The sequence below is a fragment of the uncultured Helicobacter sp. genome, from assembly GCF_910577135.1.
Lineage (GTDB): Bacteria > Campylobacterota > Campylobacteria > Campylobacterales > Helicobacteraceae > Helicobacter_C > Helicobacter_C mastomyrinus.
Map to the genome: position 1 here is coordinate 57,672 of NZ_CAJTLL010000006.1, position 55,775 is coordinate 113,446.

70 protein-coding genes and 1 pseudogene (2 of these 71 cut by a window edge) are annotated in these 55,775 nt (G+C 38.8%); 48 read left to right on the forward strand and 23 right to left on the reverse strand.

Annotated features, from left to right (window positions below):
- The 17 genes from QZ289_RS04460 to QZ289_RS04540 form a co-directional block, all read right to left on the reverse strand.
- On the reverse strand, positions 1-156 hold the start of the coding sequence (locus QZ289_RS04460) for a methyl-accepting chemotaxis protein (protein ID WP_295699662.1). The gene continues 1,932 nt to the left of window position 1, outside the view; the window shows 156 of its 2,088 coding nt (coding positions 1-156); it begins with the start codon at positions 154-156; its stop codon lies off the left edge, out of view.
- 396 nt (positions 157-552) lie between these two features.
- Complete coding sequence (locus QZ289_RS04465) at positions 553-1,236, reverse strand: metallophosphoesterase (protein ID WP_295699663.1); 684 nt, start codon at positions 1,234-1,236, stop codon at positions 553-555.
- A 9-nt stretch (positions 1,237-1,245) separates the two neighbouring features.
- The gene (locus QZ289_RS04470; protein WP_295699665.1) at positions 1,246-3,300 is read right to left on the reverse strand and encodes a M99 family carboxypeptidase catalytic domain-containing protein; all 2,055 of its coding nucleotides are present in this window, start codon (positions 3,298-3,300) and stop codon (positions 1,246-1,248) included.
- Complete coding sequence (gene glyQ / locus QZ289_RS04475; protein WP_295699667.1) at positions 3,300-4,196, reverse strand: glycine--tRNA ligase subunit alpha; 897 nt, start codon at positions 4,194-4,196, stop codon at positions 3,300-3,302. Before glyQ ends, QZ289_RS04470 begins: the two co-directional genes overlap by 1 nt.
- A 1-nt stretch (position 4,197) precedes the next feature.
- On the reverse strand, positions 4,198-5,130 hold the full coding sequence (locus QZ289_RS04480; RefSeq protein ID WP_295699669.1) for a DUF89 domain-containing protein: 933 nt from the start codon (positions 5,128-5,130) through the stop codon (positions 4,198-4,200).
- Positions 5,127-5,612 carry a DUF3972 domain-containing protein gene (locus tag QZ289_RS04485; RefSeq protein WP_295699670.1) on the reverse strand — a complete coding sequence of 162 codons (486 nt, stop codon included), beginning with the start codon at positions 5,610-5,612 and terminating at the stop codon, positions 5,127-5,129. The genes QZ289_RS04480 and QZ289_RS04485 overlap by 4 nt, the downstream gene beginning before the upstream one ends.
- Positions 5,612-6,109, reverse strand: a complete 498-nt coding sequence (gene purE / locus QZ289_RS04490; protein WP_295699672.1) for a 5-(carboxyamino)imidazole ribonucleotide mutase — start codon at positions 6,107-6,109, stop codon at positions 5,612-5,614. The genes QZ289_RS04485 and purE overlap by 1 nt, the downstream gene beginning before the upstream one ends.
- A 50-nt stretch (positions 6,110-6,159) precedes the next feature.
- Positions 6,160-7,662 (reverse strand): threonine synthase, encoded by a 1,503-nt coding sequence (gene thrC, locus QZ289_RS04495; RefSeq protein ID WP_295699675.1) that lies wholly within the window; start codon positions 7,660-7,662, stop codon positions 6,160-6,162.
- 151 nt (positions 7,663-7,813) lie between these two features.
- Positions 7,814-8,458, reverse strand: coding sequence for an outer membrane beta-barrel protein (locus QZ289_RS04500; protein ID WP_295699677.1), 645 nt, complete (start codon positions 8,456-8,458; stop codon positions 7,814-7,816).
- 184 nt (positions 8,459-8,642) lie between these two features.
- Entirely contained in the window at positions 8,643-9,758 is a 1,116-nt protein-coding gene (gene dxr / locus QZ289_RS04505) for a 1-deoxy-D-xylulose-5-phosphate reductoisomerase (RefSeq protein ID WP_295699678.1), read from the reverse strand.
- Positions 9,759-9,767: 9 nt separating this feature from the next.
- The gene (locus tag QZ289_RS04510) at positions 9,768-10,643 is read right to left on the reverse strand and encodes a CDP-archaeol synthase (protein WP_295699680.1); all 876 of its coding nucleotides are present in this window, start codon (positions 10,641-10,643) and stop codon (positions 9,768-9,770) included.
- 66 nt (positions 10,644-10,709) lie between these two features.
- Positions 10,710-11,198 carry a CoA-binding protein gene (locus QZ289_RS04515; protein ID WP_295699682.1) on the reverse strand — a complete coding sequence of 163 codons (489 nt, stop codon included), beginning with the start codon at positions 11,196-11,198 and terminating at the stop codon, positions 10,710-10,712.
- A 230-nt stretch (positions 11,199-11,428) separates the two neighbouring features.
- Positions 11,429-13,297 (reverse strand): RNA polymerase sigma factor RpoD, encoded by a 1,869-nt coding sequence (rpoD, locus tag QZ289_RS04520; RefSeq protein ID WP_295699685.1) that lies wholly within the window; start codon positions 13,295-13,297, stop codon positions 11,429-11,431.
- A 123-nt stretch (positions 13,298-13,420) separates the two neighbouring features.
- On the reverse strand, positions 13,421-14,368 hold the full coding sequence (locus QZ289_RS04525) for a thiamine pyrophosphate-dependent enzyme (protein ID WP_295699686.1): 948 nt from the start codon (positions 14,366-14,368) through the stop codon (positions 13,421-13,423).
- 10 nt (positions 14,369-14,378) lie between these two features.
- Positions 14,379-15,599: a 2-oxoacid:ferredoxin oxidoreductase subunit alpha gene (locus tag QZ289_RS04530; protein WP_295699689.1), complete on the reverse strand. Its 1,221-nt coding sequence runs from the start codon at positions 15,597-15,599 to the stop codon at positions 14,379-14,381.
- A 14-nt stretch (positions 15,600-15,613) separates the two neighbouring features.
- Entirely contained in the window at positions 15,614-16,024 is a 411-nt protein-coding gene (locus tag QZ289_RS04535) for a 4Fe-4S dicluster-binding protein (RefSeq protein WP_295699692.1), read from the reverse strand.
- A gap of 24 nt (positions 16,025-16,048) precedes the next feature.
- A complete protein-coding gene (locus QZ289_RS04540; RefSeq protein WP_295699694.1) occupies positions 16,049-16,609 on the reverse strand; it encodes a pyruvate flavodoxin oxidoreductase subunit gamma in 561 nt (186 codons plus the stop codon).
- A 280-nt stretch (positions 16,610-16,889) separates the two neighbouring features.
- On the opposite strand from QZ289_RS04540, the gene trpS reads away from it, so the two are divergent.
- The 25 genes from trpS to hisG all read left to right on the forward strand — a co-directional run bounded on the left by trpS (position 16,890) and on the right by hisG (position 42,364).
- Positions 16,890-17,876 (forward strand): tryptophan--tRNA ligase, encoded by a 987-nt coding sequence (trpS, locus tag QZ289_RS04545; RefSeq protein ID WP_295699872.1) that lies wholly within the window; start codon positions 16,890-16,892, stop codon positions 17,874-17,876.
- 83 nt (positions 17,877-17,959) lie between these two features.
- Positions 17,960-19,399, forward strand: a complete 1,440-nt coding sequence (gene glnA / locus QZ289_RS04550; RefSeq protein WP_295699697.1) for a type I glutamate--ammonia ligase — start codon at positions 17,960-17,962, stop codon at positions 19,397-19,399.
- Positions 19,400-19,841: 442 nt separating this feature from the next.
- The gene (nikA, locus tag QZ289_RS04555; RefSeq protein ID WP_295699699.1) at positions 19,842-21,398 is read left to right on the forward strand and encodes a nickel ABC transporter substrate-binding protein; all 1,557 of its coding nucleotides are present in this window, start codon (positions 19,842-19,844) and stop codon (positions 21,396-21,398) included.
- A gap of 11 nt (positions 21,399-21,409) precedes the next feature.
- Positions 21,410-22,378 carry an ABC transporter permease subunit gene (locus QZ289_RS04560; RefSeq protein ID WP_295699701.1) on the forward strand — a complete coding sequence of 323 codons (969 nt, stop codon included), beginning with the start codon at positions 21,410-21,412 and terminating at the stop codon, positions 22,376-22,378.
- Positions 22,375-24,006, forward strand: coding sequence for a nickel ABC transporter permease subunit NikC (gene nikC, locus QZ289_RS04565; protein WP_295699702.1), 1,632 nt, complete (start codon positions 22,375-22,377; stop codon positions 24,004-24,006). The genes QZ289_RS04560 and nikC overlap by 4 nt, the downstream gene beginning before the upstream one ends.
- On the forward strand, positions 24,000-24,710 hold the full coding sequence (locus QZ289_RS04570; protein WP_295699704.1) for an ABC transporter ATP-binding protein: 711 nt from the start codon (positions 24,000-24,002) through the stop codon (positions 24,708-24,710). Before nikC ends, QZ289_RS04570 begins: the two co-directional genes overlap by 7 nt.
- A 305-nt stretch (positions 24,711-25,015) precedes the next feature.
- Complete coding sequence (rplM, locus tag QZ289_RS04575) at positions 25,016-25,444, forward strand: 50S ribosomal protein L13 (protein WP_295699707.1); 429 nt, start codon at positions 25,016-25,018, stop codon at positions 25,442-25,444.
- 9 nt (positions 25,445-25,453) lie between these two features.
- Positions 25,454-25,843 carry a 30S ribosomal protein S9 gene (gene rpsI, locus QZ289_RS04580; RefSeq protein WP_295699710.1) on the forward strand — a complete coding sequence of 130 codons (390 nt, stop codon included), beginning with the start codon at positions 25,454-25,456 and terminating at the stop codon, positions 25,841-25,843.
- Positions 25,844-25,850: 7 nt separating this feature from the next.
- Positions 25,851-26,471 carry an MBL fold metallo-hydrolase gene (locus QZ289_RS04585; protein WP_295699712.1) on the forward strand — a complete coding sequence of 207 codons (621 nt, stop codon included), beginning with the start codon at positions 25,851-25,853 and terminating at the stop codon, positions 26,469-26,471.
- A gap of 60 nt (positions 26,472-26,531) precedes the next feature.
- Positions 26,532-27,302 carry a flagellar motor stator protein MotA gene (gene motA, locus QZ289_RS04590; RefSeq protein WP_295699716.1) on the forward strand — a complete coding sequence of 257 codons (771 nt, stop codon included), beginning with the start codon at positions 26,532-26,534 and terminating at the stop codon, positions 27,300-27,302.
- 11 nt (positions 27,303-27,313) lie between these two features.
- Positions 27,314-28,066, forward strand: coding sequence for a flagellar motor protein MotB (gene motB, locus QZ289_RS04595; protein ID WP_295699719.1), 753 nt, complete (start codon positions 27,314-27,316; stop codon positions 28,064-28,066).
- A 398-nt stretch (positions 28,067-28,464) separates the two neighbouring features.
- Positions 28,465-28,737, forward strand: coding sequence for a 30S ribosomal protein S15 (gene rpsO / locus QZ289_RS04600; protein ID WP_295699721.1), 273 nt, complete (start codon positions 28,465-28,467; stop codon positions 28,735-28,737).
- Positions 28,738-29,922: 1,185 nt separating this feature from the next.
- The gene (gene selA, locus QZ289_RS04605; protein ID WP_295699722.1) at positions 29,923-31,308 is read left to right on the forward strand and encodes an L-seryl-tRNA(Sec) selenium transferase; all 1,386 of its coding nucleotides are present in this window, start codon (positions 29,923-29,925) and stop codon (positions 31,306-31,308) included.
- A complete protein-coding gene (gene selB, locus QZ289_RS04610; RefSeq protein WP_295699724.1) occupies positions 31,298-33,202 on the forward strand; it encodes a selenocysteine-specific translation elongation factor in 1,905 nt (634 codons plus the stop codon). The genes selA and selB overlap by 11 nt, the downstream gene beginning before the upstream one ends.
- Positions 33,199-34,302 carry a cysteine desulfurase gene (locus QZ289_RS04615; RefSeq protein WP_295699727.1) on the forward strand — a complete coding sequence of 368 codons (1,104 nt, stop codon included), beginning with the start codon at positions 33,199-33,201 and terminating at the stop codon, positions 34,300-34,302. Before selB ends, QZ289_RS04615 begins: the two co-directional genes overlap by 4 nt.
- Before the next feature lie 12 nt (positions 34,303-34,314).
- On the forward strand, positions 34,315-35,541 hold the full coding sequence (locus QZ289_RS04620) for a molybdopterin molybdotransferase MoeA (protein WP_295699730.1): 1,227 nt from the start codon (positions 34,315-34,317) through the stop codon (positions 35,539-35,541).
- A 10-nt stretch (positions 35,542-35,551) separates the two neighbouring features.
- On the forward strand, positions 35,552-35,968 hold the full coding sequence (locus QZ289_RS04625; protein ID WP_295699732.1) for a universal stress protein: 417 nt from the start codon (positions 35,552-35,554) through the stop codon (positions 35,966-35,968).
- 23 nt (positions 35,969-35,991) lie between these two features.
- Positions 35,992-37,617 carry a conjugal transfer protein TraF gene (gene traF, locus QZ289_RS04630; protein WP_295699735.1) on the forward strand — a complete coding sequence of 542 codons (1,626 nt, stop codon included), beginning with the start codon at positions 35,992-35,994 and terminating at the stop codon, positions 37,615-37,617.
- Positions 37,618-37,721: 104 nt separating this feature from the next.
- Positions 37,722-38,393, forward strand: coding sequence for an HAD family hydrolase (locus QZ289_RS04635; RefSeq protein WP_295699738.1), 672 nt, complete (start codon positions 37,722-37,724; stop codon positions 38,391-38,393).
- A gap of 67 nt (positions 38,394-38,460) precedes the next feature.
- The gene (greA, locus tag QZ289_RS04640; RefSeq protein WP_295699741.1) at positions 38,461-38,952 is read left to right on the forward strand and encodes a transcription elongation factor GreA; all 492 of its coding nucleotides are present in this window, start codon (positions 38,461-38,463) and stop codon (positions 38,950-38,952) included.
- 2 nt (positions 38,953-38,954) lie between these two features.
- Entirely contained in the window at positions 38,955-39,404 is a 450-nt protein-coding gene (dut, locus tag QZ289_RS04645; RefSeq protein ID WP_295699744.1) for a dUTP diphosphatase, read from the forward strand.
- Between the two features lie 17 nt (positions 39,405-39,421).
- Positions 39,422-40,075 carry a tetratricopeptide repeat protein gene (locus tag QZ289_RS04650; RefSeq protein ID WP_295699747.1) on the forward strand — a complete coding sequence of 218 codons (654 nt, stop codon included), beginning with the start codon at positions 39,422-39,424 and terminating at the stop codon, positions 40,073-40,075.
- 36 nt (positions 40,076-40,111) lie between these two features.
- Positions 40,112-41,089 carry a plasminogen-binding protein gene (locus tag QZ289_RS04655; RefSeq protein WP_295699749.1) on the forward strand — a complete coding sequence of 326 codons (978 nt, stop codon included), beginning with the start codon at positions 40,112-40,114 and terminating at the stop codon, positions 41,087-41,089.
- Entirely contained in the window at positions 41,089-41,709 is a 621-nt protein-coding gene (locus QZ289_RS04660; RefSeq protein ID WP_295699751.1) for a type III pantothenate kinase, read from the forward strand. The genes QZ289_RS04655 and QZ289_RS04660 overlap by 1 nt, the downstream gene beginning before the upstream one ends.
- A gap of 34 nt (positions 41,710-41,743) precedes the next feature.
- Positions 41,744-42,364, forward strand: a complete 621-nt coding sequence (hisG, locus tag QZ289_RS04665) for an ATP phosphoribosyltransferase (RefSeq protein WP_295699754.1) — start codon at positions 41,744-41,746, stop codon at positions 42,362-42,364.
- Here hisG and QZ289_RS04670 read toward each other — a convergent pair.
- Both QZ289_RS04670 and QZ289_RS04675 read right to left on the reverse strand, forming a co-directional pair.
- Positions 42,354-42,671, reverse strand: coding sequence for a hypothetical protein (locus tag QZ289_RS04670; RefSeq protein ID WP_295699757.1), 318 nt, complete (start codon positions 42,669-42,671; stop codon positions 42,354-42,356). The genes hisG and QZ289_RS04670 overlap by 11 nt on opposite strands.
- Positions 42,672-42,776: 105 nt before the next feature.
- Complete coding sequence (locus tag QZ289_RS04675) at positions 42,777-43,370, reverse strand: Crp/Fnr family transcriptional regulator (protein WP_295699759.1); 594 nt, start codon at positions 43,368-43,370, stop codon at positions 42,777-42,779.
- 313 nt (positions 43,371-43,683) lie between these two features.
- Between QZ289_RS04675 and QZ289_RS04680 the strand changes: the two genes are divergently transcribed.
- Both QZ289_RS04680 and QZ289_RS04685 read left to right on the forward strand, forming a co-directional pair.
- On the forward strand, positions 43,684-44,121 hold the full coding sequence (locus QZ289_RS04680; RefSeq protein ID WP_295699761.1) for a copper resistance protein CopD: 438 nt from the start codon (positions 43,684-43,686) through the stop codon (positions 44,119-44,121).
- Positions 44,122-44,131: 10 nt separating this feature from the next.
- On the forward strand, positions 44,132-44,524 hold the full coding sequence (locus QZ289_RS04685) for a group III truncated hemoglobin (protein WP_295699763.1): 393 nt from the start codon (positions 44,132-44,134) through the stop codon (positions 44,522-44,524).
- Between the two features lie 29 nt (positions 44,525-44,553).
- Here QZ289_RS04685 and QZ289_RS04690 read toward each other — a convergent pair whose 3' ends face one another.
- The 4 genes from QZ289_RS04690 to QZ289_RS04705 form a co-directional block, all read right to left on the reverse strand.
- Entirely contained in the window at positions 44,554-44,697 is a 144-nt protein-coding gene (locus QZ289_RS04690) for a hypothetical protein (RefSeq protein WP_295699765.1), read from the reverse strand.
- Positions 44,698-45,135: 438 nt separating this feature from the next.
- Entirely contained in the window at positions 45,136-45,450 is a 315-nt protein-coding gene (locus tag QZ289_RS04695) for a hypothetical protein (RefSeq protein ID WP_295699768.1), read from the reverse strand.
- A 170-nt stretch (positions 45,451-45,620) separates the two neighbouring features.
- Complete coding sequence (locus QZ289_RS04700; RefSeq protein WP_295699770.1) at positions 45,621-45,980, reverse strand: hypothetical protein; 360 nt, start codon at positions 45,978-45,980, stop codon at positions 45,621-45,623.
- Between the two features lie 178 nt (positions 45,981-46,158).
- Positions 46,159-46,362: a hypothetical protein gene (locus QZ289_RS04705; protein WP_295699773.1), complete on the reverse strand. Its 204-nt coding sequence runs from the start codon at positions 46,360-46,362 to the stop codon at positions 46,159-46,161.
- A 556-nt stretch (positions 46,363-46,918) separates the two neighbouring features.
- On the opposite strand from QZ289_RS04705, the gene rpsJ reads away from it, so the two are divergent.
- The 21 genes and pseudogenes from rpsJ to secY form a co-directional block, all read left to right on the forward strand.
- Complete coding sequence (rpsJ, locus tag QZ289_RS04710; protein WP_034361487.1) at positions 46,919-47,230, forward strand: 30S ribosomal protein S10; 312 nt, start codon at positions 46,919-46,921, stop codon at positions 47,228-47,230.
- An 18-nt stretch (positions 47,231-47,248) separates the two neighbouring features.
- Complete coding sequence (gene rplC / locus QZ289_RS04715; protein WP_295699777.1) at positions 47,249-47,827, forward strand: 50S ribosomal protein L3; 579 nt, start codon at positions 47,249-47,251, stop codon at positions 47,825-47,827.
- 11 nt (positions 47,828-47,838) lie between these two features.
- The gene (rplD, locus tag QZ289_RS04720; RefSeq protein ID WP_295699779.1) at positions 47,839-48,462 is read left to right on the forward strand and encodes a 50S ribosomal protein L4; all 624 of its coding nucleotides are present in this window, start codon (positions 47,839-47,841) and stop codon (positions 48,460-48,462) included.
- A 1-nt stretch (position 48,463) separates the two neighbouring features.
- Positions 48,464-48,745 (forward strand): 50S ribosomal protein L23, encoded by a 282-nt coding sequence (locus tag QZ289_RS04725; protein WP_295699781.1) that lies wholly within the window; start codon positions 48,464-48,466, stop codon positions 48,743-48,745.
- Between the two features lie 9 nt (positions 48,746-48,754).
- Positions 48,755-49,582 (forward strand): 50S ribosomal protein L2, encoded by an 828-nt coding sequence (gene rplB, locus QZ289_RS04730; RefSeq protein WP_295699783.1) that lies wholly within the window; start codon positions 48,755-48,757, stop codon positions 49,580-49,582.
- A gap of 11 nt (positions 49,583-49,593) precedes the next feature.
- Entirely contained in the window at positions 49,594-49,875 is a 282-nt protein-coding gene (gene rpsS / locus QZ289_RS04735) for a 30S ribosomal protein S19 (RefSeq protein ID WP_295699786.1), read from the forward strand.
- A gap of 9 nt (positions 49,876-49,884) precedes the next feature.
- A pseudogene (gene rplV, locus QZ289_RS04740) lies at positions 49,885-50,190 on the forward strand (50S ribosomal protein L22); the annotation flags it as partial.
- A 266-nt stretch (positions 50,191-50,456) separates the two neighbouring features.
- Entirely contained in the window at positions 50,457-51,167 is a 711-nt protein-coding gene (rpsC, locus tag QZ289_RS04745; RefSeq protein ID WP_295699789.1) for a 30S ribosomal protein S3, read from the forward strand.
- 2 nt (positions 51,168-51,169) lie between these two features.
- Positions 51,170-51,595, forward strand: coding sequence for a 50S ribosomal protein L16 (gene rplP, locus QZ289_RS04750; RefSeq protein ID WP_295699792.1), 426 nt, complete (start codon positions 51,170-51,172; stop codon positions 51,593-51,595).
- Complete coding sequence (rpmC, locus tag QZ289_RS04755; protein WP_295699795.1) at positions 51,582-51,770, forward strand: 50S ribosomal protein L29; 189 nt, start codon at positions 51,582-51,584, stop codon at positions 51,768-51,770. The genes rplP and rpmC overlap by 14 nt, the downstream gene beginning before the upstream one ends.
- A gap of 2 nt (positions 51,771-51,772) precedes the next feature.
- Entirely contained in the window at positions 51,773-52,039 is a 267-nt protein-coding gene (gene rpsQ / locus QZ289_RS04760) for a 30S ribosomal protein S17 (protein WP_295699798.1), read from the forward strand.
- On the forward strand, positions 52,036-52,404 hold the full coding sequence (gene rplN / locus QZ289_RS04765; RefSeq protein WP_295699801.1) for a 50S ribosomal protein L14: 369 nt from the start codon (positions 52,036-52,038) through the stop codon (positions 52,402-52,404). Before rpsQ ends, rplN begins: the two co-directional genes overlap by 4 nt.
- Positions 52,404-52,640 carry a 50S ribosomal protein L24 gene (gene rplX / locus QZ289_RS04770; RefSeq protein ID WP_295699803.1) on the forward strand — a complete coding sequence of 79 codons (237 nt, stop codon included), beginning with the start codon at positions 52,404-52,406 and terminating at the stop codon, positions 52,638-52,640. The genes rplN and rplX overlap by 1 nt, the downstream gene beginning before the upstream one ends.
- Complete coding sequence (gene rplE / locus QZ289_RS04775; protein WP_295699805.1) at positions 52,640-53,185, forward strand: 50S ribosomal protein L5; 546 nt, start codon at positions 52,640-52,642, stop codon at positions 53,183-53,185. The genes rplX and rplE overlap by 1 nt, the downstream gene beginning before the upstream one ends.
- 1 nt (position 53,186) lies before the next feature.
- Positions 53,187-53,372 (forward strand): type Z 30S ribosomal protein S14, encoded by a 186-nt coding sequence (locus QZ289_RS04780; protein ID WP_002956257.1) that lies wholly within the window; start codon positions 53,187-53,189, stop codon positions 53,370-53,372.
- Between the two features lie 9 nt (positions 53,373-53,381).
- Entirely contained in the window at positions 53,382-53,777 is a 396-nt protein-coding gene (gene rpsH, locus QZ289_RS04785) for a 30S ribosomal protein S8 (RefSeq protein ID WP_295699823.1), read from the forward strand.
- 9 nt (positions 53,778-53,786) lie between these two features.
- Positions 53,787-54,323, forward strand: a complete 537-nt coding sequence (gene rplF / locus QZ289_RS04790; RefSeq protein WP_295699826.1) for a 50S ribosomal protein L6 — start codon at positions 53,787-53,789, stop codon at positions 54,321-54,323.
- Between the two features lie 13 nt (positions 54,324-54,336).
- A complete protein-coding gene (gene rplR, locus QZ289_RS04795; protein ID WP_295699828.1) occupies positions 54,337-54,693 on the forward strand; it encodes a 50S ribosomal protein L18 in 357 nt (118 codons plus the stop codon).
- A 13-nt stretch (positions 54,694-54,706) separates the two neighbouring features.
- Positions 54,707-55,147 carry a 30S ribosomal protein S5 gene (gene rpsE, locus QZ289_RS04800; RefSeq protein ID WP_295699831.1) on the forward strand — a complete coding sequence of 147 codons (441 nt, stop codon included), beginning with the start codon at positions 54,707-54,709 and terminating at the stop codon, positions 55,145-55,147.
- A 10-nt stretch (positions 55,148-55,157) separates the two neighbouring features.
- The gene (gene rplO, locus QZ289_RS04805) at positions 55,158-55,559 is read left to right on the forward strand and encodes a 50S ribosomal protein L15 (protein WP_295699834.1); all 402 of its coding nucleotides are present in this window, start codon (positions 55,158-55,160) and stop codon (positions 55,557-55,559) included.
- Positions 55,556-55,775, forward strand: the beginning of a protein-coding gene (gene secY, locus QZ289_RS04810) for a preprotein translocase subunit SecY (RefSeq protein ID WP_295699837.1). 1,031 nt of this gene lie beyond the right edge of the window; the window shows 220 of its 1,251 coding nt (coding positions 1-220); it begins with the start codon at positions 55,556-55,558; the stop codon falls past the right edge of the window. The genes rplO and secY overlap by 4 nt, the downstream gene beginning before the upstream one ends.

The window sequence follows — 55,775 nt, forward strand, 5'->3', positions numbered from 1 at the left end:
ATTGGACGCAACAGTGAGTAGGAATTTTTGAGCTTCTTTTTCCATACTCTTTTCAATATTATGTGAAACAAGGAAAATCGCCCATATATTTCCTATGAGCAAAACCAGTGTCAAAAGTAAGCTGATCTTATTGCCAATACTTACATTTTTTAGCATATATTCTCCTTTGTAACGATCCTAATCCTTTTTAATGATATTTTTTATTATATTAAAATCAAATCAAAATATCAGAAACAAACTATGGGTTGCTAAAACAAAAAAACAGCAAACAAGATTCCAAATTTGCTTACTCACAAGTGGGTTACATAAGAATAAAATTGCACGATAGATTCGCAAATATACCGCTCATTAAGAACAATAGTATGCGCTTTATGGATTTATGAAGTTTTTTATTGAGAGGAGGAAACTTAGATATGGTGATTACTTTTTGTTTATTCTTACATCATTTTCAAGAGATTTTGTAAAAGTTTGTGTGTATGTATTTTATAAACAAGGACTATATCACTGCTTTTTAAGCAAAGTATGAGGCTTTTATTTGTCAAAATCTAGATATTAGATACTTATTTTATATCGCCAAAGGGTGAGAATCTCACTTAAACGTTTAGGCTTAAATCCCAATTGTTCGCAACTGACATTAAAGCAAAAAGAATTATTCGTATCGCGTGAGTGGATATGCCCGTGGATATTAAGAGAGCAATCAGCTAGGATAAAAAGCCTATCAAGCACATCACGGCTCTTGGCAAAGCGGTCATTTACCTTGCGATTAAACACTGGAAAATGTGAAAACATAATCCGCTCTTTCCCAATATCCTGCACGATAGCATTAAGATAAATATCCTCTTTGATGAATATTTTGCCAAATTCATCATAAAGCTTTTGGAGAATCTCCCCTCGCTGCGGGATATGCAGATTTAATCCCTGCTGCACATTCCATTTTTTTAATTCTTTAAGCTTTTCAAAACGTTTGACATCATTATTCCCTACCACAAGGATTTTTCTACCTTTGAGTTCTTTAAGATAAGAGAAACCGCCGGGATAATACAAATCCCCTAAATGCAAGATTCTATCCTTTTTCCCCACGGCTGCATTCCATAAGTCCTTGTGAAAGGTATAAAAATCATCATATCCACACACCTTAGCACTTTTAAGTCGTGAGGGTTCTTTTTCTAGCACGGCTTTATGCCCAAAATGACTATCAGAAATCAAAAATATATTTTCGTCAATGGGGCATTTCATAAAAACCTTTCATAATGGCTTAAGAAGTCGCTTTGCTACATAGCCATTAATCTCGCGACTCCCAAAAATATAGCGAATTTTCGCCCATTCATCATTCTCTCCTTCAAATGAGAGTATTTGCATTTCCCGCCCCAAAGGAGCTTTAGCAATCACAGGTGCATTACGTGAGGGATTAGTGCGGATAAGAGCTATATTCACTATGATTTTAGCATTGTTTGGGCTGCCAGATTCTGCTTTTTTTAAGGAGCTTTTGTCTATTGTTAAATCGAGTGGCTTCTTGTCTATTGGGCTTGGTGACTTAGGCAATGGCACCGCATCTGTTATTTTTGTCTCTATTTTGTCTGTAAGGGCGCTAGAGATGATATAGCCCTCTTTGATATGTGCATTATTGGTAATCTTGCTCCATTTACCTTGAGATTCTAAAACTTGCAATGTTGTGCCTTGCGGGAGTTTAGCAATAATAGGACTTTGGGTAGTGGGCTTAGTGCGGACATTTACACCACGAGGTGAGGCAACCCATATTTTTTGAAGCTCTGTGGGCTGCGGAGAGAGCTTTGGCTCATCTGTATTTTTTGGTCGTGGCTTTTTATTATCTTTTATGTGTTTTTGTGTGGGTTTGGTAGGTGGCAAGGAGGCTGCTTGCGCTGTGTCTATGTTTTTAGATTCTCTAAGAGGTGCGGGTGTATAGGCTATGGCTTGATAGGTCGAGGATTGAGGTTTGGGAGGATTCTTAAAGGAGATAATTACTATACCACTCAATATATCTTTTTTGTGATATATTTCTGCGCGATAGCTAAGGGCTTGTGTATCAATGCTGTATCGCGGAATAAAGTCTTTTTTGTAGATTCTAATGCCTACTTCATCGGGCATAGGGGAGTTGTCATTAGGCTTGACATAGCCTATTACATTTATGCGGTAATCCTCAAGCGGCTCAAACTCGATAGAATCTTTGGCATAGACAATTGAACCTATCGGCACAGATTGCCATTGCTCATCGATTTTTATGCGGATATGCTGAAGTGATGCATCAAATGTGTGATATTGCGGAATCAATGTGCTTATAGTGCGTGAGCCATATTTAAGCTCAATATTGCCCTGTGTATTGCGCACTAAGCCTAGTAGGTGGCTATCACTTTGTGTTTTAATGTGCTTGGGTGCGGTGTTTTTGGGCAATGGAAAATGTGTAAGAAATGGACGTAGAGAATCTAAAGGTAGAGTTATATGCTCTTCAATTTTTATCTGCAAGAGTGCGGGGGAAAGAAGCTCTTTAACTGAAGCGACATTAAGCTCAAAATCCCTCTCAAAGCCTATACCAAGCTGTCCTAGCAAAGATTCAATAGCTAGGAGATGATAATACACACGTGTGGGAATATCTAGCTCTTTGCTGGCTTCATTTGTTAGTGCTGGTTTGCCAAGTGAAAGAGAGAAAAATGTTAAAGCTTTGAGTTGTTCTGTATTATTTTTAGCTTTCGTGTGAGTATTATGCACGTGGTAGCGATGGAGGGGGTTAAGTATATGGAGATTAATATCTGCTACCATTTGAGCGACAAAGGATTCTAAATCGCCATATTTTGCCCCATTAAGCTCGGGCTGGTCAATCACAGAGCAATTTCCCCAACGCGCAGGATTCAAAAGATTACTTATATATTGAGGGCGCCAGTATCCGCTCCCATCGTGCAAATGTAAGGATATATCAATATCTTTTTCTGCTAAAAGCTGTTTAATCTTTTGGATACTTTGATAATCTGGGTCATTAGTTGCAAGTGCGGCAAACTTGCGATTCATATCGCCATATACGCCACGCATATTGGCAAACATACCGTGAGGATTCACCACAGGCACGACCCAAACGCTGCCTTTGGTAATCTTATAATGGCGCATAAAAATATCAGTGGAATAATACGCGCCGGGCTCATCCCCGTGAATCCCGCCCATTAAAAGCAAGGTTGGTGCGCGTTTATCGTTTTCATTGAGTTTATAAAGTGCAAAATCACGCACGAGATTTTCAGCATTGAGTGTGCAAAATGTAACAATAAGTGATATAAATATAAGAAAAAACCGCATTACAAGCCTTTGCTTTTCTCTATCCGTGCATTTCTTTCTCCCTCCATTTCTTTATACAGCACCGCACACGCTTTAGCGAGTTCACGAATTTGCAAGATATAATCCTGCCTTTGGGCGACAGAAATAGCCTTACGCGCATCAAGGATATTAAAACAATGGCTTGTAAGCATTGTATAATCATACGCAACAAGAGGGATTCTCGCTTGGAGACAGTTTTTCACTTCTTTAGCATATTGTTCAAAAAGCGCAAAAAGCATTTTGGTATCTGCTACATCAAAATGATAGGTAGAAAATTCATATTCACCTTGTAAATGTACGTCCGCATACGACATAGGGTGTGTGTTTGTGGGGTCATTCCACGCAATTTCAAAGATATTTTCTACTCCTTGTATATACATTGCTAATCTTTCCACGCCATAGGTAATTTCCACCGCGACGGGTTGGCAAGGAATCCCGCCTACTTGCTGAAAATATGTAAATTGCGTTACCTCCATACCATCAAGCCACACTTCCCAGCCAAGTCCCCAAGCACCAAGTGTGGGGGATTCCCAATTATCCTCTACAAAACGCACATCGTGAGCGCGTAAGTCTAAGCCCAATGCCTCAAGGCTACGCAAATATATCTCTTGTATATTATCTGGGCTTGGCTTGATAAGCACTTGAAATTGATAATAACTTCCTAGGCGATTAGGATTCTCTCCATAGCGCCCATCTGTTGGGCGACGTGATGGGGCGACATAAGCTACACTCCAAGACTTAGAATCTAAGCTTCTAAGCAGAGTAGCCGGGTGGAATGTCCCAGCTCCTGCGGGAATATCATAGGGCTGCACGATAAGGCAGCCTTGATTTTTCCAAAATTCTTGTAGGGTTAGTAAAATATTCGAAAAACTTAGCATATCACTCCTTTTGCACTTTTGTATTGTGGATAAACATCATTGCTCCCTTTTGCACCCCACAATATGCTGCCACCACATCGCATTTGACCTTAAAAAGCAAAAATAATCGTTCATCTTTGTGCATATTTAAACATTCAAAATTCCCCATACCCTTAGCAAGTATCACATCAGCCCTATCATAGATAGCTTGGGCTTGAGGTAAGGCGTCCGTATATACAAATCCCGGGCTTCTCACGCCAGAATCAAGTAAAGTGCAATACTCCTGCATATCCTTAGCCAAAGGGTGAGACATATCCTCTAATGTAAGATCATTGATGATAGGCTTACCACGTAGGGCATAATAAATCTCTATATGCGGATATATCTCCTTTAATGTGGCGATAAGCACCTTATCAAAGATATTTTCTCCAGCATTATCAGCAATATAAAGTAATGTTTTAGCAGAGAGTTTGTCAATAAATGCAGGGAGGCAAAAGGTAGCAAAATGTATGGATTCAAAGCCAAAATTGGCATTATCAAAATCAAAGCTATGCTGTGAGCCATAATCAATGACATTACCTAAAATTGCCATTTTGACTGCCCATTCTAGCCGTTTATATACAGAATCCTCTTTTATTTGTTTAGAATCTGGGCTATTAGTAGCGAATAAAAGTGGTGGTGGAGGGTATTTGTGAAGTAAATTTTGCACAATATGGTGAGCTTTTGTCATACTCTCTTGCTTGATATGATAAAAGGGATCGCTAAGCCCTGTAGCACGTGCAAGAGTTTTATATACATCAATGGCGATTTGAGGTGGGAGCAATCCTTTATTTTTGGCAGATTCTAAAATATGCTGTATATTTTGTGTGATGTGCTTATCGGGGATATGTAGCAGTTGGCAGAGATGTTTAACTTGCCTTTGAAGACAGGTAAAACACGCATTTTGAGCTATCATTTTGGTTCTGTCATATTAGCGACTTTACCCCACATAAGGCGATATTTGCGCTTCATAAATTCAATTTCCTCACGTGAGCGTTCTAGTTCTGCACGCAAGGTTTCCATCGTCTTCTTATCATCATCATAGACTTCCTGCATAGAGATAAGGGCGTCTTTAAGAAAGGTATTTTCGTTTTTAAACGCACTGATGGTTTCATCTTTTGCCGCAATGACTTTATCGTGTAAGCCTAGAATGGTAGAGATGGTTTTTTCCACAAATACAGGGTCTAGCTCTTTACCATTCATATCTGCGGATACAAGATTAGATTCTACTTTTTTGACTAATGCACCCACACCTGAAGTTGCGTCTATAAAGGTTTTTTCTTCCTCTGTTTTGCTTTTGAGACTGCCTTCATTAATGAGCTCAGTGATTTTTTCTTCACTTAAACCTGAAAGTTTTACAAATTCTTCGAGCTCAAGCCAAGTATTTGAAGCTTCCATTAGCCCCTCCTCACCTCTATCTCTGCAGAATCTAGCTCTACTTTTTTAGCCTTCATCACGCGATCTTCTATGAGCTTTCCTGCGAGTTCATCATTTTTAAGGCTTAAAATTTGCATTGCTAAATACGCTGCATTAATCGCCCCAGCCTTGCCAATGCTCACTGTGGCTACGGGCATAGAGCTAGGCATTTGCACGGTAGAAAGGAGGGCATCTAACCCATCAAGTGCACCACCACTTAAAGGCACACCGATAACGGGTTTGCACGTTTGAGAGGCAATCGCCCCGGCAAGATGTGCTGCCATACCCGCTGCGCCGATGAATACTTGCGCACCACGAGATTGTGCGTCTTTGATATAGGATTTTGTGCGCTCTGGTGAGCGATGAGCCGAGCTAATAATCACCTCATAGGCGACATCAAACTTTTTCAATACCTCTATGCACTCACTCATCACGTTCCAATCGCTTTTGCTCCCCATAATCACGCTTATAAAATCCATTTTCTACTCCTTGGTTTTTAGGCTTGAAATTCTATCATATTTGTTTTAAACTAACTTTGCTCAATCCATTGCATAATGCAAGAGCGAATGACTGAAATCGCTACTACATCTTTTTGTGTGATAGGTTTATTAAAAAGTGTGCTAATGGCTTGAGGAAGCACGGCTGATGTATGCTCACAAATATCTTTAATCGCATTTTTTTCATCACTATAAACATCTTGCAGGCTATAGGCTTCTTGCAGGGCTTCCCAAACGCTCGGGGCGAATTTGCTCCATTCTGCTGTGGCAAGGAAAACGCTTTTATCTATAATATTTTCTTTTTGCAGTTTTTTTGCTCCATAGTAGGCAATCGCACTATGTGGGTCAAGCACAAACCCCTTTTTTATGACTTCTGTCATACTTTGTAGGCATTGAGTATCATCGCAATATAATGCGCTAAAATCATCTTGTAGGAGGGCTAATTCATCTTGGTTAAGGCTATATGCGCCTTTTGTTTGCAAAGATTCCATTAATTGCCGTGTGCGCTTAGCTCCAAAAAGCGCATAAAGCACCCTTTCAACATTTGAGCTTTTAAGAATATCCATCGCGGGGGATTTTGACCTCAATAAAACGCGTGAAGAGACATCATATACACCGCTATGGATAAAATCGCTTAAGATATTATTTACATTTGAAGCTACAACGAGCTTTTGCAAGGGTAAGCCCATTTTTTTAGCAAAAAACGCTCCTAAAATATTGCCAAAATTCCCGCTTGGCACGACAATTGAAATTTTTTCCCCAAAGGTGATTTGAGCATTTTTAAGGAGACTAAAATACGCCCAAAAATGATAAATGATTTGAAAAACAATGCGGCCTATATTGACAGAATTTGCTGCAGAGAGGTAAATGCCTTGTGCGTGGAGATTTGTGATAAAATCTTTATCGTTAAGGAGGTTTTTAAGTGCGCTTTGTGCGTCATCAAAGTTACCCTTAATGCCTATTACCTTGCAGTTTGAGGCATTTTGAGTAGTCATTTGCAATCTTTGTATATCACTTGTGCCGCCATCAGGATAGAGACAAATAACCTTAATATAAGGCTTATTCGCAAAGCTTTCTAGCGTGGCAGGTCCGGTATCACCGCTTGTAGCAGCAAGAATCAAATAAGTTTGTTTTTTTTGTGCGGCAAAATGTGAAAGTAATGCTCCAAAAGGTTGCAATGCCATATCTTTAAATGCGCGAGTAGGACCAGAGTAGAGATTAAGCATAAAGAGATTATCGCTAAACTTGTGTAATGGGGCGGGATTATTTGGATTATCAAAGCTTTTGTAGCATCGCAATACATCTTTTAAAAGTGCTTCATCAAGTCCTAAGTTAAGAATCTTAAAAAGTTTGATACAAAGCCCTTCATAGCTTAAATTACTCAAGGAGATAATATCTTGTGTGCTAAGTTTGGGCAGAGTATCAAAAGTGTAGAGCCCTCCCTGTGGTGCGGAGGGATTGAGAATAGCGTCTTTGAAGCTTTTTGCAAGAGCGGGGTTAGAATCTCTTGTAGAGATGAAAGTGCGGATATTCATAGTATTCCTTGCGAGTAGATTGTTACACAAATTTGTAAGTATTCTACCATACCCAATTAATAACACGATTAAAAGAAATTAAGAAGTGGGCTAGAGAATACAAGATTCTCTAGCAGAAGATTCTTTTAAAGAGAGAGAACTTAATAGAATCTTAGAAAGTAAGGTTGTATCCAATTTGCACGATATAGGTGCGAAGTGTAGCTGTTCCTTTAGTTTGGGTTTGAGGATTGTTAGTTTCATAATCATAAGCTACTAATGGAATCTTTGCTCCAAGCAGAATCTGGTTTTTATCATTGAAATTATATGTAAGCCCTACGTTTACAGGCACAGCAAGTCCACCCTTAGCTCCTTCAGTAGGAATAGTGGCTCCACCCATTTTCCATGTAGGATTATATTGTTGATAGCCTACACCAATACCGAGATATGCACCAAAAGCAGGAGTGAAATTAAAGTAGTAATCCACATTTGCTGTAATTAAGTGCTGATTAATATCAGCTTCACTTTTACCTATTGCCTCACTATCTTTAGAACCTTTACTTTGATTATAGTTATAGCTAAGATACCATTTAAGCCCATAATTTTGGCTCAAAGCTTGTTTGTAGCCGACATCAACCCCTACTGCCCAGCCTATACCAGTTGTAGGAAAAAAATCCTTTGTTGCTGCTAAAGAACCTTTATAATCCGGTGTAGTAATAGGCACTCCTGCATTTACACCAACAAATAAACCACTACTTTGTGCATTTGCTACACACAAAAGACTTGCACTCAATACACTTGAGATTAAAATTTTTTTCATAAATACTCCTTTTTGTCCTTGAATATGTGTTTATGAGAGGGACATATCATTATAGAGTGAGATTCAAAAAAAAAAAAACGAATCCTTTATTTTTACGCAAAATGTTTTAGTATTGATACAAAAGGTTGCATATACACCAATGAGAGTAAGAATCCTCAAAGTGTATATTTATAAGTTATGATAATTAAGAGAGGGTATAGTTCTGTTGTTTGAGCCATTCTTGGCTATTTATGCGCACTTGTCTATCAAGAGCAGTGATTGAATTTAAATCGTTGAGTGAGTTAAAGTTAAAATCTGCAAATTGCTCCATTATTGCTGCTATAAGTGTGCTTATAGCTCCAAAAGGTATGCTATTAGCCAAAAAATATTGCACTGCTACTTCATTGCTTGCATTAAGCACTATGCCTTTTTGAGGGGTTTGTAGTATTTCATCTTTGAGATTCCACAAGGGATAGCGATGAGGGTCAATAGGCTTAAGGCATAGATTTAAAGAGGTAAGAGAAAGTGGCTTGATATATCTGTGCTGTGAGGCTAGAATGGGATTAAGTGCATAGGCAATAGGGAGCTTCATATCTGGGTTGCTAATATGGGCAGTAATACTGCCATCGGGGTGTTCGACAAGGGCGTGGATACTAGAGCTAGATTCTATAAAGGCGTCTATATGCTGTGTATTAAAGAGCCAACGTGCTTCGAGAATCTCAAAAAGTTTATTTGCCATAGTGGCTGAATCTATGGTGATTTTCTGTCCCATTTGCCAATTAGGGTGTTTGAGGGCTTCTTGTGGTGAGGCGCAAGCAATTTTATCTAATGGATAGTCTCGAAAAGCCCCACCACTTGCGGTAATATAGAGTTCATTTATAGGGCGATTTTGTGTGAGATACCATAATCCAAAATGTTCGCTATCAATGGGCGTAATCTGCTCTTTTTGCAAAAGCCAACCAGCATTTACGAGTGATTCCTTATTGGCTAGAGCGAGTTTTTTACCACATTGTAAGGTTTTGAAGCTAGGGGCAAGCCCTGCAAATCCCACAAGGGCATTGAGGACAAGAGTAGATTGGGAGGATTCTATCATTTCTAAAATCCCCTCTGCTCCATAAAATAAGCGATAATCTCCTTTGATAAGACGAATAGAATCTGCTTTATGGGCGATACATACATTTTTAGGATTATATTGTGCAATTTGTTGATTTAAGAGAGAGATATTCCTACCCGCACATAAAGATTCTATGCGGATAGAAAAAGCTGCAGCGATCTCAAGGGCATTTGTGCCAATACTACCGGTGCTGCCAAGAAGAATCATAAAGAGACTTTAAAGCATAATAGTGATGTTATTATAGCCGGGTAGGAAAAAAAGCAAAAAGTGCATTACCACCGCACCAAAGAGTATGGCATCAAGTCTATCTAGCACACCACCGTGCCCGGGTAATAATGAGCCGCTATCTTTTACTCCTGCTTCACGTTTTAAGTAGCTTTCAAATAAATCTCCAAAAACAGCACTAAGAGCTACAACAAAGGTAATACCAAGCGAATATAAAAAGTTCCCACAAGTACCAATGCCTACAATTGAGCCAAAAACCACACCAAAGATAACCCCGCAAATCACGCCTTCAAGGGTTTTTTTAGGGGAAGTAGGGCAAAAGGGCGTTTTACCGAAGGCTTTGCCGCCAAAATACGCTCCTGTATCGGTAAATGCTACAATTACAATTAACCATACAATAACCCATACACCAGCTCCCCCAGCGTCTTTATAGAGTGCGTAAATACTTAGAAATGGCAGAAGTGGGTAGATGAAAGGAAGTAAGGTTTTAAGCGTGATTTTTTTGCTATAAGCAAGATAAGACGCATAGAGAATGAGTACAAAAAGAGCAGATTCTATAACGCGGTCATTAAAATACGCACATAGCCAAGCCAAAATAGTGGCGATATAATAATGTAAAGCAGATTCTAGTTTGTAGAGAGAAAGAGCCTCTTGCATCGCAATGACACAAAGAAATGCAAGCACAATGCAAGTAAGCAGGGGTGAATCAATGCTTAAGACAAGCACAAGTAAAATAATTAAGGCAATAGCAGTAAGAAATCGTGCCTTATCAGAAAGAAACCTTATTTTTGCTTTCTCTTTAAGGCGAGCGTATAGTGATACGTTGTCTTTAGGGGTATTGGGGGATTGCTGTGTATTGTCATTCATACATTATCCTTTGTGCTAGGTAATATGAGAGTATTGTAGCATAAAGATTTTTAGATTCAAAAATACTTACGATAGGGCGGTAATCTCTGTTAAGGTTGCGTTACCAAAAAGATTTTTGTATGTGGCTTGAATGCAACTATCCTCTTCATATAAGATAGCATTTTCTTTAGCTTTTTGATAAGCCTCTTTGCTTTGCAGCCCAAGCTGCACCCATACACATAAGCGGCTTTTGTCAAAGGAGCTATAAGGAGTGAGGGCGCATATTTCATTCATCACATCTCCTAGTGCTTCACTTTTTCTAAAGATGTTGATAATATCGCATACTTCCCCATTTTGCGCCATTACTGCAAAGGCATCATTGAGTGAGCAAAATACTTCTCTTCCTAGAATCTCCCCACCACGCGGATAAATAGGGATAATATCATAACCCCTAGATAATAGAAATGCCCCTACCTGATAGCTTATCTTATCTTGCTGAGGGCTTAAGCCTACAATAACAATTTTTCTTGCGTTTTTTAAGATAGTTGCTTTTTGTGTGTTATGCAATAGTGCCATAGCGTTTTCCTTCGTATGAATATTTACTATAACATAGAAATATTAAACGATAGGCTGCATTTATATTGTATGTATTTTGTGCAAGCGCAGTTATTGCAATCTTGTGAGAAAGCTACTTCCACAAAGCGCTAATGAGTAGAGGATAAAATCTTATGCTTTTGTAAGGCTAGGTTATTTAAGCCAAATATCTATCTGCTAGATTGGTTTTTTAAGGCTTGGATTTTATAGTTTTATTCCTCAATGTAGTTTTTTAGTTTTCTACCTACTTTTGGATGTTTGAGCTTTTTGATAGCACTAGATTCTATTTGCCGCACTCTCTCGCGCGTTACATTGAGTTCCTTACCGATTTCTTCTAATGTCCTATCGCTTTCATCATCTAAAAGTCCAAAACGCATACGTATTACAGCTTTTTCTCTGTCATTAAGCTGTTCAAGTACTTCATCAATTTGCACTTTTAAATCTTCCTTGAGGATATAATCCATAGGTCCTACAGAATTTTTGTCTTCTACAAAATCCCCAAATTTACCATCATCATCATTTCCAATAGGGGCATCAAGGCTCACTGGTTCTTTGGTAATTTTAATAACATTCTTTACTTTATCAATGGAAAGTCCTACCTCTTTAGCAATAAAATCAATATCTGGTTCTTTGCCTGTCTCTTGGACGTGCTTGCGCATAATTTTGTGGATTCTATTAATTGTTTCTATCATATGAATGGGAATGCGAATAGTGCGCGCTTGGTCAGCAATGGCTCGTGAGATAGCTTGCCTAATCCACCACGTAGCATAAGTAGAAAATTTAAAGCCTTTTTTGTATTCAAACTTATCCACAGCCTTCATTAGCCCGATATTGCCCTCTTGTATCAAATCAAGGAATGGCAAACCGCGATTAGTATATCGCTTGGCAATGCTCACCACAAGGCGGAGGTTGGATTTTGCCATTTTTGCTTTTGCTTTATCGGAGATAGATTTCCCACGTTTAATTTGTTCTAGGATTTCTTTGAGCTTTTCGGGTTCAAGGTTAAAACCTCCTTCACTTGCTTCCTTAGTTTGAAAAAGTTTTTTGAGTTCCATATACACATTTACCATTGTGGTTTCTGGCACCATAGAGGCGATTTCATCGCGTGTCATATTGGTAATATTGGCAAGAATTTTTTTGTGATTTTGTATTAATATATCATTAAATAATGGTAGTTTATATTCAAGTCTTTTTAGCTCACGCTCAAAGCCATCACCGCTTTTTAAGGTATTTTCCATTGCTCTTACAAGCTCGCTAATGAGCTTACTTGTAGGTCCTAAGTCTAAAAGTTTTGTTTTGAGGATATGCTTTTTGTGTGAAAGTAGCAAAATATGGCTAAGCTCATCCTCGCCCTCTGCTAATGGGCTTTCAAGTAGTTTAAGCCATTCTTTTTTTGCCTTATCAAGTGCTTTGAAACTTTCCATTACCTTTTCTACACGTTTTTGGTCTCTCTTTGAGTTCTTACGTGCATTTTCCTCTTCTTCTATATCAAAATCTTCCTCTTCATTTAATTCCTCTTCCTCTTCGTCATCATCAAAACTTTTGAAGAGTTCTTTAACCCTTCGCTCACGATTAATCAAGGCATCTTTATAATCATAAATAAAGTCAATCAAATAAGGCACGGAGCAAATTGCATCTAAGATAGTATTCTCCCCTAGCTCAATTTGCTTACTTAGGCTAATTTCTTCCTCTTTTGTCAAAAGTGGAATCTGCCCCATTTCACGTAGATACATACGTACAGGGCTATCGCTCCTACTCCACTCAAGAAGCTCTTTATCTTTCATAAAGTCAAATTCATCTTCAAGCTCTTCATCAAGCATTTTTTTTCTATCTGCTTGACGTTTGATTTGTTCTTGAGTATTAAGCACTTTTGCCGCTTCAGAGGAGCTTAAAAGTTTCTTTTTGTATTTTTTGCTCAAGTCTTTAATTTTTTTGACCTGTCCGCTTGTGGGAGCTTTGAGCATAATTTGAGCAATTTTTTCATACGTAATATAATCGCTATCTTCTTCTTTAAACAAATTTTCCAATTCAGCATTCACTTCTTTTGACTTTTTGTTTATTTTGTCAGCTTTTTCTTGCATACTATACCCTTGCAGTGATTTTGTTTAAAAGGCTGCTTTATAGAATCGGCGATTCTACCCAAAATTACATAAAATACAATTAATATCCCTCTATTTCTTAGCTAAGAGGAATATTAAGAAGTGTTATTTGGGGTTAATTTCTTCTCTACGTTGGAGGTATTCCCAACGTGCCTCTACATCTTTTTGAAATTGTGCGATGATATGTTCATTTTCAGGCTTGAAAAGATGTTTGAAACGTCCTTGTGCACCTAAATAATCACGAACTGGCACAATATTGCGTGGGCGATAAGTGATATGCACTTCTACACCATTAATAATTTCAAATAATGGAAACACAAGGGAATCTACTGCTAAATCGCTGATTTCAACGGTTTTATGAGATTCAAATCGCCATTCAGTCGTGCAAGCACTCATTGCATTAATAAAGGTTGGTCCCTCTGTATCAATAGCACGTTTAATTTTCTTATTCATATCTTTCCACTTGTTGGGAGCTACTTGGGCGACATAGGGCGCATGATGTGCTGCCATAATAAAAAGCAAGTCTTTTTTGCGTTCTTTTTTACCATAGCTTACGCTTCCAGCGGGTGTAGTTGATGTGCTTGAGCCAAGAGGCGTAGAGCCGCTTCTCTGTCCACCTGTATTTGCATACACTTCATTGTCAAGACAGATATAAGTCATATCGTGCCCTCTTTCAAAGCAGCCACTAATCCATTGAAATCCAATATCATAAGTCGCTCCATCGCCACCAAATGCTACAAATTTAGGACGTTCACCGGTATATCTTCCCTTGCGTGCCAGAGCTTTATACATAGCTTCTGCTCCAGCAACTGCCGTAGAGCCATTTTCAAACCCAATGTGAATCCAAGGCACATCCCAGCTTGTATGTGGATATACTGCACTTGAAACCTCAAGACAGCCCGTGGAGTTCCCAATAATAATGGGTCCATCTACTGCACTAAGTACTTCTCGCACAATCATACCGTGAGCACAGCCCGGACAAAGTAAGTGCGCACCTTCAAATTTTTTTGATGATTTTTGAAATTCTTTAAGATTCTTTACTTCCTTTACCATTGTATTCTCCTTAAAAAAAGCTCATTTTAGGTCCGCGAAGTCCTAACATTTGTTGAAGTGGGTGAGTCAATTTACCTGCTTTTGCATTTTCATTAAGCTCGGTAAAAATGCTCTCTAAATGCGCTTGTGTCAAATCACGTCCGCCTAGTCCATAAATATAATTTGACATTATAAGATGTGCTCCTGCCCCAAGAGCTGCTGCTGAAAATTCATTAAAAAGCATACCCATTGTTCCTGCTGGAAGACTTCTGTCGATACAAGCTACTGCTTTTAAACCTTTTAGTACCTCGCCTATTTGCTTGAAAGGAAAGGGTCGTAAGGAGCGGATAGAGATAACCCCTGCTTTAATGCCTTTTTCATTGCGTGCTTTTTTAGCCGCTACACGAGCAGATTCTACGCTTGTGCCAAGTGCCACAATTGCTACTTCTGCATCTTCTATATCATAAGTTTCTACAAGTTTGTATGTGCGGCCAGATTTTTTTGCAAAAGCTTCAAATACCTCTTCTATAACCTGTGCTGAATCCATAATGCCTTTGTGTAGCTGTGCCTTATGCTCAAAATGCCAATCCTCTTCTGTTTGCGCCCCGTAAGTTACAGGGTTAGAGAAGTTTAACATAGGATTATGCGAGATATAATCCCCGATAAATTTATATGCTTCCTCATCAGTAAATGGGCGAACAGACTGCGCGGTATGAGAGCAAATGAATCCGTCTTGATTCACAATTATAGGCACTCTTACACGTTTATCTTCTGCAATCTTAAAAGCCATAAGATTAAAATCATAAGCTTCTTGTGGATTATAGGTGCAGAGATTTATCCAGCCTGTATCACGGCTAAGATACATATCTGAATGATCTCCATTTACATTGAGTGGTGCAGCAAGTGCACGATTGACAAGATTTAGCACAATAGGTAAACGCATACCAGAAGCCTGATAAAGCACTTCTATCATTAATGCAAAACCTTGAGAGCTTGTCGCCGTGGCTACTCTTCCACCAGCTGCTGCAGCACCTACACACGCACTCATTGCTGCGTGTTCGGATTCTACCATCACAAATTCACCATCGACATAACCATTACTTACAAAACTTCCATAGTTTTGCACAATGGGTGTCGAAGGTGTGATAGGATAAGCAGCTACCACATCAATTTGTGCTTGACGAAGTGCTTGAGAAGCAGCCATATTGCCATCCCATACTTCAATATCCCTTAATTCCATTATTTTGGCCATCTTTTCCTCCTAGACTATGCGTTATTTTGCGATTCTTTAGGCTCTTTAGCAGGCCATTCTTTGAGGGCTTCTTCATTGTCTTTGTGATCATTAAACATAAGCAATGATTTTGGGTTGGTGGGACACACATCCACACATACGCCACAACCTTTACAATGCACATAATCCACACCTGCTAATTTATCATTATTAGTAAGAATCGCCGCATCAGGGCAAAATACCCAACAAGTAAAGCAATTAATACAAATATCACTATTATGCACGGGCTTTTCTACACGCCAATGCGCTACACTATCGCTAAATGAGCTATCGCCACTATAAGTTCGTTCCTGTTTATAAAGTTCCATAGCCCCATCTACGCCCTTTTTAAAAGGAAACAGCACAGAGCCAATTGCAAATTCGTCCCAATCTTTTAATTTATCCATTTCTTTTCTCCTTAAAATAAGCCCTTATTTAACTTCCTCATAAGCTCGTCTAATAGCCACTTTGTTTGCCTCAATCACTTGTTGGGGGAGTTTTTTACCAAGCACCTTGGAGAAAGATTCTAAAAAGAAGTCAATCTCAAGCATACCTGAAACTTTCATTAACGCCCCAAGCATAGGTGCATTAGGGATAGATTTGCCAAGTGCATCAATAGAGATTTGAATACAATCAAGCGTATATACCTCTTTTTGTGCCAACTCGGGCTTTTTAGCAATGAGCTCTTCCTTGCTTAAGCGCGTGGTGATAATGTATTTTGTCGATGGTTTATCATAAAGACAAATATTTGTGATGAATACCAAGCCCGGGTCAATCACCAAAATATAATCGGGATTCATAAACTTTTCGTGATTGAGAATAGGCTCTGAATCTATCCTATTATAGGCAGTCATAGAAGCACCGCGTTTAGCTGAACCATAGAATGCAAAGGCTTGCACCTCTTTGCCTGTTCCTGCAATTACATCGGCTAGACCTTTTGCGCCTGTTACAGCACCTTGCCCAGCACGAGAATGCCATCGTATCTCAAGCATACTTTCTCCTTCCTTCGTGGATTTAAGACCATTTTAACGCAGTTTTATTTAATTTCGTATCGTTTTGAAACAATTTTGATAAACGCACTTTGACAAAGGGGGAGATTCTACACAATTTTGTAAAAAATTTTTTTACCAAGTGAGTGTAAAACCACCTTTTCTTGGGTAAAACTTTTAGCACAATTTTTAATGGGGTATTCCTCTAAACTTAAGCCAAAAATCATATAATACCGCTTTTGTTAATGATTTTGAGATTAGGGGATAAATTATGGACGCACAATTGCAAAAAAAACGCGTTTTTTCAGGCATTCAGCCCACGGGCAATATCCACTTAGGCAATTATCTAGGTGCGGTGCGACATTGGGTAGATTCACAAGAGGAATATGAAAATATTTTTTGCGTGGTTAATTCCCACGCGATTACGACTAAACAGAATCCTACGCAATTAAAAGAAAAGACTTATGACCTTGCAGGTATTCTTTTAGCCTGTGGCATTGATACAAATAAATCTCATCTTTTTATCCAAAGTCAAATCGATGAACACGCCGCATTAGCGTGGATTTTAGATTGCCATATTCCTATGGGTGATATGAGTCGTATGACACAATTTAAAGATAAAAGTGCAAAAAATCCAAAAAATATTAATGTGGGCTTGTTTAATTACCCTGCGCTTATGGCGGCGGATATTTTGCTCTATCAGGCAGATTTTGTGCCTGTGGGTGAAGACCAAAAGCAGCATTTAGAGCTAACACGTGACGTGGCAATGCGCTTTAATAATGAATATGGATTATGCTTTAATATTCCTGAGCCGATGATTGCTAAAGTAGGAGCGCGCATAATGGCTTTAGATGACCCAAATGCCAAAATGAGTAAATCCGCACAGAGCGAGAATAACGCGATTTTTTTACTTGATAGCCCTGAACTCATCACACGCAAAATCAAAAAGGCAGTTACAGATTCTCAAAGTGGCATTATCTTTGATGAATCTCGCGCAGGATTATATAATCTGCTTTGTATGTATGAGATTTTCACAAGACAGAGCCGCGAAGAAATAGAATCTGCATTTGAAGGCAAGGGCTATGGACATCTTAAAAGCGCTTTGAGCGAAGTGATTATAGAAACTTTACGTCCTATACAAGAGGAGTATGCAAGACTAAGCAGTGATAGGGCATATATAGAATCTATACTAGATAAAAGTGCTAATGCAGTCCGCCCCATTGCCAAAGCCACTTATGCCCGCGCAAAGGAACACTTAGGTTTAGTATAGGTCTATTTGTAAAAGCTTATCTCCCTTATGCTATAATTCGCATTTTATTTACACAATCTACACAATGATTAAGGAGCAAGGGTATGAGCAGAGTAGCAATCGACAAACAAGCAGTCAAGGCATTTTTTCAATTTTGCGATGAAAATGAAGTGGAATTTATCGATTTCCGCTTCACTGATATTAAAGGCATATGGCATCATTTGAGCTTTTCAAGAAGTGCGATTGGCGAAGAGAGTTTTGAGGGGATACCCTTTGATGGCAGCTCTATCCCTGCGTGGCAGCCTGTGGATAAATCTGATATGATACTTATCCCCGAGCCTGTGCGATATTTTATTGACCCTTTTAGTGCGGATACTACGGTGATAGTCTTTTGCGATATTTGGGATGTTTATAAAAATGAGCCTTATGAGAAATGCCCTCGTTCTATTGTCAAACGTGCGATGAAGCACCTTAAAGAAAGCGGGATTGGTGACGTGGCGTATTATGGACCAGAAAATGAGTTTTTTGTGTTTGATTCTATTAAAATTAAAGATTCTGTAAATTGTCAATATTATGAGATAGATTCCGAAGAGGGCGAATGGAATCGCGATAGAGCCTTTGAGGGTGGCGTAAATATGGGACATCGCCCCGGTACAAAGGGTGGATACTTCCCTGTGCCACCGGTGGATTCTTCAGTGGATTTACGCACTGAAATGGTAAAGGTGCTGAACCAAGTGGGGCTAGAAACCTTTGTATTGCATCACGAAGTAGCGCAAGGGCAGAATGAAATCGGTGTGAAGTTTGGCGATATGCTCGAAGCTGCCGATAATGTGCAAAAATTTAAATATGTGGTAAAAATGGTAGCTCATCTCAATGGCAAGACGGCTACATTTATGCCTAAGCCCCTTTATGGCGATAATGGCAGCGGTATGCACGTACATATTAGCATTTGGAAAGATAATAAGAATCTCTTTGCGGGAAATGCCTATCAGGGGTTAAGTGAAATGGCGTTGCACTTCTTAGGTGGAGTGCTAAAACATGCTAGAGCCTTAGCAGCCTTCACAAATCCTAGCACAAACTCATACAAACGGCTCATTCCGGGCTTTGAAGCGCCAAGTATTTTAACATATAGTGCGCAAAATAGAAGCGCAAGTATTAGAATCCCATACAATAGCGGAGAAAAGGCAAAACGTATGGAATTTAGATTCCCCGATAGCTCGGCAAATCCTTATCTTGCCTTTGCAAGCTTACTACTTGCGGGACTTGATGGTATTAGGAATAAAATTGACCCGGGTAAGCCTATGGAAATTAATCTCTTTGAACTCACACTTGATGAAATCCGTGAGAAAGGCATTAAGCAGTTGCCTCATACATTGCGCCACGCGATTGAGGAAATGCTGGTGGATAAAGCATACCTCAAAGAAGGCAATGTGTTTAGCGAGGAATTTATACAAACCTATAAGGCTTATAAGTTTGAGACAGAAATTTGGCCTTGGGAAGCACGCCCCCACCCATTTGAGTTTCTTACTACATATAGTTGTTAGTTTTTATACTGCATTCACAATATCTCAAATAAAGATTGGATAGGTTCTTTAAAGATGGGGAAGCATTTTATCTCTATGCCTATAAAATCTTAGCTTGGTAAAGAAACTTGTTTTTTAGGTGAGTTTTATAGACTTAGAATTTCCTCATAAAGCGAGCTAGATTATCTATTTGTATCAAAATGAAATCACATAAAATACCAATTTTCTATCGTGAAGTCTAGCGCATATTTGCATATTTAACTCTCCTCATCACTAGAAAAAGACGAGGGGACGTAGAACTTTAGATCTGAAAATAAGCAAAAAGAAAGTAATTTTATAGGTTCATATTAAGATTTATTTAGTTTGCTATAAAAATATTATTTATTTTATTTTTTTATGTTATTAATATGATATAGTTTTAAAAATTCTTAATTTATAGACACTAAAGAATAGAGGAGTAATAATGCGTTTAGTGGCGGTGATATGCGTGTGTATGGGATTGGCGTTTGGTCAAAATACGCTTACTATGGCAGTATCTCAAAATATCGGCACGATGAATCCTCAAGGTTATCACGGCAATGCGATGTTTGCACAAAATAGCATTTATGAGGGCTTAGTCAAAGTGGACAAGAATGGCAAAATTGTGCCATCTTTGGCATTATCGTGGCAGGTGAGTAAAGATGGTTTGCGCTATGAATTTACATTGCGCGAGGGGGTGAAATTCTCAAATGGTGAGGTATTTAATGCTGATGCGGTGGTGCTAAACTTTCAATCCATTCTCAAAAATCGTTCTAGGCATTCTTGGAGCGGGTTAGCTATGGTAATACAATCGATGCAAAAAATCAATGCTTATAAAGTCGTTCTCACGCTTAAAGAGCCTTATAGCCCCACGCTAAGCGAGCTTGCCGTAGTTCGTCCTTTTAGATTCTTAGCTCCTAGTGCCTTTCCTAAGGATTTAGACTTAATCAAGCATAATCCTAAGCCTATCGGCACGGGTGCGTATATGTTTGCGGATTCTAAGCTTGGTGTGAGCGATACATTACATAAGAATCCGCACTATTGGGATAAAGAGCGCTATAAGGGGATTTATTATGATGAGATTATTTTGAAGGTGATTTTTGACCCAAGCGCGAAAATAGCAGCCCTAAGAAGCGGACAAATAGATATGATTTATGGATATGATCAAATTCCCTTAGAGATTTTTAAAAATATGCAAAAGAGTAAGCACTTTGCCACGTATCTTAGCCCACCGCTGCATAGTGTGAATCTTGTCATTAATTCTGCTTCCCCTGCTTTTACACTCACAAACGCCCAATCTAGCACATTGCTGCGACAATCTCTAGGATATGCTATTGATAAGCAAAGGCTTGTTAGAGCGGTCTATGGGGGGATTCAAGAAAGTGCTAATCACATCTTTTATCAAAGCACTCCCTCTACACAAAAAAACAAAGAGGAGAGAGCTATACAGGAATCTTTAGCATTTTTACGCACTTTGGCAGATTCTGTAGATTCTCATTTGCATCAAAAAGGCATAGAGATACTCTTTAGCGGGGATAATCCTGCTCATAAAATGATGGCTGAAATTATCCAAAGTGATTTAAAGGCTCTAGGCATTAAGGTGCGTCTAAGCGCGAGTGAGCCTAGCATATATCGTAATCGTTTACTTAAAGGGGCTTTTGATATGGCTTTTAGTGAGACTTGGGGTGCACCCTATGAACCTTTGAGTATGCTATATTCTATGTTGATTCCAAGTCATATTGACTTTGCCGCACAATCGGGCTTAAGCACTAAAACTGCCATCGATGAAGGCATTAGAAAGCTTATTGTGCTTAATCCATCAAGCCCAACTTTTGACGCATTGTTAGACAATGTCATCAATATGCTTGAAACAAGTGGTGTGTATGTGCCACTTACCTATCAAAAAAATAAAGCCATCACACACCCTAAAATCAAAGGTATTAAAATGGGAGTGGTAGGCTATGAAGTGCCATTTTGGGAATTTTATGAAGAGGCAAAATAAGGGGAGGGCAGATGAAAAAGTTTATTTTTTATAGAATCTGCTCTATTATCCCCATTGTACTACTTGTATCTTTTGGCACGTTTTGTTTGTTGCGACTTGGCGGGAGTGATCCGGTGATGGCATATATTTTACACTCACACATTCCTGCCACACCAGAGCTTATAGCGGAACTTAGAGTGGAATTTGGACTTGATAAACCGCTTTTGCAACAGTATTTTTTGTGGCTTAAAGACGCCATAAGGCTTGATTTTGGAATCTCTTATATGAGTGGTAGGAGTGTGAGCGCGGACTTTTTGCATTTTTTACCCAATACACTTTTACTTGTGCTATGCGGATTTATTTTGACTATTCTATGTGCCTTACCGCTTGGGATTGCAAGTGTGTATTATCATAATAGATTCCCTGATTTCCTCATTCGCTTTATATGCTTCATCGGCGTGAGTATGCCTAATTTTTGGGTTGCCTTTTTGCTCGTTTTGTTTTTTAGCATATATTTGGAGTGGCTTCCTGCGGTGGGGCTAGAGGGCGCAAAAAGTCTTATTTTGCCAAGTGTGAGTATCGCACTGATGTCTATATGTATCCTAGCGCGGCTCATTCGTGCTAATATGCTAGAAGTGCAGAAAGAGAGGCATATCATATATGCTAAAATGCGTGGAGTAAGGGGCTTAAGGCTACATATCATACATATTTTTTATAGTGCCTTTTTGCCTATCCTTACAGCGATGGGTATGCACATAGGGGAGCTTGTGGGCGGTGCATTGGTAATTGAAAGTGTCTTTGGACTGCCCGGCATTGGATTATATAGTATTAGCGGGATTGCTAATCACGATTACCCTGTCATTGAATGCTTTATTGTCATTTTAAGTGCGTCTTTTGTGCTGTGTAACGCATTGGTAGATATTCTCTATGCGGTATTTGACCCACGTATGCGTAAGCAAATGGCGCACACGTATGAAAATCCTAGCAAGGAATATGTATGAAAATATGGGGTAAATGCGCCCTTGCTGGGCTAGGTATCATCGTGCTACTTGCTATTTTTGCCCCATCTATTGCACCATTTGAGCCCGATATGCAGGATTTGGAGCATATTTTAGCCCCTATGAGTGCTACACATTGGCTTGGGACGGATTATTTAGGGCGGGATATATTTTCGCGGATTCTCTATGGGGCGAGACTTTCACTTGGCTGTGCTTTTGTGATTTTAGCGTGGATTATGCTTTTAGGTATAGGTATTGGGGGATTGTGTGGCTTTGTGGGTGGGCGATTAGATGCGATATGTATGCGGCTATGCGATGTGTTTATGAGTGTGCCTACTATCGCGCTTTCTTTGTTTTTTGTGGGCGTGCTGGGTGCGGGGCTAGAAAATGTGATGATTGCTATTATCCTCACACATTGGGCTTGGTATGCTCGTATCGTGCGTAGCATCGTTTTTAGTGTGAAAAATAAAGAATACGTGCTGCTTTCTTTTACCTTTGGAGCGAGTGCTTTGCAGAGATTCAAACGCCATCTTTTAGTACCTATTTTAAGTCAATGTGTGATTTTAGCGAGTATGGATATAGGGCATATTATGCTGCATATCGCGGGACTTTCATTCCTTGGGCTTGGGGTGCAGCCGCCCACACCTGAATGGGGTGTGATGCTAAGTGAGGCAAAGGAGTATATGTGGGATAATCCTGCTTTGATTATTTATCCGGGGTTAGCGCTTTTTGTAAGCGTGGCATTATGTAATATGATAGGTGAAGGTTTAAGAGATAGTCTTAGGGCAGTGCAGGGGCTAGATGATAATGTCAAAGATGTGGCTTTAGGTAAAGCAAAGAGCTTAGATTCTATACATAGCGCACAAAGCCTAGAAATAGAACATTTGTGCATTGATATGGATACTCATAAGCTTGTAGAGATTCCATCTCTTTGTGTGAGGAGAGGAGAATGCACTGCATTGCTTGGGGCAAGCGGCAGTGGTAAATCTCTAAGCGCGCTTGCCTTGCAGGGATTTGTGGCTTCAAACCTTGCATTGACAAGTGGTGTTATTAAGCTAGATTCGCAAGTGATTAATCCTGTGGCATATCGTGGTGTAGCCTTTGCGTGTATTATGCAGTCTCCTCGCACGTGCTTTAATCCGCTCCTTAGTATTGCCTATCATTTCAAGGAAACTTGTATCGCCCTGCATAAGCCTTATGACAAAGGATTTGTGCTTGAGTGTTTGCAAAAAGCGGGGCTAGAAGCGCAAGTGCTAGATAAATATCCATTTGAATTAAGCGGCGGAATGTTACAAAGAGCGATGATAGCCCTTGCTTTGCTTGCACAAGCGCCTTTTGTGATTGCCGATGAGCCAAGTAGTGATTTAGACAAGCTAAAGGCAGAGGAGATTCTCAAAACTTTGCGTGATTTGAGAGAGAATCATAGATTAGGAATCTTGCTTATCACACACGATTTAGCCGCAGTGGCAGCAAATGCACAATATGTCTATATAATGCAAAAGGGCAAGATTATAGAATCTGCGCGATTATCTCAAGGCGTGCTTTTAGAGGATAGTGGCAAACCTTTAATGCCACAAACGCCTACAATGCAGCGTTTGCAATCCCTCTATCAAGGGAAGAAATTATGTTAGAGCTATGCAATGTATCTTATTACTACACATCATATCGGGGATTTGCCGCATATAAGCATTATGTGTTAAGACATATTGATTTGAAACTAGAGGTGGGGCAAAACATTGCGATTATGGGGAAAAGTGGCTGTGGGAAAAGCACGTTGGCAAAGATTGCCTGTGGGCTTTTGCGACCACAAAGAGATGAGGCGGGAGCCGTGGGAGAAGTGAGACTTCACTCTGTGCCTATTAATATTTGTAACCTTAGCTTTCGCAGGGCATTTTGCGCGCAAGTGCAAATACTTTTCCAAGATAGTATAGGCTCTTTGAATCCGCATTTTACTTGCCTTGAGAACTGCCTTGAGCCGCTTTTGTATCTTAAGGCTTGTGAGAAAAAGGAGGCGATAGAGCGCATTTATATGTTAATGGAGGATTTGGCATTGCCTAAGGATATACTTTTTAAGCAGGTGGGTATGATTTCTGGCGGTGAGGCACAGAGAATCTGCCTTGTGAGGGCTTTAAGCATTAAACCTCGAGTGCTAATCCTTGATGAAAGTACTTCTGGGCTTGATTATGAACTTTCTTTACATATAATGGATTACCTCAAGCGATGGCAGCGAGGTAATAAAAGTGCGATTATGCTTATTAGCCACGATGAGCACATAGCGAGAGGACTTTGCGGGCGTGTGTATATGATGAATACAAAAGGTGAGTTAGAGACATAATGCTTCACTTATCGTTTTTGCAACTTAATCCGTATGGAAACTCTAGTCTATCATTCCTTTGCTGCTACACTTCGTGCTGCATTTGCACAGAGGGCTAATCTATAAATTGCATATGTAAGTCTAGATTATCCACTCACTTCTTGGTAGAAAAGTAAAATGTAAAAATAACTTCTACGGCAGATTCCTACATATTTAAGATATTGGCTCGTAGTAAATAATCTTAATATTTGATTAACTTAAGTATTCTTTAAGTATAAAATTCCTATAATCCTCGCCTTAATTTTACAGAATCTAAGGAAACCTAAATGGAATTGACAAAAATAGCAACACAAACTGACATTAATCGTCAATGGATTGTGCTTGATGCGAAAGATAAAGTGTTTGGTCGCCTTATCACAGAGGTTGCCACGCTTTTACGTGGTAAGCATAAGCCTTGTTTCACACCTCACATTGATTGCGGTGATTTTGTAGTGATTATTAACGCCACAGAGGTGAAATTCACAGGAATGAAGCTTGAAGATAAGGAATATTTCACACATTCAGGGTATTTTGGTAGCACTAAAAGCAAGACATTGCAAGAAATGCTAGAGAAAAATCCGCAAAAGCTTTATCACTTAGCCGTTCGAGGTATGCTTCCTAAAAACAAGCTTGGACGCGCTATGCTTAAAAAGCTCAAAGTTTATCGCGATGGTAATCACCCACATAGCGCACAAGTTTCTAAAAGCTCAAAATAAGGGAATAGTATGGCAAAAGTTTATGCAACAGGAAAGAGAAAAACAGCAATCGCAAAGGTTTGGCTTACTCCGGGCAGCGGTAAGCTCACTATTAATGGAGAGAATCTCAATGATTGGCTTGGTGGACACGAGGCAATTAAGATGAAGGTAATGCAGCCGCTTCTCCTCACAAAGCAAGAAAAATCCGTAGATATAAAGGCTGTTGCCTTTGGTGGTGGATATTCAGCTCAAGCTGAAGCCTTGAGACACGGCATTTCAAAAGCTCTTAATAGTTATGATATAGCCTTTAGAGCGATTTTGAAACCGAAGGGGCTTTTGACCCGCGATTCTCGTGTGGTAGAGCGTAAGAAATATGGTAAAAGGAAAGCAAGACGTAGCCCACAATTCTCAAAAAGGTAATAATTTTATGGAGCTTCTCTCTCAAAGTTTTGGTGAGTATCAAACAAATTGTTATATTTACAAATTGCCACAGGGAGAGATTGTCATTGACGCTGGGATTGGCGCGAGTGATTGGGTGATGGCGCATTGCTCCAAGCCACTTGCATTTTTAAATACACACGGGCATTTTGACCACATTTGGAGCAATGCCACGCTTAAAGCACATTTTCCTCAAGTACCGCTTGTCTGTCCTGCACTTGATGCGTTTATGTTAGAATCAGATTGCTTTGGCACAGGTGTAACGCCAAGCACACCTGATATTCTTACATTATGTGAAAAAGGTACACAAAGTTTAGTGTTTGATGGCATAGAGGTGATATTTTCTCATTTTCCCGGACACACACCGGGCTGCTCAATTATTGAAATTGAGGGTAATATTTTTAGCGGGGATTTTATCTTTTATCGCTCTATTGGGCGGAGCGATTTTCCCTATTCAAGCACGATTGATATGAGAGATTCTCTTCTTGCTTTTAGTGCGCTTCCTTCAACTCCCAATAAGCCTATTTATCCCGGACACGGAAGGACTACTTACCTTAATGATGAACAGGCAAATGTGCCCTTTTGGATAAAGCATTTGGGCGGTATGTAATATCTATTTACTAGGAATATTTTTTGCTTTCTATTTCTTAAATTAGTTTATGAGGTGCCTATGGATTTAACGAGTATTTTAGGACTTTTGGGGGCTGTTGCTAGTCTCTCGCTAGGAGATATTTTGGAGGGAGGTAACCCTTTACATCTTATCCATATTAGTTCGCTCATCATCATTATTCCTACTGCTGGTTGTGCAGCAATGGCAGCCACACATGGTACACATGTTAAGGCTGCTTTTAAAGAAATGAAGCTTGTTTTTGGTGGAAGTGGAGTGAATTTGAACGAAACTATACGTACTCTTGTTGAACTTTCTACCCTTGCGAGAAAAGATGGTGTCCTTTCTCTTGAAGGTAAGGCGGCACAGATTGAAGATGATTTCTTACGTCAGGCACTTTCAATGATTATTGATGGACGCGATGCACACGCTGTGCGTGAAGATATGGAAGTGCAAATAGAATCTTTAGAAGAGTACTATCACGGGTCTTCGCATTTTTGGATTATGTATGCTGAGACTTGCCCTACAATGGGGCTTGTTGGAGCGGTTATGGGGCTTATGCTTGCTTTGCAGTTGCTTGATGACCCAAAGGCTATGGCAGCAGGGATTGCTGGAGCATTTACTGCAACGGTTACAGGGATTTTCTGTTCTTATGGAATGTTTGGTCCTTGGGGGCATAAAATGCACGCTAAAAGCAAGGATATCATACGTGAACGTATGGTGATTTTAGAGGGCGTTGTGGGTATTGCTAATGGTGATAATCCTCGTAACCTTGAAGAGAAATTATTAGGATTTATCCCACCGGGTGAGCCCAAAATCTCACAATTTGAATAAGAGAGTGCATAATGGCTAAAAAAAAGAAGTGTCCCGATTGTCCTGCAGGAGAAAAATGGGCTGTGCCTTATGCGGATTTCCTTTCGCTTCTTTTGGCTCTTTTTATTGCCTTGTGGGCGATTTCATCAACAGCCGATTCGGATTCTGAAGCCTTAAAAACGGAGTTTATAAAACTCTTTGATTTTACACTTACCGCACCACTTCCTTCAAATCAAGATGATATAAGTGAAAATGAAGTGGAAAATGAAAGTTCTGCCCTGAGTGAAAATTCATCTATTACTACTGCGGAAATTGAACAAATGGCAGAAGAGGGTGGGATTTTAGAGCAAATGGAAATGGGTGTGTCGCTGCGGTTACCCTCTAATATTTTCTTTGAAGCAGGAAGCGCAGAGATTAATAATAGCGATGTGTATTTATATTTGCAACGTATGAGTGCGATTATCAAGAAACTTCCTGATTATGTTAAGATTGATGTGCGTGGTTATACGGATAATTCTCCTTTGCCTGTTGGCTCACGCTATAAGGATAATTATGAGTTGTCTGCGGCACGTTCACTTAGCGTAATGAAGTCTCTTGTGAAAAATGGTATCTCAAATGAACGTATTTCATTTTCTGGCTATGGCGAACACCAAGCTATTGCGCCCAATGATACACCTGTTAATCGTGCAAAAAATAATCGCGTGGAAATCTTTTTCTTTGTAGATCCTAAAGATGCGCCAGTGGCACAATCCATCTTGGAAGAAACTTTGCAAAATACACAGTAGTATGCAAGTTATATAGCTTTGTATAGTGATAAGCTTGTCTTTACTCTAGCTTATTTATTGGATTAGATATTTGTGTTTAATTCATACCAAATAGGTAGACTTTAGGAAGAAAATTTTAGTAAAGAAGTTCATTTTGGCATATTCGAATTGATAAAGTGTATAAAAAGCATTTTTACTCTAGTAAGATGTGTTGCGTTATGAATCACTATCAATTAAAGAATAATGCAGTTTATTCTATTTAGCTAAATGCTGATGAATAGCTAAGTTTGTGTTCCTATCTTTTGCAAAAACAGCAAAGGGGTTTTATGCTCTTTGTAGACAAAAGCAGTTTATTTTATGTATTTTTTAGCTTTTTAAGATAGAATTTCACCTTTTAATTTACCATTCAAGGAGGTCTTATGGCTTTAGATATGGCGAAAAAGAAAGAGATTATTGCTAAGTTTGCAAGGGATAATAAAGATACGGGTTCAAGTGAAGTGCAAATAGCATTGCTTTCGCAAAGAATTACTGACTTAACAGAGCATTTAAAGGCAAACCCAAAGGATCATTCGAGTCGTTTAGGGCTTTTAAAACTTGTAGGGCAAAGAAAATCATTATTAACCTACCTCAAAAAAACACAATATAGTCGCTATACAAAATTAATTAGTGAATTAAAACTCAAAGATAGATAGCACTTAGGACAAGTGTCCAAGTATTTGAATCTGTTTGTCATTAAATTTTATAGAGATTTTATATGTGCTATAAAACAATGTTATTTGATGCTAGATTTAGCTGAGACAGAGTCATAAATAAAAATAAGTTTTGCAAACAAACATCTATCTTGCAATACCTTTTAGAATAGTAAAAAGGAGAGTGTAATCTTTCCTTTTTACTATTGGGATAAAAAAATTAAGTAGAGTAAGTTGCACATAAAGTTGTTTCCACTTGTATAAATAAATCATAAATATATTTTCTCCATATTATTGTAAAATTCTTTAGATAACTTAGGAGGGTGAGTCTAAGCAGGACAAGGAGACCTGATAAGCAATAGTTAAACTTGTATTCTAATCGCTGATAGATGTATTTGCATATTTTAAAGAAAACTATGAAACTTGAATTTTATGAATATATATATATTGCAGGTAGGCGTTAAACAAAAATATTATTTTCTTTTGATATCCATCCTAAAGGCACTTTTATCTTTAAAGTATCTTTAGATTCTTTTTTATAATAAAGATAGAGTTTTGATGTAATCTTAAGTAGTGATTAAAAAATAATCCTTTCTATTGCCCATTATCTACCCACTCCCTTCATTCCAGTATAATCCTACAAAGGTAAAAAAGATATTATTTTTCTATTTGAGGATACCTTTCACCTTCAAGCCCAAAATATAAAATCTCTTTTTGCCTTAAGATATGAGGATTACATCTTTTTTGGTAAATTGAAGGAGAAATCTTACTTTGTATCCCTATGGGATTTACTTAAGAGCTAATGTTATTACAGACTTTTGCAAGTATTAAATAAATACTTTGTGTGAATGCTTTATTGAATCTGCTTCTCTGGCTTTTCTTTGATAGGTTATTTTTTATTTTCACTCCATATCTCCAATATTTACAAGAGGTGAAGGGAAATCATAGCTAATATCTCTTTTATGTATCTTTATTGTGAAAGCCAAGGTTGTGTGCTTTATATTCTTTTACTATTGTGCCGTGTGCCGTACATACACCAAGTACTAATCCATACTCGCAAGCAATTCTTAAGGTTATCTGTGAATTGTATAGCTTACTAAACTTGCTCATTTGCAAAGAATTAAGTGTATAATATAACAAACGTTATAGGCTTATTTGAGTTTGTTTTTTTATATTAAGGAGTGATATGTGAAAAACCTGCTTCAATCCATTCCTAAAGTCGATTCGCTGCTCCAGCATAATGAGCTAAAATCGTTTGATAAATCCCTCCTTTTGCCCCTTATTGCATCGCATCTTAACGCCCTACGCACAAATCTAAAAGCAGGACATATCTCTAGAGCAACTTTTGAAGAATCTCTGCTTGGTCTTATCCCCATGCTTAAAAAAAAGGCAGAGGCACTTTCTCGCCCTACCTTAAGGCAAGTGGTAAATGCCACAGGCGTTGTAATACATACAAATCTTGGGCGGAGTGTGCTTTCACAAGAAATCCTTGATGAAATCATGCCATTTTTACGCAGTTATCACACACTTGAATACGATTTGGACAAAGGCAAGAGAGATGAGCGCTATAGGCACTGCACACAAATGTTATGTGAAATATGCGGCTGTGAGGACGCGCTTTTGGTGAATAACAACGCCTCTGCGGTGTTTTTAGTGCTAAATACCTTTGGAGCGCAAAAAGAGACTATTATCTCACGTGGGGAGCTTGTGGAGATTGGCGGGAGTTTTAGAATCCCTGAAATTATGGCAAGTGCGGGGAGTATCCTATGTGAAGTAGGCACGACAAACAAAACGCGTCTAAGGGATTATGAAAATGCCATTAACGAGCAGAGTGCTATTATTATGAAAACACATCAAAGCAATTTTAAGCAAATAGGCTTCGTGCAATCCTGCGAGTTTAAAGAGCTTACCACTCTAGCGCGGAAGCACCATCTTATTGATTATTTTGACTTAGGCAGCGGGCATATAGGAGTGCTAAATCTCCCAGATGAGCCAAGTGTGCAGGAGATTTGCAAATATAAGCCCTCACTTCTTAGCTTTAGCGGAGATAAACTCTTAGGGGCGGGGCAAGTAGGCATTATACTTGGCTCATCGCCTCTTATTGCAACACTTAAGAAAAATCCCTTACTTCGTGCATTGAGAGTAGATAAATTCAGCATTCTCGCCCTCAATGCGACCCTCAAAGCCTATAAGCAAAAGGCTTATTATAAGATTCCAACCCTCTCTATGCTTCAAACAGATAGCAAGGTGTTAGAATCTAGGGCACAAACGTTAAAAAATGCTCTTAATGCCACTCCATTTGCCTCAAAATTTGCCCTCCTTGAGGTTATTCCCTTGCAATCACTCGCAGGAGGAGGGAGTATCCCACATTTATCATTTGATTCCTTTGGTGTAGCACTTTGTATGAAAGATATGGAGGTTAAGGCTTTAGAATCTGCCTTAAGGCGATGCGGGATAATCGTCTGTGTGCAAAAAGATAGAATCCTCCTTGATATGCGGACATTGCTTAATGGCGATGAGGAGCAAATTTTAAGCGCACTTGAAAGCATTCTAGGTGAGACAAATGCAGGATAATGATATTATCGTTGGGCTAGGTGGGCATATTGACCACGGCAAAACAACGCTTATCAAGGCTCTTAATGGCTTTGATGGAGATAATCTCAAAGAGGAAAAGCAAAGGGGTATTACATTAGATTTAAGCTTTTCCTCCCTCCCCCTACCTGCGCGTAATGTCGCCTTTATCGATGTCCCCGGACACGAAAAATTAGTAAAAAATATGATTGCGGGGACCTTTGGTATTGATGTATTGCTGCTTGTGATAGCCGCAAATGAAGGGATTATGCCTCAAACATTAGAGCATATTAAAATTGCCGATATGCTGGGGATTCGCACCTGCATTTGCGTGATAACTAAAATTGACAAGCTCACTTCACCCTCCACGCAACTTCCGCTTTTAGAATCTCACATTGCAAAGCTTTTTATACAAAGTGATATAAAGTTGCATTCCTGTATTGCCCTTAGTCTGCACCCTAAAGCAGACAAGATAGAAAACACACAGGCATTAGAGGCATTAAAAGAAGTCCTAGATAATGTGCCTAAGCCACAGAGGGCAGATTTTGGTATGTTTGTGTATTACATTGATAGAAGCTTTACGATAAAAGGCGCAGGCTGCGTGGTAACCGGTAGTGTTTTAAGCGGGCAATGCGCCCCTAATGACAAGCTTTATGCTTATCATATCCATAAGGAAGTATCCGTGCGCGGGATACAAATTCACGATAAAGATGCGCCTCTAGCCACGCCCTCGCATCGTGTCGCGCTCAATCTCACACAAGTAAAACACAATGAGCTTAAAAGAGGCTTTCTCGTTGCGCCTAAGGGATATTTGCGGGGATTTAATAGTGTTGATGTAGCGATTTTTGGTGATGTGAAGCATAATGCTACCTATCAATGCTACATAGGCAGCACGAAGCTTAATGCAAAGGTGCAGATTCTAGAATCTTCTCCCATAAGCGCACATAGCTTTGGCTCAAAGCCCCTTATCCTCGCTACACTCAAATGCGATGAGCCCATCTTTGGCATATTCTCGCAACGTTTTGTCCTAAGAAATGATGAGGGCGCATTAGGTGGAGGCGTGATTTTAAATCCCATCATTGACCCTATTAAAAAATCTACCAAGATTACATTGCTTAAAGCCCTCGCACAAAGGGACTTCCACCAAGCATTTACCTTGCTTACACGCATTCATAAAAAGGGCTTTGGACTTGTGAGTTCGACACAAAGATTTAATCTTAGCCACGTTCAAAGCTGTGAAATCGCCACCTCAATAGATTCTATCTTTGTTGATGAAAAGTCCCTCACACTCTACCCCCTCTCACAAATAGAATCGATAAAAACCGTTATTATTGATATTTTTACACGTAATAAATATGCTCTTCTCTCCGCGCAAAGCTTGAGTTTAAAGCATAAATGGGCGTCTTTAGCCCTCGCACAAAGGGCATTAGATGAGCTGCTTGATGAAGGGCAGATTATCCATAAAAATGGGCTGTATCTCTCCTGCTCGAATGAAACTAAGGATATTCGCATATACGTTGAAGATGTGCTATTTGATACACTTATTAAGCAGCACTTTACGCCACTTGCGCCCTATAATATTTATGATGCACTTGATATTGATAGAAAAATGGGCGATAATGCACTAAAAAGCCTCTCCCTAAGCAAAAAGATCGTGCGTCTTAGCCATAATTTTTTTATCGCTACCACTGCATTGATGCAAATGAATGCCCTTATGCGTGAGATTATCACAAAGCAGGGCTATGTAGATGTCAATAATTTGCGCGAGCGCACTCATTTAAGCCGTAAATATCTCATCGGCTATTTAGAGTATCTCGATAAATTTGATGATATAGAATGTATCGATAATAAGCGATTCTATAAATACATAAAGCCGCATAATGAGGTAGAGCAATGAATATACATCTTGATTTTTTAGCTAATTTCCCGCTAAATAAAAGCGCAAATGCCCTGCTTTTTGAGGATAGCTATCCTAATCCTAATATATTTGACAATGCCTTTGTGCGTGATTTAAAGGCAGATAGCGCACACTTAAGCGCGATGTTTAATAAAACTCACGCCCATAGTTTTGATTATAGCTGCGGGGAGTTTCTCTGCCTCTTTAGCACACTTTTTTCTCATCATTATCATATTGTCTTAGCTCCTAGCTTTTCACAGCAGAGCTTTTATGCCGCACATACATTTCAGACAATGCACAAAGATGGCTTATCTTTTATGCCACTCTCGCAGCAGGGCATTATAGAATCTCTGCCTGTTTTAAACATACGCCCAAATGAACCAATAGTTTTTTTCCTGCCTATTATCAACCAAGATGTGCTATCCATAAATCCCATAGAATCTATGATAGAGCAGATTCTATGTGCTTATCCTCACGCGCTTATATTTTGTGATATTTCACTTTTTTTAAGCACACTCACACAAGCACATTTAGAATCTTTGCGCCTTCTCAAGCATAAAAAATTGCTTTTTATGTGTAATGCCGAGCATATTGGCTTAATGCGTAAATGCGGCTTTATCCTAAGTGAGCTAAGTGATGGGGAAATTCCCGCACTTAAAGCTTATTTTGACACACAGCTTTTGCGTCCCAATCTCTTTAAAGCCGCCATTACCGCCATAGAGGACATACTCGCCCTGCCTCCTAGCATAGATACTAAAGCGCAGTTTTTTACATCTTTGCAATCGCATTTAAAAGATGATATGGCACTTTTTGTGCCATATCATCTTTTAAATAGCCCAAACGCTCTTGCTTTGCGATTTAAGGGTATAAAAGCACGACTTTTGATAGAGAGTTTGCAAATAGCAGGGATTTATGCTATTAACGGGCAGGATTGTCTCTTTGGCAATGCAAAGCCCTCTTTTGTCCTACATTCTATGGGCTATGATGAACCACAATGTCGCGAGTTACTTAGCGTGAGCTATAAGCATTTAGATGATATAGAATCTATTACCTCACATATCGCCTCTGCGTATTTGCAACTACGACAATTCCATTTATGAAGGAGATACGCTATGGTAAGTTTTTTAGAAGCATTACAAATCGCCACATCTTTAAGCCCTACCACGCGCACACATACATTGCTACTTTTTAAATCTTACAATCATATTATTACTCAAGATATCAAAGCCACTAAATCGCTCCCGCCATTTGATAATTCTGCAATGGACGGCTATGCGATTATGTTAGATGATTATGGTTCTACTTGTGTGTGTGATGGGAGCATTTTCGCCGGGGATAATGCTACTCATATCACGCTCACAAAGGGGCATACTTATAAGGTAATGACGGGCGCGATGATTCCCCAACATACACAAGCCATCGTGCAGTTTGAATGGACTAAAGATAATGGCACAGCGGTGCAAATCCCTGCTAGTGATTGTTTGCAGAGTATCAAAGCAGGGCAGAATATTCGTTTCAAGGGTGAAGAAATCGCCCCAGATTCTATACTTTTACGCAAAGGGCAGCGGCTTAATCATTTAGATGTAAGCATTCTTGCCTCACAGGGTATAAGCGCAATAGAGAGCTTTACACCCTTAAAAATAGGGATTTTCTCTAGTGGTGATGAGGTGATTGAGCCTCACCAAAAGGCAGCACCTCATCAAATCTATAATACCAATGCCACAAGCCTTTATACACTCCTTACGCAAAGAGGCTATCAATGCAGTTATGAGGGTATTTTAGCAGATGATATGAATGCCCTTTGTGGGAAAATAGAGCAATTTACACAATATGATGTGGCGATTACAAGCGGTGGGGCGAGTGTAGGCGATGCGGATTTAATCAAAACTGCCCTTCAGGCACAGGGTGCGAGATTTCTTTTTGATGGCATAAATGTAAAGCCCGGGCGACATCTTAGCTGTGCTATGCTAAAAGATACTTTGATTATCCTGCTCCCGGGCAATCCTCTAGCCCTGCTTTTACATACGCATACTTTTGTGCTTTCTGTTTTAGAATCTTTGCAAGGTGGTAGGGCTATCTACCCTAAAAGCCTTACTCTAAAGCTCTCGCACGATGTAAAACTAAAGCCTAATACTACAAATATGCTTCTAGGCAATATACAAAATGATACATTTTTGCTTTATAATAATGGCAAAATCGGCTCAAGTTCGTTAGTAAATATGTGGAAAAACAATGCGATCGCGCTTTTTGAAAGCACTCATACATTCTCTCAAGGCACAGCGATTAAGGTTATCCCATATAATGCCGATTTTTGTGATATAATGGACTATATGAATTAAAGGAGTAAGTATGACAAAGCTTTTGTTTGGAGTGAGCGATACGCAAGAATGCCGCAGAGCCATTAGTACGATTATCCGTTTTTTTGGGCATAGAGATGAGATAGAGCTTACACTTTTGCACGTTACTCCCGAAATTGTCGTATATGCTGAAAGTGGGATTGTGGATTATGGCACGATAGAAAATATAGAAAATGAAAAATCAAAAAATATTTTAAATGAGTTTGAACTCGCTTTTAATAAAGAGGGCATTACTTGCGAAAAGATTCTAAAAACGGGTAATCCTGTTGATGTCGTGCTTGAAATCATCAATGAATATGATTTACTTGTAATTGGCGCGAGTGAATCTTCCCTTTTGCATAGAATCTTTAATTCTCATCAAAATAGCTTTATCAATTCCTCCCCTATCCCCGTTTTGGTGGCAAAATAACTAAGGTTTTAAAAGAGGTAAGTATGAAAAAGCAGCTTTTAATAAGTGCTATATTTTGTGTAAGCGAGGTTTGCGCGCTAGAATTTGGCTCTATGGGAAATACAAGCGCGAGTATGGGCGGTGCAGGAGTAGCACTCAAATCCTCTGCTTGGGGCTTGTATTACAACCCTGCACTTTTAGCCGCTGACCCGCGCGTAAAAATAGGTTATTCACTTGGCATTGGTTTTAAAGAACATAATCTCGCTGAAATTACAAAGATTGACATTAGTAATATGTCAAATGTGGCTGAAAGGCTGATAGAAACTTTTACTGACACAAGCGGTGCAAATGCGGGGGAGATTAAAAATGTAGTAACAAGTGCTTTAGATAGTGTCCTTAAGGCATCAAGTCAAACTCCAACAGGCGACGTAACAAAAGATTTAGAAACTTATTTGCAAAATAAACAAGGTAGTAGCGATTATAGCGATTTGGCAAAAGAGGTGATGAATGCCGTTCAAAGTTCATCAGCTCTTACTCCCGAGCAAAAAAGTTTGCTTGATAATATCGCTGGAAGTATTGATTATGGCAATTTAAACTTTGATAGTGCTAAAAATAATGCGTTACAAAATATCACTATCAAAAAAGGTGGTGACAATGGGCTTGATAAGGCGGTGGGGGATATAAGCACTTTGCAAGAGATTCTTAAAGATAATAATTTAAGCGTGGTTAGCCAAAATGGCGTGATTTTGCAAATCTCAAGTAAGACAATCAATCAAAAGCTTGGTTCACTTGGTGTAGCCTATTTTGGTTCTTTATATTCTAATCTCTCTTTCAAGGCAGACCCCGAACGTATGCGGCTTATCGTTAATGGAGGCGGGGGCTACTATGAACTTACAGATAATGGCGATAATTATAGCTATAAAGAATCTACAAAAGATGATTATGAGAAGTTTTCACTTATTGCTTCATTAGAGGGCGACAGTGATGCCCATAAGCTCGTGACTACGAGCTTTGTGCTATCTGAAATCCCTGTGGGCTATGCGCGGACATTTTATCTTAAATATGGGAATTTGAATCTAGGCGTAAGCGGAAAACTAATGAATGGCATTAGTACACAGCATATTATTGCTATTAATAAAGGCACTGACTTTGAAAAAGAGCTAAAAGATCTCGCCTCACTTGATAATGCTATCTCTTCTAATAACTTTGGGATTGATTTGGGGGTGCTATATGAGCTAGATTTGCCTAAATATCGTTATCTTACTGTAGGGCTAGTGGCTAAGAATCTCAACTCCCCTACTTTTAAATCTACATTTTATGATATTACCATAAAGCCTCAATATCGTATGGGTCTAGGCTATAACTCAAAGTTTTTAAAACTCGCCTTTGACGCGGATTTAGTCCCTAATGATATGATTGCCTTTAGTAATATTAAACAGCAAAGTCAAATGATTGGCGGGGGCGTGGGCTTTGATATTAGGGCGTTTGATTTGCGCTTTGGGGCGATGAAGGACTTAAAGCAAGATACCGGGCTTATCCTCACAGCAGGGATAAATCTCTTAGGATTCTTAGATATTGCCTTGCAATCAAGCACAAAGGTTACTGATGTAGATGGAATACCTATTCCCAAATATTTGAATCTCCGTGTGGGTGGGAGCTTTAGCTTCTAGTATTTAGAGTATTGCTAATCAAGTCTCTGTCTTAATGTGGCTTGAGGTATATCATCACTGACATAAAAATAAAATCGCAATTTAGCATTTTTAAGGGAGTGGTGTTGAGGGAAAAAGCGCATATTATACTTTTTGATTTAGATGGCACACTTGTAGATTCTACACAGGCGATTTATGCAAGTTTTTGTGAGAGTTTTAAGGCAATGGGGCAAATTCCTCCATCATTTGAATCTGTGAAGCAATATATTGGGCATACATTGGAGGATATGTTTTTAGCGCATAATGTTTCATCCTTGCAAGTTGAGAGCTATGTGCAGCATTATAGAAACTGCTATCGTAAGCTTATGGAGGAGGGCACACATTTGCTTCCTTATGTCAAAGACGCATTGAAAAGGGCTTATGAGTTTGCCTCTCTTGGCGTGGTAACGACCAAGCGAGGGGATTTCTCACGTATTTTATTAGAAAATCTTGGTGTATGGAAATATTTTGATGGGATTGTAGGTATTGAATCTGTTAAATACCCTAAGCCCCACGCAGAACCGATTCTAAAGGCACTTGATTTACTACAAGCACAGCAAAATGGCATTAGCAAAAATAGAATCTATATGGTAGGTGATACGATGTTAGACATACAAGCAGCGCAAAATGCGGGGATTAAGGCTGTAGGTGTGCTATGTGGGTTTGGCATAGAGGCGGATATGAGGGCGTCTAATGTGCCCTTGTATGCAAATCCTTTGATGGCAGTAGATTATATTGCGCAAAAATGTAGCATTTAGTCCTTGTTTATTTTACTTTAGCTATTATTATAGATTCTGTTTCACATACTAAAAAACGGGGAGAGTTATGGCAGTAGAACCAATGACAAATTACGGCTATGAGAAGCTTTGCGCGGAATTAAAGAATCTCAAAGAAGTGGAGCGCCCACGTATCATTGTAGAAATTGATGTGGCACGCTCACACGGAGATTTGAAAGAAAATGCAGAATACCACGCCGCACGTGAGAAACAAGCTTTTATTGAAGCGCGTATCAATGAATTAGGGCTTATGCTTGCAAATGCACAAGTGATTGACCCTGCGAGTTTGCCTCACGATAAGGTGAGTTTTGGCTCAAGTGTGAAAATACTCAATCTTGATACGGAAAAGGAATTTATCTATACGCTTGTGGGCTCTATGGAGAGTAATCCCTCTAAGGGACTTATCTCGGTTTCTTCGCCTATTGCTAAAGCACTAATGGGGAAAAAGCAAGGCGATGAAGTGAGTATTATGCTGCCTAATGGAGAGAATGAGTTTGAAATCTTAGAAGTCTTTTATAAAGACATTGTGTTTGGGGAATAATAATGAAGCGCACACGACTTAAGATTAAAAAGCTCCATTTTAATGCAATTATCCCATCGTATCAAACGCCACAATCAGCGGGATTTGATCTACACGCTTTAGAATCTTGTGTGCTAAAAGCCGGAGAGCGCATACTTGTAGGTACAGGATTAGCCTTTGAGGTGGATTCTGGCTTTGAGATTCAGGTGCGCCCAAGGAGTGGTTTGGCACTTAAAAATGGCATTAGTGTGCTCAATACGCCCGGCACGATTGATAGCGATTATCGTGGGGAAATCAAAGTCATTCTTATCAACCATTCGCGTGAGGATTTTCATATCAAGGAGGGCGATAGAATCGCTCAAGCAGTAATCAATGAAGTGATATATGCAGATTTTGAAGAGGCAGAAGAATTAAGTGAGAGTGTGCGAGGGGAAGGTGGATTTGGCTCTTCGGGTGTGGCTAAAGATAAATAAATCCTAAGGAGGTTATGATGAGTTTGCAATCTAATCTGAAAAGTGTTAAAGAATCTTTTAATAGTGATGAAAAACTTTTAGAGAGTGCTTTTGCTCTAGAAATTATGTGGAAGCGATACCGCAAGTACATCATTACATTGCTTATTTGTATGGTGGGTGTGGGAATATGGTGGCTTGTGAGTAACTATATTCAATCACAAAAAGCAATAAAAGCAAGTGCCGCGTATGAAAGGCTTATTAGTGATTCTACGGATAAAGAGGCATTAGAATCTCTAAAAGATGCAAGCCCTGCTTTGTATGATATGTATCGTTATTTTAATGCAAATAATGATAGTGCAGTGTATGAGGCATTAGCAGATTCACAAAATGCCTTTGTCCGCTCTACCGCACAATATGAATTGGCTTCAATACAGGCAAGTAAGCTATTAGAGGCAAATGATATAGACGAATCTTCTCTTAATCAAGCCTTAGCGTCTTTAGAACGCACAAAGCCTACAAGTCTTAAAGAGTTGGCTATATTGCAAGAGGCGTATTTGCTATTCAAGGCAAATAAGGTCAAAGAAGCACATCAAAAGCTCATATTGATACCTGAAAATAGTGCATTTTATAATGAGGCAGTTATTTTTAAGCATTTTGGATTGGATAATAAATTTTTACTTGGGGGCAAGTAAGCAATGCTATATGTATCAAGGATTATTTTTTACATAGTGTTTGCAAGTAGTATATGGCTTATCTTTGGATGTAGCTCTAAAAAGCATTTTGAGCCTAATGCTATACAGGGTGATATGCGATTTGAAGGCAAGTTAAGTGCGCCGCTAAAGAGTGCTACGCGTGTGGGTGCTGTGCTTAAAGATAATACATTGCTTAGCTTTGCAGATGGGCTAACACCTATTGTTTTAGAATCTAATTATAAATTTCTTGCGCAAAATAAAAATACTTTCGTGCTGCAAAAGCAGTGTAAAGATATATTGATAATGGATTCTCAAAATATATTACATACTATCCCCTTTGATACTTGCGTGCTTTCTGCTGATTTTAAGGACAATAAACTCGCTATGGTGCTACTTGATAATACGCTTATGTATTATGATGTGCCTACACAAAAAGAGATTTTCTCGCAAAAGTATCCTGCAGTCATCGCCATTAATGCCTATTTGGCTTCACCGCAAATCACGGATAGTCAAGTGTTTTTCCCTGATTTAGAGGGAAAGGTGCTTGTATATGATAAGGCGCAAAATAAGATTATTAAAGATATTTTAATAAGCAGTGATAAGTTTTTTAATAATGTGATTTATATGTATATACACAATCAATATTTGCTTGCAGCTACGGCTAGACGCGTGAGTGTGATTATTAATGATAAAAGCTTTAAGTATGATGTGGATTTACGCGATGTGTTGTTTTTTAATAACAAAATTTATGTGTTGAGCATTGAAGGAGAGATTGTCGAGCTAGATCATACGCTTAAAGTGCTGCGCAAGGTGCGTTTGCCCTTTGCGGTATTAAGCGGTATAATCATCACCAATAATACACTTTATACGCTTGAAAAGGGTGGGTATCTCATCGCTCTTAATCTTGATGATTTTGTTCCTATGGTGTATAAAAGCCATCTCTCTAAGAAAAAGAATCTTTTCTACAATCGCGATACTTTCTTTTATGACAAGGTTTATAAAAGGTTTGAGTAATGCTTTTGTGTGATATAGGCAATACTTTTTTACACTTTTATCATAAGGGTAAAATATGGAAAGAAAAGCCATATTCCTTAAGTAAAAAAAAAGAGAATCTGCTTATTTATTACATCAGCGTGAATGAACGATTTGAGAGATGTCTCCTTGCTTCACACCCATATTGCGTTAATGTAAATGAGTATATTGAGATTGAAAGCGAGTATAAGGGCTTGGGTGTGGATAGGAGGGCAGCGTGTAAGGCAATTAGTGATGGTGTGATAGTCGATGTGGGAAGTGCCATTACGGTGGATATTGTGCAATGGGGCATTCATATAGGCGGATACATTATGCCCGGATTAAATGCGTATAGAAAGATGTGTGCGGATATTTCTCCTGTGCTTGATAGGGTCATAGAGCCAAGTGTGAATCTCTCCGCCCTGCCTCAAAATACAAGCGATGCACTGAGCTTTGGAGCGATAAAAAGTGTGGTATTAATGATAAAAAATACCTCACGCACGAAAAAGCTTTATTTTACCGGGGGCGATGGCAAGTTTTTCGCACGATTTTTTGAAAATGCCATTTATGATAATACGCTTGTATTTAAGGGTATGCAAAAAGCCCTAGAGAAGCACATATAAGGCAAGAGCAGTAGATTCTAAATAAGGAGCTGAAATGATAAAAATAGCTTTACCAAAGGGCCGTATAGCAAAAGAAAGTCTTGCGTTGTTTGAGCAGCTCTATGAAGGGGGCTTTGTCTTTGATGATAGGAGACTGATTTTAGAACGTGATGACTTTACTTTTATGCTTGTGCGTAGCCAAGATGTGCCTACTTATGTGGTGCATCAAGCCGCAGATGTGGGGATTGTAGGGCTAGATGTGATTGAGGAGCAGCAAGTGAATGTCGTGCGGCTTTTGAATCTTGGTATTGGAAAGTGTAAGGTGGTAGTAGGCTCTCCTGTGGGGAAAAGCCTTGATTATCAAAAGCCACAGCTTAAAATTGCTACAAAAATGCCTCATATTACACGCAAATATTTTGCTAATAAAGCCGTTTCTATTGAATCTCTAAAACTTTATGGTTCTATTGAGCTTGCCCCGCTTGTGGGCTTAAGTGATGCGATTGTGGATATTGTGGAGACAGGCAGCACAATGGCGCAAAATAATCTTAAAATTGATGAAGTGATTATGGAATCAAACGCATATTTGGTAGCAAACAAAAATAGCTTTTATGGGAAAAAAGAGCAGATTCTATCACTTTATGAGCAGCTTAAAAAGTGTATTAAGGCTACTCAATAGCCGCATTGAGCATTTCTTGAGATTTTTTAAGTGCATCAAGCTGCATATTTTTCACCCTCTCATCATCGACTTTAGGCGTGGTAGGCGTATAGATAGCACTTTGTGAGCCTTTTAGTTCATTTGGCTGCATACCGCGAGGCATTTTGATAAATACATCTTCATAATTTTTTTTGCCTAAATGATGGCGAATGTAGATTTCACCAGTATTTGTGGAATAAATATAGGTATCCTCTCCATCTGAGAACATCACCCAATCTCCTGCCCATAAGCTCACGCATATACACAAGCCACACAGAATCTTTTTCATACTTTCTCCTTTGCATTGATCTATCAAATTTATAAGTGAAGTATATCCTTACTTACGCAACAATTAAAAGCATTGTGGCAACATTAGTTAAGTGGGTTTAAAGTCTTAAGGATTATGCAGAGAGCTTACAAGCTCAATTTTTCCTTTATGTGTATTGATGATACCTTGATTTTTAAGAATCTTTAGTGTGCGTGAGAGTGATTGAGGTGCGATATTGAGACTTTGGGCGATATGCTTTTGACTCATTGTATGCAGTGAGTCTTTATGCGTTTGCAGATATGATAAAAGCCGCTCTTGGAGGGTTTGATTACTCATATTGATATGAGATTCTAAGATTTTGATCTTTTGACAAAGTGAAGTGATGAATAAAAGGCACATTTGCATATCATTAAGGCAGTGTTTGCAAAACTCATCAAAGCTTATGCGGATAATTTCACAAGATTCTATGCACTCAGCATTCGCAGGATAGCAAAGTCGCATAAAAAATGGCATTTCAGCGATAAATTGAGGGGTGTTAATCGTGTGAATCGTGCATTGGGTAGAGAGATTTATATCTGCCCTGCTTTTATAAAGCCGCACTTTACCACTTTTTAGTAAAAGTAAATGCGTGGCTTCCTGCCCTTCAAAAAAGAGAATATCACCCTTTGAATGTGTAAAAGTGTGCCCTATACGAGATAGAGTGTCGATAAGTTGCTGCATAGATGTCCTTTTATTGTGAATTATTAAATTGTATGGGTATTATATAAGCCACCTATAAAACTTTATATTTTAAGGAGAGATTCACAAGTGAGGTATATCCTCGAGCTGACTTTGTGCTCGTGCTTTAACACTAGCTCATACTTATACATTTAAGTCCTTTCCCCTTGTAGAAAACAAACTCATTTTATAAAGTAATATTTGAAGATGAAAATATTACAAATCATTCAATTTTTTGCAAAATTTAACATAAATCAATTTTTTTAGATAGCTTTTATTCTAAGATTCTCTCTTAAATTTCACCAAAGGAATAACAATGGAGGCTATGTATCCATATTTGCTTATCGTGCATATATGCTGTGCGATTATATTTTTGGGCTATATTTTTACTGATGTGGTGCTGCTTGAGCCTTTGAAAAAGGTTTTAGATTCTAATATAGCAGATAAGGTTTTTGCCACTATTATGAAGCGAGGGGTAAAGATTATGCCTCTTTGTGTGCTGCTTTTGGTATTGAGTGGCGGAGCTATGATAAGCCGATATATAGGCGGCTCACAGGGATTTTTTGATACACCATTACAGATTTTGCTTGTGATAAAAATGGGCTTTGCGTTGCTTATTTTGGCAATGGTGATTACCTCACTTAGTTGCAAGTTTTTGGGATTAAAGAATCATTTGGCTAAAGTGATACACCCAGTAGTGTTGCTACTTGGGCTAATCATTGTTATTCTTGCAAAATTGGCATTTTATCTGTAAAGGAGAGATTATGAAATATGATGAAATAAATGCAGATTCTATTCGCGCGTTGATGGATGTATTTTATGCGAAAGTAAGGGCAGATAAAAATGGTTTGGGCGATGTGTTTAATGCAAAAATTAGCACAGATGACGCACATTGGGAGGCTCATAAGGAAAAGATTGCAAACTTTTGGGGCGGTATGCTACTTGGTATTGGCGATTATAGCGGACAGCCATTAAAGGCACATTTAGACTTACCACCATTCCCTAGAGAACTTTTTAATGTGTGGCTTGAGCTTTTTGAGGAGAGTTTAAAGGCTATATATGAGAGAGAGGAAGATATTTTCATTGTTTTGCAACGTGCCCAAGCCATCGCACAACGTTTCCAATATGTGCTCTATGAGAGTGGAATGCATCATTAGAGGGATTTAATTAGAATCTCTAATCTATCCTATGCCCTTGCTACTGCGATGTAATCGCCGCATTCGCACGAAGTGCTAATCCACACTTGCAAAAGGTCTTGCTTTGTAGATATAAAATCTGCTTTGCGCCTCAAGTTAGTTTTTAAAGGTAGATTCTCTAATCTATAAATCACAAAATACCACTTTAAAAATTTCAGACTCTCTAGTTTTTCTTTTTTATAATGGGGGAGAGGGGCCTTGAATCTTTAAGTTGGCTCGAGGATATACCTCTTGCTCCCCCTTATAAATCCCCACCCCTACACCGCTTTCAAGGTATGTGATACGCTTTGTGTATCACACTATTTTATTTTCTATAAGTGAAGATATACCTCACTTGTGGGGAGATTATAGATTTTTAAACCTTAGGAACTCACCTTATAAATACGGAGTTTAGCTGTAACAGCAGGCATAATTAGACTAAAGATTCTAAACTTTAAAAACACATTTAATATTATGATTTAATACGTATCAGCCACACTTTGTAATACACAACTTCACAATACTATTAAGTAGCGATGGAATAAGCATAAGAATAGATAGTTCAATGCTTGAAGCCCAAATGCTAGATATATTTATCGCAGCTTTAAATTTTCTTGGATATTATTATTATTCATAAGTTTATCTTTGAATTTGCCAATAAACAGAAGCAGAGTTGTTACTTTCTTGTAAGTATTATAAGGAGTATTTCCACGAGAATAATATTCAAGTATAGAATCTGTTTGCAAGAGATGAAGCTCTAAAAACTTCAAAAATTTTGGCAAATGTTTTGTGTCTTTCAGGTAATAATGACCAATACTTCGAGGGTTATATTCTACTCCTTGTAAATCCACCTCTATACCATTATTAAAGAGTATATAGATTAAATCAGCACCAACAAGAAAGCTCAATTTTTATCAGTGAGTGTTTCTTTAGGGTGGTGTGCTAAAAGCTCCTTAAAAAATATATCAAGTGTTTTTGTTAAACATATATCTATAGCCTATATGTTCAGGATTAAACTCTAAGTTTCTAAACAACTCTTCATTGATTTTATTGCTGCAATTTTGCACAAAGAAGCGCATCACCCCCCCCCCAGCATTTCTTTTGTTGGTTTCACCCCTAATCCTATGTTACAACTCCAATCACCAATAATAACTTTATAGCCAAAAGCGCTCAAATACTTCACATATTTTATTTCGTCATATGTAAGATATCTTGGCATTACCCCGGGCTCTGCATAAAAGCAAAGTCTCGCACATTCTGTGTATTCTGCTTTTTGAGCGGTGGGTAGCTTTGAGAGGCATTCTTTTGCATTGGCATAATCTTTTGTCAAATCTACACTTGGATTATCCATATCGAAGACAGATTTATATTGTAATGGCTGGTGTTTTGTGATATTGGGCAGTTTTTGAAAGAGACTTTTTGCTTTTTTAGTTTCCATTTACTCAAATCTGTCCTAAAGTCTTTCAGTCTTGCAAAAAGTTTACTTATATCATTGATTTTGCGTGTAGCCTATTGTTCTATACCGCTAAAATTTCCCATTTTTATCATATAAAGGATAGAGCTATGGAGGGCAGATTCTATACTCTTACCTTTTGTAATAGTTCCTAAAGCTTCCTTTAGCTTCTTCTTTTTCGAGTTGCTTCACTGCTATAATCTTTAAACCCTTGAGCGTTATAATTTGCCCTTATAACTTGCAAAAATGCTGCTTGAATGCCTTCTCCAATTTCTTTGCTGCTTTGAGAATCTAGCCTTAGCCGCAAATCTTTTTCACTCATTAGCTTCTCTAAAAGTGTGCAGATTTTGGCTAAAAAACCAAGCAATGGCTTTCAAACTACCTTTGAAAGCCATTGCTATCGCACTCAGCCGTAGAAATGCCTGTTGCACTTTCATATTCTAATGCATACTTTTTGTAATCAGCATTCATTGTCATTCCACAAGAGGATTCATTGAGATATTCAAGTGCAGCTTTGATTTATTTTTTGGCATTTTGACATTGGCTTTAAAATAAGTGGTGATGGTTTCCTCATCGATATTCTTTTGTGTTATGAGGGATTTAAGTACCTGTGCATCTTGTTTTTCATTTTAAGCCTTAAATAGTATAAGCAAATTTTTTGTGCAATACTGATGAAGATTTACTTCATACCAAATTAAAATATGATTAAATATTATCAATAATGAAATTTTAGTCTTACCTCAATACCAAAAAAACATAAAGAGCAATATTATTGTCCTTATTAAAAGGATATAAAAATATATAAAAAGAGCGAAAAATAGGCAAATAACTTGACTTATTTTTATAATTTTGTCTATAATCACGCGCTAAAAACATCAAAAAATTTTATTTTTGATGAGTTCTTTAATAGTGAAGGAAAAAATATGGAAAGAATACGACTTAGGCTAAAAGCTTACGATCATAGGGTTCTTGATAGGTCGGTTGCGTCTATTATAGAAGCAGTGAAAAGGACAGGTTCGGAGATAAGGGGTCCCGTACCACTTCCTACGAAAAAGAAGCGATATACCGTTTTACGCTCGCCTCATATTAATAAAGATTCACGAGAGCAGTTTGAAATCAGGGTGCATCATCGTATCATTGATATTATCTCTGCTACCCCTGATACCGTAGATAGCCTTATGAAGCTTGATTTAGCACCAGAGGTAGATGTCGAAGTAATGTCTATGAGTAAGTAAGAATGTGAGGTTTAGGATATGGAATTTATAGTTGAAAAAATTGGTATGAGCCGCACAATAGGTACAAAGAGTGAGGCAGTAACGTTGCTTCGTGTATTTGGCGCAAAGGTGTGCGAGCTTTATGATAATGGCAAGGCACTTGTGGCTTATCCGCAAGGCAAAAGATTCAATAAAGCCATTGCAGGGCAGCAAAAGAAATATAGCCTAAGCAAAGAGTTTAATCAGTTTGCTACATTGAAAGTGAATAATAAAGAGGTTGGCGATATTGATGTGAGCGTTTTGGAGAGTGCAAAACGAGTGAAAGTGAGCTTTAAGACAAAGGGTCGGGGCTTTAGCGGTGCGATGAAAAGATGGAATTTTCAAGGCGGTCCAGGCGCACATGGGAGCAGATTTCATAGACGTTTAGGTTCTATTGGGAATCGTGAGTGGCCCGGGCGCGTTCAGCCGGGTAAAAAAATGGCAGGACATTATGGAAATGAGCTTGTGAGTGCAAAAAATGATATCTTTTCATTTGACAAAGAAAGTGCTATTTTGGTGCTTAAGGGTTCAGTAGCTGGACATAATGGCGCATTTGGCAGAATAGAAATCATAAAGTAAGGTAAGGCAGTATGAGTAAAGCGATTGTATTAGATAAAAAGTTCGCACAAAGTGGTGAGCTTGCATTACCAGAGAGATATTCACAAATCAAAGAGCATAATTTGTATTTGTATGTGAAGTCTTATCTTGCCTCATTGAGGGCGAATAATGCGTGTGCAAAAAAGCGAGGCGAAGTAAGCGGTGGCGGTAAAAAGCCTTGGAATCAAAAAGGTGGCGGTCGTGCACGTGCAGGGAGTATCACTTCTCCTGTGTTTGTGGGTGGAGGCGTTTCACACGGTCCTAATAATGATAGAAACTATCAGCTTAAAGTCAATAAGAAACAAAAGCGATTAGCGCTTGAATGTGCCTTGTATCAAAAGGCGCAGGAGGGTGCACTCTTTGTGGTGGATTCTCTTAATATCTCAAGTAGTAAGACAAAAGAAGCGTATGCGATGTTTAAGGCGTTAAATAAAAGAAATGCCTTATTTGTTACACAATTAAGCGATGAGCCTACATTTTTGGCTTTTAGAAATTTGCAGCATTGTTATTTAGCCGATACAAATGAGCTAAATGCGTATCTGGTGGCTACATTCCGCTCTATTGTGATTGAAAAAGCCGTGTTTGATGAAATTATCGCAGAAAAGAAAGGGGAATAAAATGGCAGATATTACAGATATTAAGTCAATCCTCTATACAGAAAAATCTCTCTCTTTACAAGAAAGCGGAGTGCTTGTAGTGCAGACAGCCACACACGTAAGTAAGAATCAGCTTAAAGAGATTTTCAAAGAGTATTTTGGCATTACACCTTTAAGAATCAATTCTTTGCGTCAAGAGGGCAAAGTGAAGCGATTTAGAGGCAGAATCGGACAGAGGGCGTCATTTAAGAAATTTTATGTGAAGATTCCAGAGGGCGCAAAACTTGATGCGCTATCAGTGTAAGGAGTGAATATGGCAGTTAAAACGTATAAGCCTTATACCCCAAGTCGCAGATTTATGAGCAATCTAAGCTCAAGCGATATTACAGGCAAGGCAAGTGTAAGGAGTTTACTTGTTAAGCTACCTGTGAGTGCGGGGAGAAATAATAATGGGCGCATTACAAGTCGTCATAAAGAGGGCGGGGCAAAAAAGCTATATAGAATCATTGATTTTAAACGCAATAAATTCAATGTGCAAGGCAAAGTAACAGCCATAGAGTATGACCCATATAGAAATTGTCGTATTGCACTTATCTATTATATCGATGGTGAAAAGCGATATATTATCCAGCCAAGTGGATTAAAAGTAGGCGATATAGTGTTCTCTGCAGAATCTGGGCTTGATATTAAGACAGGTTTTGCAATGAAGCTTAAAAGCATACCGATTGGGACAATCGTGCATAATATAGAGATGCACCCCGGCGCAGGTGGGCAGCTCGCTAGAAGCGCGGGAGCAAGTGCACAGATTATGGGACGTGAGGGTAAATATATTATCCTTAGAATGCCAAGTGGCGAGATGAGATATATTTTAGAGGAATGTATGGCAACTATTGGCGTTGTGGGTAACGAGGACTTTACAAATATTTCTATTGGTAAGGCAGGGCGCAATCGCCATCGTGGTATTCGCCCACAAACACGTGGTAGCGCGATGAACCCTGTGGATCATCCACACGGCGGTGGTGAGGGCAAAACAGGCTCGAGCGGACATCCTGTATCTCCGTGGGGAACACCAGCAAAAGGTTTTAAAACTCGTAAGAAAAAAGCGAGTGATAGATTGATTATCTCAAGAAAGAAAAAATAAGGTAGGAAACTATGGCAAGATCAATTAAAAAGGGTCCATTTGTAGATGATTATCTCATCAAAAAAGTTGAGAAAGCAAAAGCAGGTAAGGATAATAAACCTATCAAAACGTGGTCTAGACGCAGCACGATTTTACCCGATATGATAGGGCTTACATTTAATGTGCATAATGGTAGGGCGTTTGTGCCAGTGTATATTACTGAAAATCACGTAGGTTATAAGCTCGGTGAGTTTGCCCCTACACGCACCTTTAAAGGACACAAGGGAAGTGTCCAAAAGAAAATTGGTAAGTAAGGGGATAAGATGAGTAAGGCATTATTAAGATACGTTCGATTATCTCCAACAAAGACGCGACTTATCGCAAGAGAAGTGCAGGGTATGAATGCTGAAGTGGCAATTGCGAGTTTAGAATTTACACCCAATAAGGCTGCAAAGGTAATTTCAAAGGTTATTGCTTCAGCAGTGGCAAATGGTGGCTATGACGCACAAGATGTCATTATTACCTCTTGTCGTGTAGATGCTGGTCCTGTGCTAAGACGTTTTACACCACGTGCAAAAGGGAGAGCTACTCCTATCCGTAAACCAACATCACATATTTTAGTAGAAGTGGACACACAAAAATCACAAAAAGCTCTAGATTCTAAAGCTACTAAGGCAAAAGATGTGAAGCCAAAAGTAAGCCAAACACAGCAAGAGCAAGAAAAAGTAGCTACACAAGAAAAAACCCAATCAAAAGCAGCTACAAAGGCTAAAACTACTACTAAAAGCACCAAGAGCAACACAGAATCTAAGGTAGTAAAAACAGAGGCAAGCAAAGCAAGTGGAGAGAAAAAAACAACGATAAAGAAAAAAACTGAAGGTGAGGAAAAATAACAATGGGTCAAAAAGTTAATCCAATAGGTTTAAGATTAGGTATCAATCGTAATTGGTCTTCTCGATGGTTTTCAGTTTCACAAACGACACCTTCAAATATCTTAGAAGATCATAAGATTCGTAAATTTCTCAAACGCGAGATGTATTATGCAGGAGTGAGTGAGATTATTATCGAACGTGCAGCAAATAAGATTCGTATAACCGTTGTTGCTTCTCGTCCGGGACTTATTATTGGTAAAAAGGGCGTGGATATTGATAAACACAAAGAAGCATTGAAAAAGATTTTGCATAAAGAAGTGTTTATTAATATCAAAGAGGCTAAACGTCCCCAAGCTAACGCGCAACTCGCAGCGGAAAATATCGCTACACAGCTTGAAAAACGTGTGGCTTTTAGACGTGCTATGAAAAAGGTTATGCAAGCAGCGATGAAAGCAGGAGCTAAGGGTATTAAAGTCAAGGTTTCTGGTCGTCTAGCAGGGGCTGAAATGGCAAGGACAGAATGGTATATGGAAGGACGTGTGCCTTTACATACACTTCGTGCTAAGATTGATTATGGCTTTGCCGAAGCGATGACAACTTATGGAATCATTGGCGTGAAGGTATGGATTTTCAAAGGTGAAGTATTGCATAAAGGTATTTTGCCTGAAAAAAAAGAAGAGGGAAAGAGCGGCGATAAAGAGGCGCGTTCTAAATCACGAAGAGGGAGGCAATAATTATGTTAATGCCAAAAAGAACAAAATATAGAAAGCAGATGAAAGGACGCAATAGGGGTAAGTCTTTCCGAGGTGCAAGTTTAGCTTTCGGCGATATTGGGATTAAAGCATTAGAGCACGGGCGTATAGATTCACGTCAAATAGAATCTGCTCGTATTGCGATGACAAGACATATCAAAAGAGCAGGGAAGGTGTGGATACGCGTTTTCCCTGATAAACCACTCACGGCAAAGCCCCTTGAAACAAGAATGGGTAAGGGTAAAGGTGGTGTGGAAAAATGGGTGATGAATATCAAGCCCGGTCGCATTATTTATGAAATGGCAGGGATTGAAGAATCTTTAGCGCGAGAGGCATTAGCCTTAGCTCAAAGTAAGCTCCCTTTTAAAACCAAAATCATAAACAGCGAGAGTGAAAATGAAATTTATTGAATTGAAAGATAAGGACGTTGCAGAATTGCAAAAAATGTTGAAAGAGAAAAAGTCGTTGCTTTTTGAAAAAAGATTGCAACTCAAAACAATGCAGCTTACCAATCCAAGTGAAATTAAAACGATTCGCAAGGATATTGCAAGAATTAATACAGCTTTAAGTGCGAAAAAGGATTGAGTATGAGTGAAAAACAAGCACATAAGAGGGTGATTCAGGGCAAGGTTATCAGCCGAGCAGGGAATAAGAGTGTAGTGATTTTAGTAGAACGCAAAGTGGTGCATACAAAGTATCGTAAAATCGTTAAACGTTTCAAAAAATATACTATCCACGATGAGAATCATAGTGCCAAAATTGGCGATGTGATTAGTGCGATTGAATGTAAGCCAATCTCTAAAACAAAGGCTTTTAGATTCAAAGAAATTATTACCGCAGGAGTAGAGCTATGATACAAAGTTTTACAAGATTGAATGTCGCAGACAATAGCGGTGCGAAAGAGATTATGTGTATTAAGATTTTGGGCGGTAGCCATAGACGATATGCACGTGTAGGCGATGTGATAGTCGCTTCTGTGAAAAAGGCTATCCCAAATGGGAAAGTCAAAAAAGGGCAAGTTGTCAAGGCAGTAGTAGTAAGAAGTAAAAAAGAAATCCATCGCGATAATGGTTCTTTGGTACGCTTTGATGATAATGCGGCGGTGATTCTTGATGCTAAAAGAGAGCCTATTGGCACGAGAATCTTTGGACCAGTAAGTAGAGAAGTGCGATACGCTAATTTTATGAAAATAGTATCGTTAGCTCCGGAGGTGTTATAGTGGCAAAGTTTAAGATAAAAAAAGGTGATTTGGTGCTTGTTATCGCAGGTGATGATAAGGGCAAAAAGGCAAAGGTTTTGCAAGTGTTGCCTAAAAAAGCACAAGTGATTGTTGAGGGCTGTAAAATCGTAAAAAAGGCAATCAAGGCAAATGATAAGAATCCTAAAGGCGGATTTTTAACCAAAGAAATGCCAATGAGTATTTCAAATGTAAAAAAAGTGGAAGGAGATAATTGATGTTTGCATTAAGAGAAAAATACAAAAATGAGATTATCTCCCAACTTAAAAGTGAGCTAAATATCAGCAATCCTATGCTATTGCCAAAGCTTGAAAAGATTATCATTAGCGTTGGAGCAGGAGATTATGCAAAAGATTCTAAGGTAATGCAAAATATCGCTGATACGATTTCGCTCATCGCAGGGCAAAAGGCGGTCATTACATTAGCAAAGAAATCTGTTGCAGGATTCAAAATGCGTGAGGGTATGCCTATGGGTGTGAAAGTTACACTTCGTGGCAAAATGATGTATAACTTTTTAGAAAAGCTCATTGTTATTGCTTTGCCTCGTGTGAAAGATTTTAGAGGTGTGAAACGTAACGGCTTTGATGGTAGAGGTAATTATAGCTTTGGCTTGAATGAGCAGTTAATGTTCCCCGAGGTCGTATATGATGATATTATGGTAACTCATGGTATGAATATTACATTTGTAACTTCCACTAATAGTGATAAAGAGGCGTTTAAGTTGCTTGAGCTTCTTGGTATGCCTTTTGCGAAAGGACGATAAAATGGCGAAAAAATCAATTATTGCAAAGGCAAAAAGAAAGGCAAAATTTAGTGCGCGAGCCTATACAAGATGTCAAGTGTGTGGCAGACCTCATTCTGTATATCGCGATTTTGGATTATGTAGAGTGTGTTTGCGGAAAATGGGTAATGAGGGCTTGATACCCGGATTGCGTAAAGCAAGTTGGTAAGGAGAAAGTATGGTAAATGATATTATTGCAGATTCTTTGACGAGGATTCGTAATGCTTCTATGAGGAGACTAGAGGTTACGACATTGTATTATGCTAAGATTGTCGTATCAGTCCTAGAAGTGTTTAAGACGAAGGGTTTTATCAAGGATTATAAGGTAAACGATAAAGATGGTAAGCAATCCATTATGGTGCAGCTTGCTTATGATGAGCGTGGGAGAAGTGCTATTAATGAAATTAAACGCATCAGTAAGCCCGGTCGCCGTGTGTATAAGGGACATAATGAGCTAAAACGTTTTAAAAATGGCTATGGCACGATAGTGGTAAGCACAAGTAAAGGTGTGATTGCCAATGATGAAGCTTATCGTGCAAATGTTGGTGGCGAAGCACTTTGTAGTATATGGTAGGAGAAAGATATGTCAAGAGTTGGTAAAAAGCCTATTAGTATTCCAAAAGGCGTAGAGGTATCCGTGCAAGGAAGCAAGATTCTATTTAAGGGCACAAAAGAGCAAAAAGAGCTAGAGACGTATGGACGCGTGCAAATCGCACTAAACGATGGGGCTTTGAGCTTTAGCTGTATAGATTCTCAAGCGCAATCTCGTGCATATTGGGGGACATATCGTGCATTAGCAAATAATATTATTATCGGTTTGTCTCAAGGATTCACAAAAGTGCTTGAAATCAATGGTGTGGGCTATAAGGCAAATATTAGCGGAAAGAATCTTGAAATGGCATTGGGATTCTCTCATCCAGTGATTTATCCTATCCCTGCAGGTATTGAAATGAGCGTGGATAAGAATACGATTACTATTAAAGGTGCTGATAAGCAGCAAGTAGGGCAGATTGCGGCTGAAATTCGCGAGTTTAGACCACCAGAGCCTTATAAGGGCAAGGGGATTAAATACAGCGATGAGACCATCATTCGCAAAGCCGGCAAAACTTCTAAAAAATAACTAGGGGTAAGATATGACAGAGAAAGTATTAAAGCAAAAGCAGCTTCTTAGGACAAAAAGAAAGCTACGCACAAGAGGCAGAATCTATGGCATAGCGAATAAGCCACGTATCAGTGTATTTAGGTCTAATAAATATTTTTACGCACAGGCTATTAATGATGAGTTGGGTGTAACACTTGCTTGTATTGATGGCAAAAAGCTTAAACTAGGTAACAATAAAGAAGATGTGAAAAAAATTGCTAATGAGTTTGCTGCCGCATTAAAGAAGGCTAAGATTGCAGAGGCGGTATTTGATAGAAATGGATACCTCTATCACGGCGTTGTAGCGGCATTTGCCGATACTTTGCGCGAAAATGGCATAAAGTTATAATCAAAGGACGTTTATGGAAATCAATAGAGAAGAATTTAGCGAAGTGGTTGTGAATATCGGTAGGGTTACAAAGGTTGTTAAAGGCGGACGTAGATTCCGTTTCAATGCGCTTGTGGTAGTAGGCAATAAAAATGGGCTTGTGGGCTTTGGGCTTGGCAAGGCAAAAGAAGTGCCAGATGCGATTAAAAAGGCTATTGATGATGCATTTAAAAATATCATTAAAGTAAATATCAAAGGGACAACCATAGCCCACGATATTGAGCATAAATATAATGCAAGTAAGATTCTCTTAAAACCTGCTAGCGAGGGGACGGGCGTTATCGCGGGTGGTTCTACTCGCCCAGTGATAGAACTTGCAGGGATTAAAGATATTTTGACTAAATCACTCGGGTCTAATAATCCCTATAACGTCGTTCGTGCAACTTTTGACGCACTTGCACGTATTAAGGCTTAAGGAGTAGGCTATGTTAGAAAAGATTAAACCAGCAAAAGGCAGCACAAAAGATATTAAACGTGTAGGTAGAGGACAGGGCAGCGGAATGGGCAAAACTTCTACGCGTGGTGGAAAGGGACAGACTGCTCGTAGCGGCTATAAGGCAAAGAGAGGTTTTGAGGGCGGACAGCAACCACTTCAAAGACGTTTGCCTAAAGTGGGCTTTACTTCACGTGTTATTAAACCCGTTGTTATTAATGTGGATAAGGCAAAGGTTTTTGATACATTCACAGAAATTAATATGGAAATATTACGAGCACATTTTAGTATTCCTAAAGGCGCGACAAAAGTAAAGCTCATTGGCAAAAAAGCCAAAGCTTTAGCTGCTAAAACCAAAGATACTTGCATTACAACAAGCGGAAATAAAGAATGACAAAAAGCATTGTAAATAAGATTCTCATCACTCTTGCCTTTTTATTTGCATATAGAATCTTGGCGTATGTGCCTGTTCCGGGCGTAGATGTTGGGTTGATTAAATCTTTTATTGACGATAATGCAAATAATGCGCTAGGCTTATTTAATATGTTTAGTGGGAATGCGGTGGAACGTTTTAGCATTATCTCACTTGGCATTATGCCCTACATTACCG

Bases quoted from the DNA above. Each gene is read 5' to 3' on its own strand.
- QZ289_RS04465 (WP_295699663.1), bottom strand. From the start codon at position 1,236: ATGAAATGCCCCATTGACGAAAATATATTTTTGATTTCTGATAGTCAT.
- QZ289_RS04470 (WP_295699665.1), bottom strand. From the start codon at position 3,300: ATGCGGTTTTTTCTTATATTTATATCACTTATTGTTACATTTTGCACA.
- glyQ (WP_295699667.1), bottom strand. From the start codon at position 4,196: ATGCTAAGTTTTTCGAATATTTTACTAACCCTACAAGAATTTTGGAAA.
- QZ289_RS04480 (WP_295699669.1), bottom strand. From the start codon at position 5,130: ATGATAGCTCAAAATGCGTGTTTTACCTGTCTTCAAAGGCAAGTTAAA.
- QZ289_RS04485 (WP_295699670.1), bottom strand. From the start codon at position 5,612: ATGGAAGCTTCAAATACTTGGCTTGAGCTCGAAGAATTTGTAAAACTT.
- purE (WP_295699672.1), bottom strand. From the start codon at position 6,109: ATGGATTTTATAAGCGTGATTATGGGGAGCAAAAGCGATTGGAACGTG.
- thrC (WP_295699675.1), bottom strand. From the start codon at position 7,662: ATGAATATCCGCACTTTCATCTCTACAAGAGATTCTAACCCCGCTCTT.
- QZ289_RS04500 (WP_295699677.1), bottom strand. From the start codon at position 8,458: ATGAAAAAAATTTTAATCTCAAGTGTATTGAGTGCAAGTCTTTTGTGT.
- dxr (WP_295699678.1), bottom strand. From the start codon at position 9,758: ATGATTCTTCTTGGCAGCACCGGTAGTATTGGCACAAATGCCCTTGAG.
- QZ289_RS04510 (WP_295699680.1), bottom strand. From the start codon at position 10,643: ATGAATGACAATACACAGCAATCCCCCAATACCCCTAAAGACAACGTA.
- QZ289_RS04515 (WP_295699682.1), bottom strand. From the start codon at position 11,198: ATGGCACTATTGCATAACACACAAAAAGCAACTATCTTAAAAAACGCA.
- rpoD (WP_295699685.1), bottom strand. From the start codon at position 13,297: ATGCAAGAAAAAGCTGACAAAATAAACAAAAAGTCAAAAGAAGTGAAT.
- QZ289_RS04525 (WP_295699686.1), bottom strand. From the start codon at position 14,368: ATGGTAAAGGAAGTAAAGAATCTTAAAGAATTTCAAAAATCATCAAAA.
- QZ289_RS04530 (WP_295699689.1), bottom strand. From the start codon at position 15,599: ATGGCCAAAATAATGGAATTAAGGGATATTGAAGTATGGGATGGCAAT.
- QZ289_RS04535 (WP_295699692.1), bottom strand. From the start codon at position 16,024: ATGGATAAATTAAAAGATTGGGACGAATTTGCAATTGGCTCTGTGCTG.
- QZ289_RS04540 (WP_295699694.1), bottom strand. From the start codon at position 16,609: ATGCTTGAGATACGATGGCATTCTCGTGCTGGGCAAGGTGCTGTAACA.
- glnA (WP_295699697.1), top strand. From the start codon at position 17,960: ATGAGCAGAGTAGCAATCGACAAACAAGCAGTCAAGGCATTTTTTCAA.
- nikA (WP_295699699.1), top strand. From the start codon at position 19,842: ATGCGTTTAGTGGCGGTGATATGCGTGTGTATGGGATTGGCGTTTGGT.
- QZ289_RS04560 (WP_295699701.1), top strand. From the start codon at position 21,410: ATGAAAAAGTTTATTTTTTATAGAATCTGCTCTATTATCCCCATTGTA.
- nikC (WP_295699702.1), top strand. From the start codon at position 22,375: ATGAAAATATGGGGTAAATGCGCCCTTGCTGGGCTAGGTATCATCGTG.
- QZ289_RS04570 (WP_295699704.1), top strand. From the start codon at position 24,000: ATGTTAGAGCTATGCAATGTATCTTATTACTACACATCATATCGGGGA.
- rplM (WP_295699707.1), top strand. From the start codon at position 25,016: ATGGAATTGACAAAAATAGCAACACAAACTGACATTAATCGTCAATGG.
- rpsI (WP_295699710.1), top strand. From the start codon at position 25,454: ATGGCAAAAGTTTATGCAACAGGAAAGAGAAAAACAGCAATCGCAAAG.
- QZ289_RS04585 (WP_295699712.1), top strand. From the start codon at position 25,851: ATGGAGCTTCTCTCTCAAAGTTTTGGTGAGTATCAAACAAATTGTTAT.
- motA (WP_295699716.1), top strand. From the start codon at position 26,532: ATGGATTTAACGAGTATTTTAGGACTTTTGGGGGCTGTTGCTAGTCTC.
- motB (WP_295699719.1), top strand. From the start codon at position 27,314: ATGGCTAAAAAAAAGAAGTGTCCCGATTGTCCTGCAGGAGAAAAATGG.
- rpsO (WP_295699721.1), top strand. From the start codon at position 28,465: ATGGCTTTAGATATGGCGAAAAAGAAAGAGATTATTGCTAAGTTTGCA.
- selB (WP_295699724.1), top strand. From the start codon at position 31,298: ATGCAGGATAATGATATTATCGTTGGGCTAGGTGGGCATATTGACCAC.
- QZ289_RS04615 (WP_295699727.1), top strand. From the start codon at position 33,199: ATGAATATACATCTTGATTTTTTAGCTAATTTCCCGCTAAATAAAAGC.
- QZ289_RS04620 (WP_295699730.1), top strand. From the start codon at position 34,315: ATGGTAAGTTTTTTAGAAGCATTACAAATCGCCACATCTTTAAGCCCT.
- QZ289_RS04625 (WP_295699732.1), top strand. From the start codon at position 35,552: ATGACAAAGCTTTTGTTTGGAGTGAGCGATACGCAAGAATGCCGCAGA.
- traF (WP_295699735.1), top strand. From the start codon at position 35,992: ATGAAAAAGCAGCTTTTAATAAGTGCTATATTTTGTGTAAGCGAGGTT.
- greA (WP_295699741.1), top strand. From the start codon at position 38,461: ATGGCAGTAGAACCAATGACAAATTACGGCTATGAGAAGCTTTGCGCG.
- dut (WP_295699744.1), top strand. From the start codon at position 38,955: ATGAAGCGCACACGACTTAAGATTAAAAAGCTCCATTTTAATGCAATT.
- QZ289_RS04650 (WP_295699747.1), top strand. From the start codon at position 39,422: ATGAGTTTGCAATCTAATCTGAAAAGTGTTAAAGAATCTTTTAATAGT.
- QZ289_RS04660 (WP_295699751.1), top strand. From the start codon at position 41,089: ATGCTTTTGTGTGATATAGGCAATACTTTTTTACACTTTTATCATAAG.
- hisG (WP_295699754.1), top strand. From the start codon at position 41,744: ATGATAAAAATAGCTTTACCAAAGGGCCGTATAGCAAAAGAAAGTCTT.
- QZ289_RS04670 (WP_295699757.1), bottom strand. From the start codon at position 42,671: ATGAAAAAGATTCTGTGTGGCTTGTGTATATGCGTGAGCTTATGGGCA.
- QZ289_RS04675 (WP_295699759.1), bottom strand. From the start codon at position 43,370: ATGCAGCAACTTATCGACACTCTATCTCGTATAGGGCACACTTTTACA.
- QZ289_RS04680 (WP_295699761.1), top strand. From the start codon at position 43,684: ATGGAGGCTATGTATCCATATTTGCTTATCGTGCATATATGCTGTGCG.
- QZ289_RS04685 (WP_295699763.1), top strand. From the start codon at position 44,132: ATGAAATATGATGAAATAAATGCAGATTCTATTCGCGCGTTGATGGAT.
- QZ289_RS04700 (WP_295699770.1), bottom strand. From the start codon at position 45,980: ATGGAAACTAAAAAAGCAAAAAGTCTCTTTCAAAAACTGCCCAATATC.
- rpsJ (WP_034361487.1), top strand. From the start codon at position 46,919: ATGGAAAGAATACGACTTAGGCTAAAAGCTTACGATCATAGGGTTCTT.
- rplC (WP_295699777.1), top strand. From the start codon at position 47,249: ATGGAATTTATAGTTGAAAAAATTGGTATGAGCCGCACAATAGGTACA.
- rplD (WP_295699779.1), top strand. From the start codon at position 47,839: ATGAGTAAAGCGATTGTATTAGATAAAAAGTTCGCACAAAGTGGTGAG.
- QZ289_RS04725 (WP_295699781.1), top strand. From the start codon at position 48,464: ATGGCAGATATTACAGATATTAAGTCAATCCTCTATACAGAAAAATCT.
- rplB (WP_295699783.1), top strand. From the start codon at position 48,755: ATGGCAGTTAAAACGTATAAGCCTTATACCCCAAGTCGCAGATTTATG.
- rpsS (WP_295699786.1), top strand. From the start codon at position 49,594: ATGGCAAGATCAATTAAAAAGGGTCCATTTGTAGATGATTATCTCATC.
- rpsC (WP_295699789.1), top strand. From the start codon at position 50,457: ATGGGTCAAAAAGTTAATCCAATAGGTTTAAGATTAGGTATCAATCGT.
- rplP (WP_295699792.1), top strand. From the start codon at position 51,170: ATGTTAATGCCAAAAAGAACAAAATATAGAAAGCAGATGAAAGGACGC.
- rpmC (WP_295699795.1), top strand. From the start codon at position 51,582: ATGAAATTTATTGAATTGAAAGATAAGGACGTTGCAGAATTGCAAAAA.
- rpsQ (WP_295699798.1), top strand. From the start codon at position 51,773: ATGAGTGAAAAACAAGCACATAAGAGGGTGATTCAGGGCAAGGTTATC.
- rplN (WP_295699801.1), top strand. From the start codon at position 52,036: ATGATACAAAGTTTTACAAGATTGAATGTCGCAGACAATAGCGGTGCG.
- rplE (WP_295699805.1), top strand. From the start codon at position 52,640: ATGTTTGCATTAAGAGAAAAATACAAAAATGAGATTATCTCCCAACTT.
- QZ289_RS04780 (WP_002956257.1), top strand. From the start codon at position 53,187: ATGGCGAAAAAATCAATTATTGCAAAGGCAAAAAGAAAGGCAAAATTT.
- rpsH (WP_295699823.1), top strand. From the start codon at position 53,382: ATGGTAAATGATATTATTGCAGATTCTTTGACGAGGATTCGTAATGCT.
- rplF (WP_295699826.1), top strand. From the start codon at position 53,787: ATGTCAAGAGTTGGTAAAAAGCCTATTAGTATTCCAAAAGGCGTAGAG.
- rplR (WP_295699828.1), top strand. From the start codon at position 54,337: ATGACAGAGAAAGTATTAAAGCAAAAGCAGCTTCTTAGGACAAAAAGA.
- rpsE (WP_295699831.1), top strand. From the start codon at position 54,707: ATGGAAATCAATAGAGAAGAATTTAGCGAAGTGGTTGTGAATATCGGT.
- rplO (WP_295699834.1), top strand. From the start codon at position 55,158: ATGTTAGAAAAGATTAAACCAGCAAAAGGCAGCACAAAAGATATTAAA.